This is a genomic window from Phycisphaerae bacterium, from assembly GCA_035384605.1.
Taxonomy (GTDB): domain Bacteria; phylum Planctomycetota; class Phycisphaerae; order UBA1845; family PWPN01; genus JAUCQB01.
On the sequence record DAOOIV010000044.1, the window covers coordinates 1 to 40,534 of the forward strand.

A 40,534-nucleotide genomic window follows, 5' to 3' on the forward strand; every position below is an offset into this window, starting at 1 on the left:
AGGTCGATTGGGCTTCAACCGCATGCAATGCGCGGTCATAAGTCGGAAAGGTCCGGTAGGCGGCGGGAGCGCCAGGCCCACCCCCGCGCCCGCAAGCCCTATCTCCTGGGCGGCCTGATCCGTTGCCGCCACTGCGGATACGGCTTCTGGGGCGTCGCCATTCGGACCCTGCGTCGCGGGTCAGTGCGGTACTATGCCGACGGTGGCTTCCTGGCCAGGGGCCTAGCCGTCTGCCGGAGCACGCAGATTCGGGCCGACGAGTTGGAGGCGTGGGTGCTGGGCAAGGTGCGGGACATGATCTTTGGTAACGCCGAGACGATGACGGCGGCCGTGGACAGGTTCGTCAAGAACATCTTGGCCAAGGACGGCGGCAACGGGCATGACATCGCCGCCGTGGAGAAGGAACTGGCCGCCCTGAACAAGCGTATCCGGGCGACCGCTGCCATGCTGGCCGACTCCAACTTGGCCGACCTGGAAGAACTGAAGGCGACGCTGGTGGAACTGAAGCGCCGTCGCGAGGTTCTGGAGGCACGGAAGACTCAGGTGGCCGCCAACGGCGAGCCGCTGGATGAGCGGGCCTTGCGCCAGTGGGCGACGGACAAGTTCCGCCGGATGGCCGACGCGGCGGAAGGGTCGCTGCCGCTGCCGGAGACCAAGCAGCTGCTCCAGACCTTCATCGACCGCATCGAGATCGACCCCGAGCGCCGCTTCGGATGCATGTACGTCCCCGCCGACGCCCATGCCCACTTGGCCGAAACTACCAGACGAGGACACCACTGGGCGCTGGCCGGTCCGTGCGTCATGCCAACCACGATGGTCCAAGGCGACTCTTTGGGCGGGCCTCGGGCCCTTTGCCAAGCCGAAGCCTTGCTGTACAATGAAAACCCCCAGACCCAACCGCCTGCGAGGGACAAGATTCGCTACGGAGGTTCGGCAGATGTTCAGACCCACTTGGGCCATCCACGCCTGTTTTGTGCAAATGGTCGTCTTGGCTGTGTTGACGGTTTCGCAACCGGCCCTGTCCCAACAAACCCCCGGCGGCTCGGATGAAACCATTACCCCAGAGCAGCGCAAGCAAATCGAGGCCGCCAAATCCGTGGCCGAACTGACCAGCCTTGCCAAGCAGTACCTGCTGGTACGCAAGGAAGCCGCTGCCCGGTTGTGCGTCGAGCAGATTTGCGCAAAGGAACCGGAGCAACTGACCCATCCCGAGGTGCAGACCAGCTCGAAACAATGGAACGATTTCTGGTTCACCTGTCGGGCGGAAATGAGGGCCAGGCAACTCTTGCCGAAGGATGCCGCCGGTCGTGTGGAGCTCGCCCGCTGGCTTAAGCAAGGGGGCGTCTACGAGCCGGCCCGCAAACTCGTACAGGAGGCACTCCAGATCGAGCCCGGTCTTCCGGATGCTAAGGAACTCCTCAAAGAACTGGAGCCTCCCATCCAGTTGGATTTCCGCTATGCCTTGAACAGGCCCGTCCTGTTGACCGAGTATATGGATCAGAGCGTAAAGGTCGAGAGCGGCCGGGGTTACTTATTGCTCCTGGCGCCCGTGCGATATCGCGCCACGGAGGTGAAACTCTCCCTCATCCCGGGAGCCATCAAGGTGACAACGGACGTGGGCAAGATGGCCCGCGTGCTCGGTCTGCTGCTCACGGAAGAGCCTCCCAAGGTTGACGTGCGAGCCGCCGGCGGGGCTGCTGTGGCCCCAATCGAGCCAACAGCTCCGGTTCCCCCTGTTCCTGCAAAGGAAGTGCCGGATAGTTTCACCAACACCCTGTACGAACGGCTCCAGATCGAACTCAAGAGCGGCGCTCCGACGCTGACATGGCACAACACCTTCGTTTCGCGCCCAGCGACTCCAGCCGAGCGTACCACCGGCAGCCCGCGAACCGCCGGCGGCGCCCGCGGCACAACCGGCGGTACGAGTGCCCGTGAGGCACTGGCGGAGAAACGAGGCGAGATCCCCGTCAACGGCTGGCTCGGCTTGCTGATCAGGTTTCCTGAAGAGGCAAATGTGGTGACGATCGAGTTGCCGGAGGCTCCTCCCGAGTCGATCGACCTCAAGCTGCTCAGACTCACGCAACAGCAGGCGTCATCCGGCCAGCCATCAACGGCGAAGCCGGATGAAAGCCTCAAAGCTGTCAGCAAGTTTACCGCCGACCCGTCGGCCCCGACGGCCCAACTCGCGTTGGCGTGGATCGGACGAAACGTCTCGGCTCAAACGGGACCAACGGGGCAGGCCTCCGTCGCCGAACTCGAAGCGGTTCGGGCCCTCTTGGCGGCCGGCGGGCACCCGGACCGGCGGGTCAGGAGAGCAGGCTTTGATGGTCTCATGGAATACCCCAGTTCGCTGCCCGAGCAAGCCCTCGATTATCTGCGGGAGGAGGCAGATGAGAAAACGCTCGCCGGCCTGCTGGAGGGGGTGAGCGATGTTCTAGCCGCGGGCACAAGCCGGGACACGACGGCAGCGAGCGTTTTCCCCAGTGGCCCAGCCGAACCGGGATTGAGCAAGATCCTTGAAGCCATGCCTGCGTCGCAGGCACCGGCCAATGCCTTCGTGATCCTGGGTGCGTGCGTCAACTCGAAACGGGATCAGGCCCGCCAGGAGGCACTGAGCATCCTGCTGAACGACGGAACCCAGCAGAGCCTCCAGATCCTGGCAGACCGAGAACTTCGAAAGAGCGCCCTGAAGGCACTTGCCGGCCAGTTCAGCTCGATTAAGAACCCCGACCTGAAAGCTGCCATCCTGCGCATGCTGTTGGTCAACCCCGACAGCGCGACGGTCAACAGTTGTCTGGCGGCGTGCGGCGAGCTTGTCGTTAAGGTGTCCTCAGACGAAGATCCGCTTCTGACCGCCCTGCGGGCGGAGAAGGAAAAGGTCGATCCGAAAGCCAAGCAGGCGTTGCTGCTTTTGCTCAGCCGTTCAGATCTTAGCGACGTCGCCAACTCACCGAAATTTGTTGAAATCCTTAAATCCGTGAAGGAAGAAAACGATAAGGAACCGGCCGTGAAGTCGGCCCTGCTGACGATGGCGGCGTCCCAACTCAACCTGGCTTACCAGGCACCGTTCCCGCGGACAATGCAGGTCGGCACACCCTCGCCGGAAGACCAGGCGACTGCCTGCGAGAAGGTTCTGGCCGAGGGAGCCATGGACCCGAAGGTCGACCGGGCATCTGCTGAGAAAACCGCCCTGATGCTGGTTGCCTCCGGACGTATCAACGCGCTCAAAGATGAGTTCGTCAAGTCCAGAGATGCCGAGCGGTGTACGGGCATCATTCAGACGCTCGCCAAGACCAAGGAACTCTGGAAACGCGAGTCTTTGCCGGTCTTTCTTGCCGCGGCGCTTGGCAACGAAAGCGAAGAGGTCCGCAAGGCGGCGCTCTCCGCGCTTGCCATACTTCACGATAACTCCGACAAGAACGACCGGTGGCGAGTCAACCTCGCCATTCAACAAGGTCTGGATATCAACAAGATCGTGGAGTTGACATTCAGCCCCGTGACCCGGGTCGCCGAGCAGGCTACCACATTGCTCAAACGCACCATTGGCATGACATCCCAAGAGGCTCGGGATTTTGACGCCAGCGGCGGCGTCCCGGCCCGCGTAACCTGTCTGACCGAGCGCATTCTGGGCGAACGAGCCAAGAATCCCGTGGGTCAATATGCTTGCCTCGTTTTGGTCGATGCCGAGATTACCGCCCAACCCGGCACAACACCGACAGGCCCAACAGTGACACAGACCGGTCCGGTCCGCCGAACCAACATCCCTCTGGCCTCCGGCCGAGTCGCCATCAGGCGAGGCAACGGCAAATCGCTGGAAATCCTCGCGGATGACGTCGAGATTGGCCGATTAAGCGGGCCGGAAGACGGGGCCGGAGGGTCGGCCTCTTCGCTCCAGGTGGGCAGCCTGCCGATCAATCCGGGTGAGCTCCTCGCCGAGGCCCTGAGGTCCGATGACGCTCGAAGGGAAGGACTTTCCGGCAAGGTCAACCTGCGATCCGTCAGGGACGGTTTGAAGCAGGAGAAATGCGAGCTCAAACCCGAGGCGATGGGCGGATGGTCGGCTGAACTGACCATCAGCCCGCAGGGGGCGTCGGACAGCCCCATCCGAATCGTGGGAGCCAAGATCATCTTGCAGCCGTTGATTCCATGACAACTCCGCAGCATCAGCGACAACCTCTCGGCGACAGAAAGAGCGGCCCACGATTGGCCGCTGCTCTTGCCGGGTTAGCCTGCCTGGGCTGCATGCTCGGTTGCGAGCAGCCGAGGCGAACCTATCGCCTGCCCCCGGACTGTCTGCCTGTTCGCTACGAAGCCGCGACGACACACGCGACATGCCTGGTCAGCAGCGTGGTGATGGCGAGCAACTACCTGCTCGGCGACCGCAGACTGAGCGAACGGGGGGTCCAAGTGGATCTCAAGCGCCTTGGCTACGATGAGACCCGCGTCGGGGATTTCAAGGCCTACCTGCGACAACTTCCGGAGCGGCTGTATCTCGTCACTCTGACGGGCCAACTGGACGCCAAACCGCCAACCGGCCTCCGGTACTGGCTGGAGCAACGGGGCTACCCGGTCATCTGTGTGGTCAACCGCGATCCGGCGGCCGATCCGGGTTTCAACCATGCCGTTCTTGTGATCGGGATTTCCAAGAACCACAAGGGCCTTTCGGCCGATATAGTCCATTATCTGGATCCCTCGTCGGTGCAGCAGCTACACTCTGACCCCATCGACGAGTTCGAGACGATCTGGGCCGGCGGCGATCACGCCATGATGATCGTTTGCCAAGAGCCAACATAAGGTCTTATCTTGAAGGGAGATAGGGTATGCCGCGCTTACTGACGCTCGCCCTGGCAATAGCCGTCATGATGGTCCTGCCTGCCGTCGTCTCAGCCGCTCCGCCAAGCCGCCCATTGCCCCTGACGTCCGCGCATTTCAGCGAACTCCAGAAACTGCAGGCCGATGACGAACATGCAACCGTGGCGGACATCCGTGCATCTTTCAAATCCGAGCACGAGCAACAACTCGAAAGAACGCGTCTGGCGGATGACATCTCCACGGGCGTAATGCTCATCGGGTACCCGGCGCTCATTGTCGGCCTGTTGATCTGCGCGGCTCCGCTGTAGCGCGGATTTACACCTTCCGCTTTCTGGCCGATCATCGGATCGACTTTCAGTCGGCCGAGCTTGCCTTGGCATGACAGGGTGAACCTCTCGGGCCAGACCTCCATTTGTCCCTGAAATGTTGAAGCCGCCCACACTTTGAGAATCACGCAAACGGCTGCCTGAAACCCTCGCCGTCGACGATGGGCGGGCGCTGCGGGCGGTCAATCTAACATCACGCCGGTGCTGCTCATGGTCAGATCCGCATGCAGGACACCTTTTTGCTGACGCATCAGGTCGGCCAGCTCACGGACACGGCTGGCTCTTGCCTGCACTACGATCACCTCGGCGCAAAGCTCACGTGACAGGTGAACATGGGTGGTCACCTTGACCGCCGTGTGGTGGTGGTGCTGGAGGTGAATCAGCTTCTCGGAAAGCTGTCGGCGGTGATGATTGTAGATCAGGGTGATCGTACCGAGGACTTCGCGATCTTTATCCCATTCGGTCTCGACAAGCCTCTCTCGGATCATGTCCCGGACGTACTCCGAACGGTTGGTATAGCCGCTCTGCTTGACCAACTTCTCGAGACGATCATAGAGCGGCTTCTCGATCGACAGGCTCAATCTGATCAGTTCGGACATTGCCGACGCCTCCCGAAAGACGACTGTGAACGCTCAATGGGAAAGCTAGGAAGGCCCGGTCAGTCTGTCAAGGACTCCCGTGGCGCGACAGGCGACGGGCCCTTATCGGGACGTCCGACGTTTCAGCATCGCTTCCGGAAACCTTTGCCGAACCGGACCTTCTGTTTCGGCTCGGCCCGACTTTGCATCTTGGCGAGCAATCCTCTATCATGCCGGAGTTCCGGCCGTAGTTGGCCTGGTGCATTCTCCAGGGTCTCCCCTGCCAGAGAAGAAGAGTAGCTGAAAGATTAAACAGGAGCACTTTGCGCAGGAGAAGTCATCGATGGCAAAACACGTGGCAGTGGTTGGCGCCACCGGCGCCGTGGGGCAGGAATTCATTCGCGTCCTTGAACAGCGGAGCTTTCCGTGCGACAAGATCACCTTCCTGGCATCGGCGCGGTCGGCCGGTAAGACGATCAAGTTCAGGGGTGCGGACCACACGGTGCAGGAGCTGACCGACGCCAGCTTCAAAGGGGTTGACCTGGCCTTGTTCTCGGCCGGGGCCTCGATCAGTCGCCAATTCGCCCCGATCGCCGTCAAAGCCGGCTGCGTGGTGGTGGACAATTCCTCGGCATTTCGGATGGACCCGGACGTGCCGCTGGTGACCCCCGAGGTCAATCCTGAAGACGTCAGGAAACACAAGGGTATTATCGCCAACCCCAACTGTTCGACGATCATCATGGTTGTACCGGTCTTCCCCCTGTATAAGGCCAACCGGATCAAACGGTTGGTCATCAGCACCTACCAGGCCGCCAGCGGGGCCGGATACCAGGCGATGCTCGAACTCGAGCAACAGGCCAGGGACTTTCTCGCCGGCAAGCCGGTGACCAAGAAGGTTCTGCCCCATCAGATCGCGTTCAATCTCTTCAGCCACAACAGCAAAGTCGGTGAGAACGGCTACAATGAAGAAGAGATGAAGATGGTTAAAGAAACCCGCAAGATGTTCCACGACGACGAGATTCAGATTACGGCCACCTGTGTACGCGTGCCGATTATCCGGGCTCACAGCGAGGCCATCAACATCACCTTTGAGAAGCCGATGAGCGAGGACCGGGTTCGTGAGATCCTGGCCAGGGCTCCGGGCGTAAAGCTGGTCGATGACCGCGTCAGGAATTACTTCCCGATGCCGATTGAATCGTCGGACCAGGACGACGTGTTCACCGGCCGCATCCGGCAGGATATCAGCCAACCCGACGGTTGCGGCATCGACATGTTCATCAGCGGCGACCAACTCCGCAAAGGCGCCGCTCTGAACGCCGTCCAGATCGCCGAGCTTCTGTAACGCCGCATAACCGAGAGGTTTTCCCAACGGCCGGTCCACCCGCACCGGCCGTTGTTTTCTCGGATTCATCATCAAAAGAAGCCGCGTGCCGGCCCTGTTCCTTCAGCAGGCCGCAATACGCCTGCTGCCCCACCCGGCAAGCTGCCTCGAATGAGAGATCACGCGCAGCATCTCCCCCCTCGGTCCCCCGTGCGCACGGATCTCCAGGCCACCCAATTGTGACCGTTCTTTCACGTTCCCGGCCAGGTGAAGGGCGAGGTGTTCCAGCCCCAGTCCCAGTTCCAGTTGCTGCCGATTCCGTTCCAACCGCCGGTGAACCCGCCGGTGAACATGTTGGTTACCAGGTTGCTAAGGTCGTAGGGGTCGATGATACCGGTGGCGGTGCCTGCAATCAGGGCGATGGCTCCATCCCGCAGGGACCGCCGAAGAATGTCGCCGCAGCCCGGCGATAGCAGCGTTCCTCCTCCCAGTACAGCCGCCAGCGTCAGCCGTAACGCCTTGTGTCTCGCAGTTGCCGGCATGGATTCCGTCCTGACGGTGGAGAGTCCCGCGGCGCGACCCGCGCACCGGTCGCCGCGCTCCACCGAATGTCCATTATATCCAGGCGGTTCTGAAATGGAATCTTGCGCGAAGAGGTCGGAGCAAGAGTACCTTCCGGACCTGTTCCGACTGCCGGACAGGATACCGAATAGGAATCCGACCCCGTTGTGAGCCGGCGCTACGAGTCAAGCTGGGCCCTGGCCGTAAGCCCCAGGATGTAGCCCGAGAACTTCCGCAGAAAGATCTCATCGATCGGCCCGAAATGCTCCTCGAACAACTCCAACTCCTGCTGCGGGGTGGGGTCGTCCCCGGGCAGACGCGAGCTCACGTCCAACAGGTAAGCGGCCAACTGTTCCCGCTGATTGCGCTGGAGGTAGTGTGCCAGGCCCCATGCGACGGCGTAGTTGTGCAGGCCTGCATCGCCGCGAGCGTTGAGAAGCTCGGGATTCAGGATAAGCTCCTTGGGCGAGACCATACGGCCGGTCTGAATGGCCGTCTCGTAATCGCGGCTGGTCAGCCGTCGTTTGGTTTGACCGCCGACGCCGACTCTGAAATCCTCCAGACGTGCTGCGTTCAGCGCCGAGAAGCCGCTGCCGGGCGGGCCTGGCGGCGTCTCGAACAAACACGCCAGCCCTTCAATCAGCCACTTGGGATTGCCGGCCCCCCGAACGTGCAGACCCGCGTTGAACAGCGTCTGATGAGCGGTCTCATGCTGGATCACCGTCTGATTGATCTGGTCGCAGTATCTCTGTTGGCGGGCCTCCACTTTCTTGAGCTCAGCACGAGCCTCGTTCAGCTTCTTGTTCACGCGTTTCTCCACCTCGGCCTTGCTGCCGACGATGCGTTCGCCGTCCGAAAACCGAACCTCGATGATGCCGCCGTTGGCGGGCATGTTCCGCAACGACTGCTGAAGATTGTTGATGTTGGCGTTGCTCGCGGCGATTTGCTCCTTGAGCCTGAGAACCTGCTCGTCGTTGGTGGCATTGAAAAAATAGGACCGATTAGTCTGCTGGTGGTAGATCCCGAAGGTGCCCCCGGCGTTGACGCCCAGGCGGGCAACATGCCGTTCGTAGGTGGGCCGCTTGTCGAAGAAGATGACTTCCAGGCGGCGATCAGGCCAACGGGCCTGAACGCCGTTCATCTCGCAGAAAAGGAAGACCATGTGATAGGTCTGCTCGAGGCGGATATCCAGTTCGCGGGCAACCTCGTCGGCCGTGTCATAGGCTATCAGGAAATGCGACGTGCGTTTGACCTTGAAGTTTGGACCGGCCTGCTTGGCCAGCAAGGCCTCCTGCGAGGGATCCCGCTCCAAAACCGGTCCGCGCGTGGTCGCGGCTTCGCCGGCTGCAACCGCAAGCCACGCCGCGGCGAGGCACCATGCCCATAACCGATTCATTCGCATCTCCTGATTATATGCTCGTTTCCGCCTCTTGGCCGCACCTGCGATTGACCCACTGCCGCCGTTTGCATACCATCCGACCACCGAACCGCCGTGACCGTCGTCGCCGGCCGCCCACTCAAGGAGAAAACGAGACCCAGGCGCCGACGAGGGCACCGGTAAGGAGGCGCAACCCCGTGGAGAGACATCTATGAAAGCGCAAAAGAGCTGGCAGGCCCGCTTCTCGCAGGCGGCCGACGTACTGACCGAAAACTACGTCGAGAGCCTCTCCTTTGATCGACGCCTCTGGAAATACGATATTGCCGGCAGCATCGCCCACGCCGAGATGCTCGCCGAGGTAGGGCTGATCGGCAAGTCGGACTGCCGGGCGATCAAACGCGGCCTCATGGAGATTGCATCGGATATTGAGGCAGGCAAATTCAAGTGGGATCCGGCCTGCGAGGACATTCATATGGCCGTGGAGGGGGCCTTGATCGCCAAAGTCGGCGAGCCGGCCAAGCGGTTGCACACCGCAAGGTCGCGCAATGACCAGGTGGCTCTGGACCTGCGACTGTACACCCGGGATGCGATCGATCTGGATGTGCTCCCCCTCCTGGCGGACCTCCAGGCGGCGCTGGTTGACTCGGCCGAGAGATACGCCGATGCGGTGATGCCCGCCTATACGCACATGCAGCGGGCCCAGCCGATCAGTGCCGGCGCCTACCTCTTGGCCTATGTCGAGCAATTCCAGCGAGATCGGGACCGGTTTTCCGACGCCCGCAGGAGGGTGGACGTCTGTCCGCTGGGATCGGGGGCCCTCGCCGGCTCGACCCTGCCGATTGACCGGGAAGCGGTTGCCAAGCGACTGGGCTTTTCCTCCATAACCCGTAACAGCGTCGACGCGACCGCCGACCGCGATTTCATCGTCGAGTTTCTGGCGGCGGCGGCGCTGTGTGCGTGCCACCTGTCGCGTCTCGCCGAGGATCTGGTCCTCTACATGTCGCAGGAATTCGGGTTCGTGACCATCGCGGACGCGTTCTGCACGGGTTCGTCGATGATGCCGCAGAAGAAGAACCCGGATGTCATGGAGCTGGTTCGCGGCAAGACCGGTCGGGTCTACGCCGCCCTGATGGGTATGCTCGCACTGACCAAGGGGTTGCCGATGGCCTACAACCGCGACCTCCAGGAAGACAAGATCCACCTGTTCAGCGCTCACGATACGTTGAAGGCGTCGGTCGAGATCACGGCGGCGGTGATTCGTAACACGACCTTCAACACCGACCGGCTGTTGGCCGCGACGGACAGGGGCTTCATGGACGCGACGATCCTGGCCGAGTACCTTGTCGCCAAAGGCATTCCCTTTCGTCAGGCTCATCATCACGTGGGCACGCTGGTGGCATACGCCGAGAAAGACAACCGCGAACTGGGCGGTCTGACGCTCGACGAATTCACAAAAGTGTGCGATCGGATCGGCAAGGACGTGTACCAATACCTTGGAGCGGCCAACGTCGTGGCGCGTTATCGCAGCCCCGGCAATGCGGGGCCGGCATCGGTAAGGGAGCAGATCGGTTTTTGGAGGAAAGCGCTCTCCCGGGCTGTCAACCATCTTGGGAATCCATCTCACTCAACTTGCCCCCGAGCCGAGTAGGCCCGGCGAGGCCTGCTTTGTGTCGGGGGCTTGTCCTGTAGACGCAGACGACGCAGATCGGCATGGGTTCAGCCAACGGATTCATGCGGTTTGCCCGCCTCTTTCCGCATCGCACTGCGCTTGAGTTGCGGCCCGCAAAAAGGCGGTTCGACCGGGTGGTTTGATGACTGTAATCGAAGGTGATAGACTGTAGCGTGGAGTTATGGAGGGAATCCACCATGGCGACGGCTGTCTCTCTGCTCTTAACCGCTGTTCTATGGACCCGGTCGGCTCCGGCATCTGCTCCCGCCGCGGTGGTCGACGGGGAAATCGTTCGCCTCATTCGGGATCTCAACCATCCGCAACCCGCGCGACGTAAGGCTGCTGCTGAGCGATTGACGGAGCTCGGCGACGCTGCGGAGGAACCCCTGGAGAAGGCCCTGCCCGACCAGCCGGCCGAGGCCCGGATAGCCATCACCGGCATCCTGAAGGACATTCGGCTGTCGCGTCGCGGGGCGCTCGTGCTGCTGGTATTTCCGCGCGGGCAGGCATGGTATGGGGGCGTTCGACCGGGGGATGTTCTTCTGGCGGTCGATGGTGAAGCGATCAGCGATGTTGAGGCCTGGTCCAAAGCCGAGGAGACCCGCTTCCGGAATCGGGCGCGGACGGTGCGTCTGCGACGGGATAAGCGAGTTTACGATAGGAAGTTTAGAGAAGGAAAATACGGTATACAATGGTGTATGTATCAGTCGGGTTGGGGCGATCATCTGGCCGAGGCGGCCCGCGAACACGACGTGGGCAACTATGCCGCGGCGGTCGCGGCCATCGAGAAGGCCATTGAGGCGGGAAACGAGCTCGGCGTCGATGTGGAAGCCGTCCAGGGAACGCTGGGTTTGATTACCCGATGCCGCTATTACGCCCTGCCGCCTGCCGAACGGCCGGCGTATCTGGACATGATCCTCAAGAAACCCCCGTACATAAATCACCTTGCCGCCATCATCGGATTCGCAACGTCCCTCAATCCCGAAGACCTCCACCTGCACGACGAGATTTGCCGGAGGATCATCAGGGGGGGCGACATGGTGGAGTGGGCGCATGACCAGCTCACGTATCGGCTGGTGTTCAAAGAGCGGCGCTACGCCGAGGCTCTGGTCGAGCTGCTCAACCCGGCCCGCGCGGGGGAGAAGCGCCGACCGGAAGACCAGGCGCACGCCCTCCACAAGCTGGCAACCTGCCTGGACGCGCTGGGCGCGGATGCCGAATTGTCGGTCGTGCTGGATCGCCTGGCGGCCTTTCCGCAGGGCCGCGTGCGGTTTGGGTGGCTCTTTCCTGCGGCGGTCAGGATCGGCCGGCTGAAATTGTGCGAGGACGTCTTGCCACAGATTCCCGAAGGATCAGACGCAGAGGGCGAGCAGGCCTACTGGGAGTACATACATGCGAAAGATCGCCTCTATCAAGTCTACCTGCGGCAGGGGCAGGTGGATGACTTTCGCCGTGCGCTGGCCAGAGGTCTGGCGGACTTGGGCTTTGCTCAGGATGCCCGCCTCTACTCGGCCTGGTGGCCGAAGACCGCCGATCTTTGGGCCCGGCACGCTGAAGAAGAGCTCAAGTACGCGCCGGCGATGAACCTCGACTACCTCTTGAGCGCCCTCGCTTTTCAGGTGGACCCGAATGTCGCAAAACTCGAGAAGGCCATAGAATTCTGCGAAGCAGCGCAGCGCAACCGGTTGACCCCGAGCTTTCACCGGGCGAGATTGGAGGCGCTCAAAGGCAATTACGCGGCGTCGCTTGATTGGTACGAGAAGATACGGGCATATGACCAGGAGAACAAGCCCTGGAACAAGCCGTGGGACATCTTGCCTGAGACGGAGGCTGTTCGGTTCCTATCTGAACACGCCAAGGACCTCACCGGCCAGGACGAGAAGTGGCGGCGCGTGCTGTACGCCTACAAGACGGATGACGGCACTCGCTACCTGATTACGCGGGACATTCGCATCGGAAAGGCATCGCCTGATGGCCGGGTCACCGAGATCCCGTTGCCCGAGCCGGGTTGGTGGCCTTACAGGTTGGCCGACGGTCTCATCGTGTCGGACAGCGGCCGTACGGTGTTGGCCGTCAGCCGCGAGCAGGTCTACCAGCTCCAGCCCGACGCGGCAGGTTGGTCGTTGCTGATGCACATCCCCTTCAGCCAGCGTGGCTGGGCGATCCATAAGTATGCCCCGTGGGCCGACGAGCTCGCGGCCGAACTGCGATCGCACCCGCCCCAAGCGCGCTCCATCGTTCTGCCGGAGGAGTTCCCCGACCACAACAACAATGCTCCCATCGAGCCGGTCATGTTGGGCGACGGCACCTGGTTGTACTGCGAGGCGAAACCTCACCGGATGTTCAATCTGTCAACAATGCTGGCCCGACAGCTTGGCCGGCAGGTTCAGATCTACAGCATCTTTCGGTCCAGCAGGGCCGGAGTTCTCTACCTCGGCACCGAACGGGGACTCTATCGGTGGGTGCCCGGTGAGGACCGTTGCGAACCGATGCCACTCCCAGGCCAGAACCCGGCTCCCCCGGTCAGGATCGTGGTCAAGCAGCTACCGTACCCGGATGACTTTCAGCCTTTTGCGGCTGTCTTGCCGTCCGCCGGCGGGGCAATGTTCCTGATAGACACGAAAACGCAGCAGGTAACGCCCACCCCATGCGTGAATGAGCTACTCTCGGCCTCTTACTGGTCCTCACGCTCACCAGCCGATCGGATAGCGGAGGCCAAGGCCACGTTGGTTGCCGCCCGCCTGGATTGGGATGTGCTGCGTTTGGCGGCATCGAGGCCGGTCGAGTAACAGAATGAGAGAATCAAGAACGGCCTTCGCCTGCCTGACCAATCGGGGCCTTGTCGGCCCGGGTCGCTCGCTTTGCGCGGCAAGAAAACCGTTGATTCCGGTCAGGCCAGCGTCACTGAATTCTGATTAACAAAACTGGTAAAACGCGTGACTTCTCCTGATGCGGGTCCGATGCTGTCCCACGAATGGTCCATGAATCCAAAAAGCCGGCCAAGAAAGCCGCTGCATGTCCGGACGGAATCCCGTTTTCTTCTTGACCACAAGAACGTCCGCAAGGTATGATGCATCGTGATACGAGGCGATGGAGAGCGCGGGTTTAGTGCAACTCTTACCCAAGACCCTGCGCGGTAATCGTGGTTATGGCAGGAGGGCGACGCAGGATTCGTAGCTTGGGCCAATTGCCTGAAGGTCACTTGGTTGCTCCGTTGGGAAGGTGTGTGTTCTTGCATTCTCGTTTCTTGGAGGGCCTGTCATGTGCAGATGGTTTTGGGGTTTCTGCCTGGTCGTGGCTGTCGCGATTCCCGCTTCAGGTCAGACGCAGTATCCGATTTTCACAGAGGACTTCGAGTCGGGATTGGACGCTTGGACAGTGCTGGCGTATGACCCGACGGGGGGGGTGAACAACAATACGCCGCTAGTCTTCGATTCCACGGGAGCCGGCATCTACGGTGCAAACATCGGCTACCCTGGCTCCCAGTCAGTCGGTTTTTCGTCGAATCTGGCTCCTTGGGACGGCCAGCAGCCCCAATGGATCGAGATCCAGTGGCCCGGTCTACTTGAGCCGGGCATCTATGACGTCGTGATCGTCGTAGATCGATATGTCTACTTTGACGGCGACGATCCGCCGAACGGACCAGGCGACGAGGACCCATGGGGGGTCGGGAATCGCGTTTACGTGCTGACCGACAGCAAATACGACAATCCCGTCATGAATTACGATGGCGACATGGGCATCGACGGTGTTCGCTGGAGTAAGTGGTCCAATAAGGGGGAAGGCATCTGGGAAATCGGCGCCATCAATCGTGGTCAGGATATTGAGACAACCACGGGCAACGTCGAACTCCGGCTTTTGTTTCACGAGAAGTACGCGCACTACAACACCGTGGCCTGGGACAATCTCACACTGACTCTTCGCCGGCCGGGCGGATCGGTTGTGTTCACTTACCCGGCGGGCACGGCCGGAACGCTGACCACGCGAACCGATGCCGACAACGGCGTGGTTACGCTCGGCGCGGGCCACGGCTTGCAGCCGAATGACATGGTCGACGTTTCATGGGCAGGACCGGCAGGATCCGGCGGGATACGCCGCATGAAGGTGAGCAGCGTCAGTGAGAACGAGGTGACGGTTTGGGCTGCCGTAGGTGCCGCCGACGCTTTGCCCGCCCAAGGCACGGCCGTGGTGGTGAACAAGCCGGAGGATTTCGAGGACGGCCTGGCCGGCTGGACGACGAAACTGTACGGACCGAAGCCCAACGATACGCCAATCCTGTTCTCCGCCACCGACCCGCTGCTCTACGACAACGTGGACAATCCGGGTTCACAGTCGGCCGGCTTCTCGTCAAACATGGCAGAAATGGACTTCACCGGTGCCGCGTGGATGCAGCAGCAGTTCCCGGCCGCCGTTCCTGCGGGGGAAACCTACGTCGCAACGTTCGAATACGACTGCTATGTCTACAAGGAACCGGGTGATCCATGGGGCGTTGGCAACCGGATGTATGTTCTGACGGACGACCAGTACAACCAACCGCTATGGGATTTTGATAATGGTGATCGCGGAAACGGCTTCAGCGTTGACTACTGGCCGGGGTGGCTCAATAACACGGTTGATTGGAGTCTCAACGGGCATTGGCAACACGTCGTCACGCAGCAAACGATCTCCACGACCACGGGTAATATCGAGGTCCGTCTGCTGCAGCACGACAAGCATCCCGGTCCTCAGGCGGTCGCCTGGGATAATCTGTCGCTGACGCTTACCCGTGTTCCGCCGCCCTGCGGTGATAATCGTTTTGACCGTGATGGCGACGGAGACGTGGATCAGGCTGATTTCGCCGCCCTTCAAATGTGCTTTACCGGCGATGGGGATCCCGCTTTTCTGTTCGACGCGGGGGCCTGTTTCTGCTTCGACACCAACAATGACCTGGACGTTGACCAGACGGACCTGTTAGCGTTCGAGAATTGCGCTTCCGGGCCTGGTGTGGCTGCGGACCAGGCATGTGATGATTCGCTGCCGCCGCCGGTGGTCCCCGATTGAGAGGCGGTGATGACCGACACATTCCCTTCACGGCGGTAGGCCGGCGTCAGATTGGGCTGCAGGATAAGAGACCAAGGCCGGTGGGGTGCTGCCCATCCCACCGGCCGTTCGTCTTGTTGTGGCCTGGAACGGCGTGGAATCGTGTCCCCTGTACGTACGACTCAAATGCGACGGACCGGCGCGGGCTTCAGCGTCGAGTCGGAATCACCGCCGGGCGCCCGATCGAGTAATACTCGAAATCGCGGTTTCGCATCGCGTCGAGTGAATAGAGGTTGCGCCCGTCGAAAATGATGGGTTGGCGCAGGCGCCGGCGGATCTCCTCGAAAGTGGGCGAGCGGAACTCGTTCCACTCGGTGACGATGACCAGAGCATCGGCGCCATCAAGGGCTTCGTAGCCGGATTCGTGGTACGTGATCCGGTCGCCGAGCAGCTTGCGGAGGTTGGGCAGAGCAATCGGATCGTGGGCTCGGACGGCGGCCCCCGCTTCGAGCAGCTTGTTGATGGTCGTAACCGCCGGGGCTTCGCGAATATCGTCGGTCTTGGGTTTGAAGGACACGCCCCATATCGCGAAGCAGTAATTGTTCAATGATCCGCCGAATCGAGCGACGATCTTGCGGAAGAGGATCTCCCGCTGCCGCTCGTTGACCTGGTGAACGCTGTCGAGCAGATCGGCCTGCACGCCGGCTTTTCGGGCGGTGTGCACGAGAGACTGAACATCCTTGGGGAAGCAACTGCCGCCATAGCCCGCGCCCGGATAGAGAAACTGGAAACCGATGCGTCGATCGGAGCCCATTCCGAGTCGGACTTCGTTCACGTCGATGCCCAGGGCATCACAGACATTGGCGATCTGGTTGATGAAACTGATGCGGGCGGCCAGGTAGGAGTTGGCGGCGTACTTGCTCATCTCCGCGGCCTTGCGGTGCATGATGTAGATGGGTCGCTGATTGCGAACGAAGGGTTCGTGCAGCTCCCTGATGACCGAGGCGGCTTGCGGGTCCTCGGCACCGATCACCACGCGATCGGGCCTGAGAAAGTCCTCCACCGCGGTTCCTTCCTTGAGAAACTCGGGGTTGTTGACGACGTTCACGCGGTGTTTTGCCCGGCGGTTGATTCGTTCTTCGATCTCGTCGCCTGTTCCGATGGGAACGGTGCTCTTGAGCACGACGATTTTCGGCCGGTCGGCGTGATCGGCGATGTTGTCGGCAACCTCCCGGACCGCGGTCATGTCGGAGGAACCGTCATCGCGAGGCGGGGTGCCGACGGCGATGAAGACCACGTCTCCGTGTTCGATGCCCTTGGGGATGTCGGCGGTGAACCGGAGCCGGCCGGCCTTCGTGTTGGCTTGAAGCAATTCGGACAAGCCGGGTTCGTAGATGGGACACTCGCCCCGAGTGAGCGTATTGATCTTCTCGGCATCCTTGTCGACTCCGACAACTTCGTTTCCAGTGTCGGCCAGGCAGGCACCGGTGACCAGACCGACATACCCTGTACCGATGACAGTGAGTCTCATTGCGTCGACTCCGAATGGGTGAAGAATATCTCCCCCAGACTGTTTCCCTGGATTATCGGCATCCGGTAGGGGCAAGCCAAACTGAATCCCGCTCGGCCGATTTCGCGAAACGCTTCCATCGGCGTCTTTTCAGGGGGTGTGCTGCTCCGGTAGAATGTACGGCCGAGGTGGTCGGAAGGGGATCGAACGGACCACCGCCGTTTGGGAGATCAACCGCATGCCACGTCATGGTGCTCAGATTCTGTTGGTGGACGACGAGATTGAGGTTCAGCGCGTTCTTGCTCGGACGCTCGAAAGAGCAGGATTTCAGGTGGATGCGGTCGGCTCGTTTCAGGAGGCCCGCAGGGCCGTCGATCAACGCAAGTACCATCTCCTGCTCGTCGATCTGTCGCTGCCCGATCAGTCGGGCATTGACCTGATTCGGGATGTCCGAGGCCGAGACGAGTCTCCGTCAATCATCATCATTACGGGGCATCCCTCTGTGCGGACGGCTACGGAGGCAATGCAGCTCGGCGCGAGAAATTATCTGACTAAGCCGATATCGCCTGCGGCTCTCGTGGAGGCGGTTGAGTTCGTGCTGTCCAGCGACGGCGTTCTGATCAACAGCGAGGAACAGTTCATCGCGGAACTCGGGCAGCGACTCAAACTGGCAAGGCACGAGACGGACCTTACGATGAAGGCTTTGGGAGAACGTATCGGCATCAGCCAGGCCCAGATATCGCAAATCGAAGCGGGTCTGAGTGCCCCATCAATGACGACACTGTTTCGGCTGGCAAGAGCTTTACGCGTCAAACTCGCGGATCTCTTCAAGGGAATGTGATTGTTCGCCTGGTCATCGACTGCGAATCAGTCGCAGGAATCGTCGTTGCACCCTCTCCATGGCTGCAAGATCTACCACGGAGTAAAGACCAAAGAGCAGAGTGCCGCACACGCAGGCCAGCCGGCCCGCCATTCCGCCCGAAGCGGCCGGTTCAAGGCTGATGAATGTCAAGGCCGCCATGACGAGCCAGGGCAGGACGCTGATGATCCAAAGGACGTCGGCTGCGGCAGCGAGGGCCCCGGGGCCGGCTTCATCCGAAGCGGCTGACCGGCGGAGCTGGTTCAACAGCCTCGTGTCCAGGGGGGCCAGGAGGCGGTGAATCCCCACCCAATGGAGCAGCGGCAAGAGATAGGCGAACGTCCAGAAGGTCCGACCGATCTGCAGCATCTTTGCCCGCCGGAAGGCAGGAAGCAAGGTTGCCACTGACGCCAGACCAAGCAACGGTTTGAGAACGGCGTTGGCCGTCTCACGGGGCGTTCCCGGGGGAAGGAAAACCGCCGGCCAAGGCGCGACTGCAGCAAAGAAGAGCGTGATCGGCAGCGCCAGGATGAGCAGAGTTGGACCGAATCGGACCGCTTCCTGGTCCGCTTCCGGAAGAGGTTTTTCTGCAAAGCTGGCCAGATCCGTGGCCAGTTGCACGGTCCACGAGAGGGTCAGCATGTGGTCGAGCCAGAGCATTGCCAGGAGGGCCAGCAGGATCAACGGGGCCTGAGTTCCCTTGACGATCATGAGCATGAGCATCAGCAACAGGGCCAGGACACGGGTGATGACGACGAACTCCAGGCTGCCTTCAGGAAAGAAGCGAAACCAGTTGCGACGCTGTTCGAGATGGTTCTGGCTCATCAGGTTGTGCTTCTCCGGTTTGCCGGGGGCGGAGGGGAGAAAGGCTTGCGCCGGTCGTGGGTCGCGGGTGTCTCTTTCTCGATCCCGGCCATATTGAATCTCCAGATGGCGGCCAGCACCGCGCCAATGGTCAACATGAAGACGAGGACCGCGTACCGGGTGCGGATGAAAATGACGGATGTGCCGACAATCACGAACGCCAAGGCGAGTACATAGCTGATGGCCGCAACCCGACGCACGCTGAGGCCCCGGTCCCTGAGCTGGTCGTAGTAGTGGCTCCGGTCGCCGATCATGATCGGCCTGCCATTTCGCCACCGCCGGGCCATTGCCAGCAGCATGTCGGCAACCGGGAGCCCAAATATGATGGTCGCCCCGATCATCCAGCGGACGATGCGCTGTTCTCCAAACATCAGAAGCAGTACCGCGGCGTTGAAACCGAGCAGCATGGATCCGGCGTCGCCCATGAAAATCTTGGCAGGGTTGACGTTGTAAGGCAGAAAACCCAGGGCCGCACCAAGCATGCCCATGGCCAGGACGACGCGGTCATCGCCCAGTGGCGAACTCGGATACACCACGCGCAGATGAACGGCCAAAATCACGAAGCCTATGGAGATAATGCCGAGGACGCCGCTGCACAAACCGTCGAGACCGTCAATCAGGTTGGTGGCGTTGCAGGCGGCGACCACGATCACGATGGTTACCGGTACAGAGTACATGAGCTCGAGCCAGCGATCTTCCTGGCTGAACTGCATGCCGCTGTACCGCGTCACCACGTTGATGAGATCATCGCCGATTCCCAAGCAGATGAGAATCACGGCAACGCCGATATTGCACGCCAGTTTGACCAGGGGCGGCATCACTCGCAGGTCATCGAACAACCCGATCAACATCGTTGCAAAGCCTGCCAAGGCGACGCCGACCATCACCCAGCTCGTTACCATTGTGTTCGTCATCCACAAGGCTAGGAGGATGGCAGTAGCCCATCCGGCAAAGATCGCTACACCGCCGAGATAGGGGATGGGGTGCCCGTGAGGTTTGAGGAACTCATCTGGCTGGTCGACGATACCTCTGCTCAGGGCCATTTTCCGGACAATCGGAGTAACGATCAGGGCAACCAGGAAAGCCGCTAGCGCAACCAACCAGAACTGTCGGACGATCCCGCCCCAGGCGCGAAAAACATCTCCCCAGGACGCGAACACAGGATCGGCCGGAGCCGTCGGTGTGGCAAGAGTCGCAAGTGTTAGAAACATATGGACTTAGCCTCGACGACTAGCTTCCTTGGGTTCCCGGAAACTCCATGCCTTGCCTGTTGCCCATCATGCTGGTGGTCGGCTAATAGGATCGGCAAAACCGGCCCCGTGCATCTGGCGAAAGTTGCCCATCATGCTTCGTCCCAACAGGCACCGTCCATCCGTAAGGCTGATGGCAGTGGCAGCCGCGTTGACGGATGGGCGTCTGCGATCCGGCTTCTGAGAACAACGCGGGCAAAAACGCCCATTCGCGGGGCGCATTTTCGCCTGAACGTACGTTTTCGTAAAGATCCGTAAGCCCGAGCGGATGTTGGTGGGCAGAATCCCTGACGCGGGCGTGGTTGCGGCACGATTGCGATCCCCGGCCGTGCCGGTCGGATTGCATGACGCCCTTGCCAATCACCCCTCTGCCGGTAATCTGTCGGGCACAAAACGGGGACATGAACCGCAGCCCATCATTGGAGTCTGTCTGATGCGAGTTTTGTTGGTCGGTAGCGGTGGAAGAGAACACGCCTTGGCATGGAAACTGGCACAGTCAAAGCGGGTGAGCAAGTTGTACTGTGCTCCCGGCAATGCCGGAACGGTGGACGTGGCCGAAAACGTGCCTATCAAAGCGGAAGATGTTCCAGGGATCGTGAAGTTTGCCCGTGAGCAGAAGATCGACTTGGTGGTGGTAGGGCCCGAGGATCCGTTGTGCATGGGGTTGGTCGATGAACTGACGACCGCAAGGATCCGGGCGTTCGGACCGTGCAAGGCGGCGGCCCGATTGGAAGGGGACAAAGCCTTTGCCAAGGAGATGATGCGGCATCGTTCTTTGCCGACCGCCGAGGCCAGGATTTTCACCAAGTATCGCGACGCAAAGGCATATGTGGCCACGCGCGACGCAGGGGTAGTCGTGAAGGCTGCCGGCTTGGCCAAGGGAAAGGGCGTGATCGTTTGCGACGACCCGGCGGCAGCCTTGATTGCTCTCGAACGTGTGATGGTTGCCAGGGAGTTCGGGGACGCGGGTGACACAGTGGTGGTCGAGGAGAGACTGACCGGCCCAGAAGTGAGCGTTCTGGCGTTTGTCGATGGTCACAACATCTACGTGATGGAAAACGCCCAGGATCACAAGCCGATCGGTGAGGGTGACACCGGCCCGAACACGGGCGGAATGGGAGCATACAGCCCGACGACGTTGGTCGATGACAAGACACTCCGGCAGATTGAGGCGGAGATTCTGGTTCCGATTATCGATTGCCTTCGCACAGAGGGGATCACCTACAAGGGTGTGTTGTACGCCGGCCTGATGCTGACCACCGGCGGGCCGAAGGTCCTGGAGTTCAACTGTCGCTTCGGCGATCCGGAAACCCAGCCACTGATGATGAGGCTTAAGACCGATCTTGTCGATGTCTTCGAGGCGGTGATCGACGAGAGGCTCGACAGCATCACGCTCGATTGGGACCGGCGGGCAGCGGTCTGCGTGGTGATGGCATCCGGCGGTTACCCGGGCGACTATCAGGGCGGCAAGCCGATCACGGGACTGGCCGAGGCGAATGCAATCCCGGATGTGGTCGTCTTTCACGCCGGTACCAGGATGGTCGGTGGTCAGGTCGTTACGGCAGGGGGACGCGTCCTCGGAGTGACGGCTCTGGGAGAGACGTTCGAGGCCGCCCGTAAACGCTGTTACGAGGCCGTGGCCAAGATTCATTTCGAAGGTGCCTACTATCGTCGCGATATCGGGGCTCGCGCGCGAGGATGAGGAACACTTCTTGTCGGCGGAAAGCAATCCTTGTCTGACGGAGAAGGTCATAGTTGTGCGCGTTTGGACGATTGTGCTGCTGTTGATACTGCACGCAGACACGCCGGCCGGAATCACCGTCGAATTTGACCATCAACAGGGACCGGCGGTGACCTGGCACGATGAAGGCGGAAATGTCCTGTTTTCCATGGAACCGCTCGTTCGGTGGAAGGGCGGTCGTGCATCGACTTCCGCTCGAACCGGGGACGGCGAATGGAAGGTCCATCTGGGAATCGAGAACCTGACGTGTGTTGTCAAAAGCCTGGATACAGGCCCGTACGGTCAGCGACGCTTCGCGATCGTGATCAGTAATGCAGGCTCACAGGATATCCGCGGCGTCCTCTTGCCGCCGTTTACGCGCTGGACTGATGCCCCGGAGCAGGTGCAGCAGGCTTGCCTCGATCATTTCGCGCTGTGTCCTCCCGAGTTCGTGGCCGGCGGGGTCGGAAGGCATCCCGTGTGGGTCCCGGTCGAGTTTTCCCGTGATGTCTTTGCCACGATGCCTGCCACGACCGGGCGAGCTTACGTTTGCTCATTGCTGACCAGGGACCACGGCGAAGGGCAAGGGACCGAAGTGATTCTGAAACCCGGTCGATCGGCGACGTACACCTTGCATCTCGACGTCGGGATCGGTAACCGGTCTGAGGCCCTCAGCGAAACCTATCGTCGGCGTGGCGGATACCGGGTCGATCCCTCCAAGTACGATTATTCCGAGTACAACCATCCGGATCTGGCCTGGTCAAGAAATATCGTGGTTGGCTGGCTGAACTGGGCGTGGGACCAGGAGGTCATGGACCCGCGCACGGGACGGTATCGGTTGCTTGAGTCCCTTGGCAACGCTCGCAGACTCTTCGGGGGTTACGACGTTTTCATGATCTGGCCTTTCTGGCCGCGGGCAGGATGGGACGCCCGTTATCAGTTCGAGCACTTCCGCGATATGCCCGGCGGCCTCGAAGGATTGGCGGAGCAGGTTCGCAAGGCGGAGACCATGGGTACGCGGACGATCATTGCCCACTGCATCTGGAGCGAAACCGATCGCGATCCGTCACAGCAGGGACATCTGGATTCTTACAGGGAACTCGTGAACACGGCCCACGCCGTCGGGGCGCACGGCGTCCTGATGGATATCATGGACACGACTCCGCCTGAGATCCGCGAGATGGCCCGAAAAAGCGGCCGCGAACTGCTCCCCTATGCCGAAGGCGACAACGGCTGGTATCAGAGCCAGACCAACTTGCTCGGACGGATCCACAATGTCCATAAAATGCCATACTTCAACTTCAAAAAGTATCTACTGCCCCATCAGCCGCAATTGCGGGTATGCCAGGATGGGGCCGCCGGCCGACTGCTGCGCAGGGATTTTGTGCTCAGTTTCTTCAACGGGCATGGCGTCGAGATCAACACGATGTTTCCCGAGAAGCGGCCTTCCTGCCAGGAGGATTTCGGTGTCCTGGCCCGGGCGGTCAACATTCTGCGCACCAACAGGGCCAATTTTTCCTCGTTGAATTGGGAGCCTTTCGTCGGCAGCCTGGATCGTGAAGTGTGGGTCAATCGCTGGCCGGCGGCGGGCAAGACGATCTACACGCTGTGCGGGACTGACCCTGGCGGCCATCAAGGCGTGCTCCTTCGATTGCCGCATCGTCCTGAGGTGCACTACGTCGACTTGTGGAACGACCGCCCGGTTGACGTCCGGCGCGAGGGAGATCATGACCTTCTGAGTGTGCGGATCGAGCCCTATGAAGCCGGTCGCCAGGGGGGCGACGGGGATTTTTCCGCAGGGTGTATCGCGGTCCTGCCGCGAGTCCTGGACGCCGAACTGGAATTCGAGATGCTCAAGGTCACCGTAGACCGAATGTCGCTGCCGGCAGTGGTCGAGATCTGGTGTAATCGAGTACGACCGGATACCAATCCCCTGCGAGTGCCTGCCGCAGAGCGAGTCCAGTTGGATCTCTACCAGGCATTCGGTCGTCATACCAACGACGCAATCGTGGTTCGACTGCTCGATGCGAACAACCAACTGCTGGATCAGGTGGTGTTGCCGGAAAGCGTACTTCGCTACTTCCGCATCGACAAGCCGGGGAGGACGGCGCCGGTTGACCCTGAGTCGCCGCCGGCCGGAATGATCCGCGTTCCGGGCGGGGAGTTCTCATACGTCGTCAAGCACGGGGCAACCACGTGGATCCCGTGCTATCACACGTTGGACCAGTACGGTCCCGGTGAGGCCTCGAAACCTCGGACGGTGCACATCGAGCCCTTCTGGATCGACCGATCTCCCGTCACGAACGCCGAGTATGCCGAGTTTGTCCGCGTTACGGGTTACAACCCCAAAGACGCAACTCACTTCTTGCATCATTTCGTCGATGGGAAACCGCCTGTTGGCCATGAGGATCATCCGGTGGTTTACGTGAGTTACGATGATTGCGTGGCATACGCGAGCTGGGCTGGCAAACGCTTGCCGACGGAGGAAGAATGGCAGTTTGCAGCCGGAGGCGAAGACGGCCGCCCATGGCCTTGGGGGTTCGACGAACCCCAGGCCGCGCGATGTCCCATTGACGCCAAGGGCACCTCCGCCGTGTTGAAACATCCCCGCGGAGCCAGTCCTTTCGGTGTGGAGGATCTTGTTGGTAATGTGTGGCAGTACACGGCCAGTCTGTCCGACAATGGCCGTCACCAGGTTGTCTTTCTGCGGGGCGGCGGCTGGTACCAACCGCCCGGCGGGCATTGGTGGGTCAGAGGCGGGCCGCGCCGAATCTATGATCACCACCCTTTGCCGCTCTTCGGCCCGGGCATGAATCGGTTGGCGACCGTGGGCTTTCGGTGCGTCAAAGATGAATAGATGACCGGCCACCCAACCCCGCAGGTCACCGGACCCTCATAACCTCGCCCGTCAGTTCCGCATGCCGGAGACCAGGTCCAGCAGCATGAACACGGCGAAATTGTGGAACAGGTGCATCGTGATGGGTGCCACGAGACTCTTTCGCCAGGCAAACAGCGAGCCCATGATCAGTCCCAGAAGAGTGATGCCGCACACTGCCCACCACCCTTGGTAGTGATGCGGCAGGCCGAACAATACCGCTCCGATCACCACGGCCAGCCACCATCGGCGAACCAGTGCATGCAAACGCGTCAGCAGGAAACCGCGAAAGACGATTTCTTCGTAGATCGCGATGCACAGGCAAAGAGCAAGCATCTGTTGCCAAGAAAGCTTGGGAAAGCTGGCTTCAATCGCCTTTTGGGCCGCCGATTGCTCCTGGAGGACGGACGGAAACAGGACGACAATGACGCCCCCAAACGCCAGGAGTACGACCCAAGTCGCAAGCAACGAGGCGAAGCCGATGCCCAGGTCAAGGTGCCACTGGCGCATGGTCAACCCGATGCTGCTGATCTTGCGGTTTCCAAGCCACACGAGCAGTATGCAAGCCAGTACGGCACCGAGGCCCAAGCCCATGGAGTCGGCGATTCGGAGCCATCTTTCATCGGCAGGCTCGAAGCTCTTGCCCACGCTGTACCCCACCACGGCTCCGACGGCGGCCACCGGGACTGCCAGGATGATCTCGATAACCGCCCGGGCCCGTGACAACGGCTGCTCCGTTTCTGCCGGCGCCCTACCGGGAACACAGACGGGGGCATCCGGCCAAAGGACGGTGATCGTGATTGGCCGGGCAAATGGCATGCCCGGCGCCATCCATGCTATCGGCGGCCGGGTTACTGCCAGGCCCGCGTGGCCCTCCGCGTCGGGCGGAGAGTCCGGCGGGCCGCCCTGTGGTGGCGGGGCGATATCGTGTTCATCAGGGGTGGTCGGTTCCATACGTCTTCCCGGACCCTCGACAAGGCCGCTTCATTTCGCCGAAAGCCACATCCGCGGTCCGATTGTGGCGACGAAGCCTTCGCCCACAATAGGGTAGTCTCTTAGATACGTGGCGATCGTATCGGCCGAGACGGCATCCACTTCCGCCAGCCTCTCTTCCATCGTGCGGGGGCTGCCGCGATAGTCGATATCATCGGCAATTTGTCCGAGGCGGTAACCGGGGGCTTCAGATTCACTTGTCAGCATCGTGCGGCGATGATTCTTTACCCGTCGTATTTCCTTGGGCTCCGGTCCGTCTCGGGTCAATTGCTCGGCCTCGCGACGCATGGCCTCCAGGAGTCTCTCGGCGTTTTCCGGTTCGCACAGCCCGACCAGAATGATAACCCCGAAATCGGCGTACTCCTCCCGGATGACGCTCACCCGAGTGGCCAGGCCCTTCTGATGGATATTCCAGAAGAAGCGCGAGTTGCTGCCGCCGAGGATGGCCGCCACTGCCTCGGCGGTTTCGTCGAGGGCGTGAGTGGTCGGGACCGAGGGGAATGCTACTGCAACCGCTTGCTGGTGGAAACGGTCGATGATCCGGCCGGTTGCCCCCGTCCTCAGCGCAGGCGGGTGCCCATCACGGCCTTTGTTTATTACGGACGGCCAGCTACCACAATACCGGCGCGCCAGGCCCATCACCTCGGCCGGATCGACGTTTCCCGTGATGATCAGAATCATGTTGCTCGCGGCGTACTTGCGGCCGAGATAGTCCCGCATGTCTTCCGGCGTCATGACTCGAATCGTCTCCTCATAACCGAGCACGGGACGCGAGATGGGGTGGCCCGGGCAAAGCTCCTCGTACAGAGAATCATAGGCCAGGGCGGACAGGTCATCCTTGTAGGTCGCAATTTCCTCGAGGATGACGTCCTTCTCGATCTCGAATTCTCCGGCCGGAATCGACGGTCTCATCAACTCGGCCAGCAACTCGATTTGCCTGCCGAGGTCCTCGCAGCGGGCCCAACTGTAGTAAAAGGTCTGGTCCTTGCTGGTCTGGGCGTTGGTGTCGGCACCGATCTCGTCGAAGCCGATGTTGAGATCCTCGGAGGTTAGCCGCTCATTTCCCTTGAAGCACATGTGTTCCAGGAAGTGAGACATGCCGGCCAGACGCGGCGGATCGTCCCGCGATCCGGCTCGGACCAGAAAGCCGCAAGCCGCCGATCGGGTTTCAGGCATGACCTCGACGGCCACGATCAACCCGTTCGCTAGTGTTTCCTGAAAGAACCGAGTATGGGCCATGTTCTTGCCTCGAAAAAGCGCGACCGACGCAGCCTTACCTGAAGTCTTTCAGACATCTGGGGCCGACCGTGACGATGCTCAGTTGCTCGCGAGGATGCCGTCGCAGGTACTGTCGGACGTCGCCGATTGTGACAGCCCTGATGCGAGACAGCTTTTCCTCCAGTGGGATGGGCCGGCCGAGGTAAAACAGATCGTTGACGATGCGTGTCGCTTTGGCCCGGGTTACGTCGCCGTGGGTCTGCGCCGATGCCAATATGCCGCTGATGGCTCTCTGGACTTCAGACTCGGTGACGTCGTCGGCCAGCCGATTCACTTCCTTGAGAAGCATTTCCGATGTCGCCTCAAGGTTTTGAGGAGTGCAGGACGAGCCCAGATGGATCATTCCGCCCGTTCGGGGCCGGTCAAACCAGGCCCCGACCCAATAGACGAGACCCTGCTTCTCCCGGATGGACTGCCAGAGTCGGCTGCTCATTCCTCCCGACAGAAGGCCGATGATCACGCGTTCCACGGCCTCATCTTCGTCCACGGCCGACGCTCCGGGAAAACACACCCCGATTTGTTCCTGCTCGAGATCTTTCTGGCGATGCGACTGTCCCGGACGGAACCCAAGCGGAAATGACAGCGGCAAAGATGCGTTCACCACGGGGTCGTTGAGGCCCGTTGCCGGAAAAAGACGCTCGAAAAGGTCCGCCACGGCGCTCGGGTCAACGGCACCGGCCACTGAGACAAGCAAACGGTCAGGCTTCAGGTACGTCCGCCAGTGCTCGACAACGTCCTCGCGACCGATGCGCTCGACGGTGGCAGGCTCGCCGTAGACGTGGCGGTTCAGAGGGGGGCTGTACGCCTGTTGACAAAGGCACTTCTTGGCCAGTTCGAGAGGATCGTCCTCCAGGGCGGCCAGCGATTGCCGGGCGAGTTCGACCGCCACCTCGCAAGCCTCGCCGGGGAAGCTGGGTTCGTTGATCATCTCGGCGAGCAGTTCCACGGCCTGCGCCACGAACTCGGGCAGGCATACGCATGAGATGACGAACGTTTCCCTCGCCGCCGAGACGGCGTAGCTGGTGCCGATTTCGTCAAAGGCATCGTTGAGAGCCCGACCGTCCCGCCGCTGCGTTCCCTTGGTCATAGTCTCGGCCAGGATATGGGCCACGCCAAGCCGGTCGGGCCGTTCGTAGGCGTAACCGCCCAGGAAACGCATCTCGATGGCCGTAACCGACCGGCGACCGGTTGGCAGAACCGCCAGGTCGATTCCGTTGGCAAGGCGGAGATAGTGAACGTGTTCATCCCCAGGCGTCATCGTTGGTACTGCACCTCGCGGGTCCGGTTCGACGCTTCGGCCGGCGTCTGCAAGAGGCTCGTCCAAGGGTTCCTCACTCAAGCTCCGTTGACCAGAGGGTCGCCGAGGAGCTGCGACAGCTCCGCGAGCTTGGCCTTCAGCATGGCCTCGTTGATGGCCTCAACGTTGAGTTCAACAAACGACCGGTCGGCGGCGGGGCGGGCATTGAACCACCAATCCTCAAAGATGACGGTGATGCCGTCGAGATAGTTGATGCTTCCATTGTTGTACTTGTCGGACAGGACGGCAACGATATCCGTCTTGCCGTCCAGGCGGAAACGCCGTTCGCCCGACCTGGCGTAGCGCTTGAGTGAGGCGACCAGCTCGTCCAGCGGCCTGCCCGTCTCGGTCAGGATGTTCAGCACGTGGACGAGCGTGATTATTGCCGATTCGCAGTAGAAATTGTCACGATAGTAATAGCGCCCGTTCAACTCGCAGGCAAACAGGCCTTTGGCATCGGCAATCGCCTTCTTTACGAAGGCTTGGTTTCCGCGTTCACGCCTGGGCAACCCGCCGGCTTTCCTGATTTCCTCCGGTAGCGCGCGGCTGCTCCGAAGGTCATAGATCACACTCTGGCCGGGATTGGACTTGAGCAGTTCTCGCGCCAGCAGGGCCCCGAGCGTATCGGCGCGGATGGGCTGAGCTTTGTTGTCAACGAAGACGCAACAATCGGCATCGCCGTCGAAGCACACGCCCAGTTCCGCGTTGATTCGGAGCAATCGTTCCTGGAGCGGCTTGAGGTTGTCCTCCACAAGGGGGTCGGGGTCATGGCTGAACTCGCCGTTATGCTCGAAGTTGAGGGGGGTGATCTCAAGCCACTCGACGTCGTCGAAGATGATCGGCAACCAGCGGCCGGCCATCCCGTTGGAGGCGTCCACGACCAGTTTCAACGGCCGCTCGGAGTCGAAGCCCGTAACCGGGTCGGCGAGGAAGCTGCGAACGTATTCCTTGTACGGACCGCTCAAGTCAAGCCGGCGGAGATCCGGCATCTGAGGGGCGGAGTGACGGGTGGTGTTCAACACCGTCTTGCTGATCTTGACCAGCCCGGTTTCGCTGGTAATGGTGCGGCCCTTCTGACCGCACAGCTTGAAGCCATTATGGGTTGCGGGTCGGTTCCCGCCGGTCACCTGGACCCCCCCGCAGGCGCCGAGGCGATTCACCGCAAAGTAGAGCTGGGGCGTGTCGATCATCCCAATGTCGATCACCGGCGAGCCTCCGCTGCGCAGGCCTTCAATGAGCGACTCGGCCAGCTCGCGGCTGGTCTTTCGCATGTCGATGCCGACAACCACCGTCGCCTTCTCGACCTGACTGCGGTCGTAGCCGCGAAGCTCCGATTTCAGAAACAACGAGGTTGCCAGACCCACGCGCCAGGCCATCTCCTGGTCGAGCATGTCCGGGCAGGTGCCCAGAATGTCGCACTGACGAAACAGACGTTCGATTCGACGGCGGTCAGCCTCTTCAATGCTGGCCGCGGCCCCCGGCAAAGGCACGGGAACCGGTTTGTCCTTCTTTTCGTCATCGTTGAACTGGCAGCCGACGCATTTGGGGAAGTTGCTGCGCCTTCGCCCGAAACAGATGGCGTCGGAAATCCGGATTCTCTCCTCGCCAGGGCAGTAGCGATGATACTCCTGGATGCTCTGCGCGGGCCTTTGTTTGACCCGAAGCGGCGTCGCTTGCGGTTGCTGAACGGTGTCCTGGCTTTCGTCTCTTTCGGTCGTCATGGCCATAGTCTACCCCATGGGGCCCGCGGGTCCACAATTGTACATCGGCTGACGAGGCATTGCACGGGAGTCGGTGCCTCGTGAGCGCGTGGGTCGATGACGCTTTTTCGCAGCTTTTTTCGGGATCCCGAGCGTAAGCGAGGGCCCAGACCCCCAAGGCGGCGGGGTTGCAGGGGGATAGCGGCCCGCGACTGCAATTCTGAAAGGACCTTCTGAAAAAACCGTGGCGCATCCTTGCCGGATTCGCCGCCGACTCTGAGCGGCGGTCGGGTTTCGCGTCATTGACACTCCCTGCAGCAGCATTAGAATGCCGCACAAGCTGCCTCTGGAAAGGGCATGTTCGGGCGCGAGCTGGGATTGGGCGGGGTGAGCTGCCCGGCCCGACAGCCGGTGGCGGCTGTTCAAGGAGTGCCGATGTCCCTGCCTGGATGCTCCAAGCCCGTCTGTGGCCTGATTGCGTTTCTCCTCCTGATACAGGTCATCGGTTGCGAGTCCTCGCTTCGAGACGCGGGCCGTCCGTCCGCCGATCCGCACGGACGCCGAGCTCGGATGGTTGCCGAGGCCAGGCTGTCGGCCGACGAGCCGGCGGCGACCCGGCCTTCGGGCGACGTGCCCTCCCGCATGATCGCCCCTGCGGCGATTCCGCCGCTGTCCCAGGAGGAGGTCATCGACCGGCAGATCCCCGATCCGAAAGATTTGCCCGAGGCCTTGAGAAAACAGTTGGCCCGCACGATCGAGGCGATCAATCGCAACGATCGCCTGACCGCTGAACAGAAAACTCAGCAGATCGACGAAAAAAGAGCCAACTTCGAGAAGCGATTGCCCGGCATCGAGAACAGACTGAAGGTCATCGAGCGCCCTCACGAAATCAGGTTGAGCTTCGCCGACGCAATGCGTCGCACCCTCGTCAACAGCTATGGTATCGCCGCCCAGAGCTACAACCCGGCCATCCACACGGCCCGCGTGGTCGAAGCAGAGGCGATGTTCGATGAGGTCTTCTTCGCCAATTTCCAGAACAACAAGCAGGACCGGCCGAGCAGCTCCCGGCTCGAAAGCAACAACAGCCAGCTACGAACTTTCGAGGGCGGAGTCCGCAAGATGCTTCCCACCGGCATGCTGGTGCAGTTCAGCTACGCCTGGAACCGCAGCGAAACGGACCTGGTTTTCCAGACCTTCAACCCGACCTATTTCAACAGTTTTGTCGTTCAGTTTCAGCAACCCCTGCTTCGCGGTTTCGGGCTTGATTACAACCGTGCCCAGATCGAGCTGACGAAGCTCGACCGCGAGATGAGCATCGAGAGACTCAAGCGCGATGTGCGAGAGATCCTGTTCAGCGTCGAGCAGGCCTATTGGCAGTTGTTGCAGGCCCGGCGGGTGATCGGCGTCGTCAGCCAGTTGCTGAGCGACCTGGAGATCATCCACAAGGACCTCAAAGAACGGTTCGAGGCCGGTTACGACGTCTACGGGGTGCAGCTCAGCTTCATCCAGAGCCGGATCGAGCGGCACGAGGCGGAATTTGTGGCCCTGACCAAGCGAGTCAGGGATGCGGAGGATGCGCTGAAACGGTTGATCAACGATCCGGAAATGGATCTCTCAAAAGATGTCGGCATTATCCCTGTCGATCTGCCGCTCATCGAGCCGGTGGTCCTGGATCAGATAGGCGAGATTGCGGTGGGGCTCTCCAATCGCGAAGAGTTGCGAGAGGCCAAACTCGCGATCGAGAAGGCCGAAATCGGAATCGGTGTGGCCAAAAACCAGGCGCTGCCGAAACTTGACCTCCTGTTCCGGTACGTGGTCGACGGCCTTGGCACCAATTCCGACCGGGCGTTCAGCCAGTTGTCGGAAAACGATTTTCACGAGTATGTCGTCGGTTTGCAGTTCGAGTGGCCGATCGGCAACCGTGGTCCCGAGGCCAAGCTTCGGCAGGCCCGCCTTCAGCAGGCCCAGGCCATTGCCGCCTACCGCGACCAGATCGAGAACGTGATTCTCGAAATCCAACAGGCGATACGGATGATTCAGTCGGAGTATGAGCAGGTCGGCCCCAGCTATCGGTGGGTGACATCGTCCGAGGAATGGACCGAAGCCACCAAGGCCCGCCAGGAAAGACGAGACGCACCCAATCTGCAGATCGAGATGGACTCGTACGAGTCGCTGTCCATGGGCCGTCGACAACTGCTCGACTCGCTGGTTCGATACAACGTTGCCCTCAGCAACCTCGAACGGCAGAAGGGAACGCTGCTCGAGTACAACAATATCGTGATCCGCGGTGCCGAGGATCCCAAGCAGATGGCCCCTTATCGGCCGGTGCAGGGCGGCGGCCTGGCGGAGTAAGCGCCTGCGATACTTGTTGCCGCCGCCGGCCGAACGTTTTTGGCCGGCTGCAGGCCGGCGAGCATTTCCCGACTACAATGTAGCGGCCCTTGTCAACGCGAGACGGCTGATTCTATGACAACGGAAGGATCTCACACCCCCGTGCCCCTTCACGCGAGCCACCCGCGAAACTGGCGGGAAAACCTTTACGTTTACCCGGTGATCAGCCGTCGCAGCGGCGGCTTGTCCATCGGCATCAATCTGAATCCGGACAAGGCCTGTAATTTCAACTGTGTCTACTGCCAGGTGGACCGCGACGCACCGGCGGCGGTCAAGCGAGTTGACCTCGCCCGGCTTCGGACCGAGCTCGAAACCACGCTGCAATCCGCTGCGAGCGGGGATCTTTTTGTTCGCCCCCCCTTTGACCGCGTGCCGGAATCGCAGCGAAGAATCCGTGACATCGCGTTCTCGGGCGACGGCGAGCCCACCGGCGCACCTGAGTTTCCCTCCGCGGTCCAAATCGTTGCCGAGCTGCGTCGAGCCTGTGGCCTCAGCGACGCCAAGACCGTGCTGATCACCAACGCCGCCTTCTTGCATCGACCACCCGTGCGGGAAGCCCTGGCCCTCATGGACGCCAACAATGGCGAGATCTGGGCCAAGCTTGACGCAGGAACGGAGGAATACTTTCGCGGGGTCAACCGCCCCAGTGTCCCTCTGCAGCGAGTGCTCGACAACATCCTCGAAGTCTCACGCGTGCGGCCGGTGGTGATCCAGTCCTTGTGGATGAAGCTGCACGACCGGCCCCCGCCGCAAGCCGAGGTGGAAGCCTTCGCCCAGAGACTCGCCTGGCTTGTCCGGGTCGGCGGCCGCATTCGCCTTGTGCAGGTGTATACCGTCGCTCGCCAAACGGCCGAACCGTTCGTCGCGCCCTTGGACGATGACGCACTACGCGATATTGCAGACCGGATCAAGGCAATTGTCGATGTGCCTGCCGAGATCTACGGCTCGTGATACGACGCTCGCACGACAAGCCGTTCCCGCCGCTGGACAGATGGCCGGCCCTGCTCTAATATGCGTCATGTTGCATCCGATGATCAGGTCGTCGTGTTCATGATGGGCATGATGGGTTGGAATCCGACGTTCGGCAATTGGCGCCTCTTGCGAGCGCGCTTCTCCATAGGGTAGGGTAGTGTTCTTGATTGTTGGCCTGCTTAACAGGAGGAAACTGGTGATGAGATGCAAATCTGCAATCGGGTTCTCGCGAGTGCTGGCATTGGTCGGCCTGAGCTTACTGGTGCCGCTCAGCGGCCAGATGTGTAGTCCCGGTCCTGGGCCGGGGGCCACGGTGTGCATCGAGCTTTCCGACGACATCGACACGGCCACGACCTTGTCGGCGGCATGTTACCGCGTGACTTCCAATATCGACGTGAACGCGCCCCTGACCATCAACCCGGGCGTGACCTTGGAGTTCGACGCGGGCCGGTCGATGAGCGTCAATTCGGGAGGGTCGCTCCGTGCCGTCGGGACAACGGAGAATCCGATCGTGTTCACCGGCCGGGAAGCGGTTCCGGGCTATTGGGGCGGGCTGACGATCTACTACTCCAACTCGAGCAACAACCGTCTCGAGCATGTGACCATCGAGTACGGCGGGAGTTCCAGCGGAGCAAACCTGACGACCACCGGCACGGCAACCGAGCCGCCGCGTCTGGCGATCGTCAACTGCACGCTTCGAAACAGCGCCGGGTACGGCCTGTACCTCGACGGGGACAGCGTGATCACCGACTTCTCGACCAACACGTTAACCGGAAATGCATTGGGTGCCGCCTCGGTGGCCCAAAACGTGATCGGAGTGTTGGACGCGGCCAGTACCTATTCAGGCAACACCCGGGACGTGGTTAATGTTCACGGCGGCTCGGTCAGCAGTGCGCAAACCTGGCAGGCGATCGACGCCGATTACCTCTTTGACTCCAGCGACCTCGACGTTGACGCGGACCTGATCATTTCGGCGGGCGCGACCCTGGTTTTCGGGCAGGCCCGAGCGGCGTGGATTAACGAGAACGGCTCATTGAAGGCGATCGGTACCTCCACCGCCCCGATTGCCTTTACCGCCAAAGAGGCGACGGCCGGCTATTGGAAAGGCGTCGAGTATTACTATTCCAACTCGGTAAACAACCGTCTCGAGCATGTGACCATCGAGTACGGCGGGAGTCCCAGCGGAGCAAACCTGACCACCACCGGCACGGCAAGCGTGCCGCCGCGTCTGGCGATCGTCAACTGCACGCTTCGCAACAGCGCCGGGTACGGCCTGTACCTCGACGGGGACAGCGTAATCACCGACTTCTCGACCAACACGTTAACCGGCAATGCATTGGGTGCCGCCTCGGTAGCTCAGGATGTGATCGGAGTGTTGGACGCGGCCAGCACCTATTCAGGCAACACCCGGGACGTGGTTAATGTTCGCGGCGGCTCGGTCAGCAGTGCGCAAACCTGGCAGGCGATCGACGCCGATTACCTGTTCGATTCCGACGATCTCATTGTTGACGCGGACTTGACCATTTCTGCCGGTGCGACGCTGGTTTTCGGGCAAGGCCGGTATGCGTCGGTTAACGAGAACGGCTCATTGAAGGCGATCGGTACCTCGACCGCCCCGATCATCTTTACCGGCAAACAGGCGACCGCCGGCTACTGGGAATGCTTGCTCTATTACTACACCACATCGGTCAACAACGTTCTGGAATATGTGAGGATCGAGTACGGCGGCGGCAGCAACTCGGGAAACTTGCGTCTCAGCGGAAACGCACGGGCCACGGCCAGAAACTGCACGTTTGCTCATAGCGGCGGATACGGCGTTTATGTGGACAGGAATGCAACCATCAACAATGATGTCGAGACGGCAAACCAGTTCTCAGATAACGCCTTGGGGAACGTGTTTATCTCGCCGTGAGCGGTCTCCGTGGTTTCCGAGTCTCGCTTGAATTCGCCTCCGGCGGCCGGAACGGCCTGCCGGAGGCGGATCCTTTTAGTCCCTTCCGTCGCAACTGGTGCGCATTTTGCGCGCATGTCTCCCGATCGTCGGGTGCCATGCCCACGGCTTTGCGTGGGCATGCGCCTTTGAATCCTTGCGGCCGGACATCGGTGGGGTTCGCGCGCATATTGCCGGTCTACGCGCGCTTGGCCTGCGGCCCGCAAGAAGGCGGTCCGCCTCAGGTCTCTGAGGCTCAGATGCCTGTTCGGCCGGCTTCGACCCGCCTGAGAAGCTGGCGACAGGCTCCCCGCTAGTCGATGCAGTGACAGGGGCGATTTGGGTTCCCAGTAGGCCGAGCGGTCGAGAAGAGGCTGGCAGTAGTCCCCAGGAGGCGTGCTCAGTGGGATGCCAGCGTGACAGGGCGTCGGCCGTACCGTATACTGTCGGCATGGTGACGCGGCGCCGTCACAGGCCCGGCAAGTTTGAGACAAGGTGCTTTTGAAGGAGTGACCAGATCATGACAGGCAGAAGCAAACACACGTCCCACAGCGCGGTTCCGTTCATTTTACTGGCGACCCTGATTCCTCTGAGTGGACCGATTTGCAGGCCGGCTACTCCGCCGGATGGCAACGGCGATGAGTGCACCTACACGACGCTGGGTTCCGACATCACGTCGGATACCACCCTGGCGGCCGGCTGTTACGACGTCACCGGCACTCTTGAGGTCTCGGCCGGGCTGACTATCCAGCCGGGCAGTACGCTGCGTTTCCAGGCCGGGTGTGGGCTGGAAGTAACTGCTACCGGATACATTAGCGCGATCGGCACGGCCGATTCGCCCATCGTCTTCACCGGAGCAACCCAAACCCGCGGGTCATGGAGCGGAATACGGTTCATGGACAGCAGCTCCGCAAGCAATCGACTCGAATACGTGACCATTCGATACGGCGGTGCGGCCGGTTCCGGCGGTTTGTATTTGTCCTCCACCGACGAAACGACGAAGGTCGCCATTTCCCATTGCACGCTAGGGCAATCTGCCGGTAGCGGTTTGTTTGTGGTGGGCGATGCTGATCTCACCGGCTTTGCCTCCAATACGCTGACGCAGAATACGCAGGGACCATGCGTGTTGCCGCCCAACGTGGTGCAATACCTTGATCTCGACAGCGACTACACGGGCAATGACCAGCCCTCGATCATTCTGAGCGAAGGAACGGTCACCGACGGCCAGATCTGGGCCGACCTGGGAGTTGACTACCAGGCCACGACCATTGAGGTTGCCAGAGATCTCACCATTTCGCCGGGCGTGACCATCGCCTTCACCAGTGGCGGTTCCATGAACGTGCAGAGCACAGGTTCGTTGGGGGCCGTGGGCGTCCCCGGACGTGAAATCATCTTGACGGGGGTGACGCAGACGCCCGGCTCCTGGGAAGGCTTGAGCTACACCGATACCTCCTCGCCAAGCAACAACCTGACGCTGGTGACCATCGAATACGGTGGGGCGACGCGCGCCAATCTCAGCCTGAATACCGCACCGGTCCGGGTTTCTGCAAATGAGTGTACCTTCGCGCACTCCGCCACCTGTGGGATCTACGTTGCCGCCGGTGCCACGATCAATACCGACGTTGCAACGGTCAATACTTTCACCGACAACGCCGGCGGCGACGTGTGCCCGTAAGCCTGCGGTGGCGGCCCAGTCATCAAGGTAATTCACCCGCCCGCCGGTCCGCCTTTGCGATCCGCAGCGGCGGGTTGTATCGGAATCGCTTACGTGTTATTGATATGGACCCTGAAGGCCGGTCTTCTGAAGGCCGGCCTTTGTCTTTCGTTTCGAGGACGGACGAGCGATGAGCGATCCCTATTTCCAGGCGTTGTTCGCGGACCGGATCGGCGGGGCCCAGTATGGCAAGGGCACGGCCATCTACAAGTTCGAGAAAATCAAGCGGGCCAAGCGGGCCGCGATCAAGGACTTCCCGGACCGCCCGCTGCTCGACTTCGGCATTGGCGAGAATGACGAAATGGCCCCCAGGCCGATCCGCGAGGCCATGAAGGTCGAAGTCGATCGGCTGGAGAACCGTGGTTACGCCGATAACGGTATCCCCGAGTACAAGGAAGCTGCCGCCGCTTTCATGAAGCGAGAATTCGGCGTCACCCTCGATCCGGTTACCGAGGTTAATCATTGCATCGGCTCTAAGCCCGCTCTGGCCATGCTGCCGGCTGTTTTTATCAATCCGGGCGACATCACCCTCATGACCGTCCCGGGCTACCCCGTGGCCGGCACGCACACCCAGTACTATGGCGGCTCCGTCTTCAGGCTGCCGCTCGAGGAAAAAAACGGCTTCATGCCCGATCTCGACGCGATACCCGATGATATCCGCCGCCGCGCCAAGCTGCTGGTGCTCAACTACCCGAACAGCCCGACCGGGGCCTTGGCAGATGAAACGTTCTTTCGTAAGGCGATCGATTTTGCCCTTAAGCACCAAATCGTCGTGGTCAACGATGCCGCCCACATCATGCTGACCTATGGACGCAGGCCTCTGAGCTTCCTCCAGATCGATGGGGCGAAGGAGGTGGGTGTCGAGGTTCACTCCATGAGCAAGGGCTTTCACATGATCGGGTGGCGGCTCGGCTTCGTGGCTGGCCACGAGCGGATCGTGCGGGCTTTTGCGGACGTAAAAGACAATTGCGACAGTGGGCAATTCATGGCCATCCAGAAAGCGGCGATTGTCGGCCTGAACGACCCATCGATTCCCGTTGCCGTTCGCACCAAGTACGAACGACGACTTCGCAAGCTGGTGGCCACGCTCAATGAGATCGGTTTTGACGCAAAGATGCCCGGAGGGACGTATTTCCTCTATGCCCGTTCGCCCAAGGGCATCCAAGGCGGACCGACGTTCGCGACTGCCGAGGATTGCTCGCAATTCCTGATTCGCGAGCGGTCGATCTGCACCGTGCCGTGGGATGACGCCGGGGCCTACCTGCGATTCTCCGTCACTTACCAGGCGCCGACCGAGGCCGATGAGAATGCCCTCATGGCCGCCCTGAAGGACCGGCTGGCCGGGGATCGGTTCGTCTTCTGAGGGTTCAGGGTTCAGACCGCCGGGCTAATCTGAAACCTGAGATTGCGGATCTGAAATCAAGCCCGCACGCCCACGCAAAGCTCTGGGCATGGACCACTTCACTGAACCCTGAACCCTGAGCCCTGAGCCCTGAGCCCTGAGCCCTGAACCCTTCTGCTTCCTTGCCCCGCTCGGCTACAATTCCCGCCTATGACCATCGAGGCCGAGAAGCTCACCATCCGTCGACTGGGCCGGACCGTCCTGCGGGAGGTGTCCCTGCGGATCGACGAAGGCGACTGCCTGTCGATCATTGGTCCCAACGGCGCGGGCAAATCCACGCTGATGGGCGGGCTGCTGGGACTGATCCCGGCGGCAAGCGGCGATGTGCGTCTCGACGGCCGACCTCTCGGTTGCTTCAGCCGGCGCGAAATAGCTTGTCGTATCGCCTACGTTCCCCAGATACACGAGGGTTACATGGGTTTCCGGGTCCGCGACGTGGTCGAGATGGGTCGCTACGCCCACGTGCGTCCCTTGGACCCGCTTTCCGACGTTGACCATCGGGCGATCGCGCATGCCGTTGAGGCCTGTCGTATCGACGACCTGCTCGACCGCACAATGGACACCCTTTCCGGCGGTGAACGGCAGAAGGTTTGGATTGCGGCAGCCTTGGCCCAGCAAGCTCCGGTGATGTTCCTTGATGAACCGACCAACGCTTTGGATCCTGCCCATCAGGCGGAACTGATCCGGATTATGCGTCATCTGGCAGGGGGGGCTCATACTTTGGTGGTGATCTGCCATGATCTCAACCTGCCCATTGCCCTGGGTGGCCGGGTGGTGGCGATTCGGGAGGGGCGGATCATGTTCGACGATCGCGTCGAGACCCTTCTGGATACCTCGCGCTTGCGAGAGTTGTTCGGGACGGAGTTCGTGTTACACCGTGGCGCAGACGGCGGGGTCTCGGTCCAGCTACGTATCTGAGGCTCTTACATGACCGCAAGGCATTGGCAAGCTTACGTCCTCCTGGCGGCGATGCTGGCGATCGTAACGGGCATATCGATCGCGGTAGGGACCACGGGCGTACCGTTTTCGCGGACTTGGAACGAACTCGGTTTGCCGCGGTTGCTGATGGGCATGCTGGCCGGCGCGTCGCTGGCCGTTGCCGGAGCGATGTTCCAGTCGTTGTTCCGCAATCCGTTGGCTTCGCCTTATACGCTCGGCGTCTCCAGCGGGGCATCGTTGGGCGCGGCCGTCGTCATCATGCTCGTTGGTGGGGGCTTATGGCACGGCGTACCGGCGGTCAGCCTCGCGGCTTTTGCCGGAGCGGTCGTCTGCATGAGCGTGGTTTACATGGTCGCGAACCTTCGTCGGGGCGGCGGCATTGGCACTCTGTTGCTGGCCGGTATCACCATCGGGTTCATTTGCTCGGCCCTGATCGTGATGGTTCTTTTCCTGGCCCGGCGCTACGACCTGGAAGCGATTCTGCAGTGGACAATGGGATCGCTGCAGGTCGTCGGTTTTGATCCTCTGTATGAAATACTCGCCATGGCGGCCCTCGGTGGGGGGGTGGCCGCGTGGCTGCACCGCGATCTCGACTTGTTGATGATGGGCGAGGTCGTTGCCGCCGGGCGGGGCGTGTCGGTGCGCCGTTCACGCCTGGTGGTTTACTTCGCCGCCTCCTTGTTGACGGCCGGCGTGGTCGCTCAGTGTGGTCCGATCGGCTTCGTCGGATTGATGATCCCGCACCTTGCCCGCTATATGGTCGGGCCGCGGCACCGGTACCTGCTGCCTGCCTGCGTCCTGACCGGGGCCGCGTTTCTCCCGTTATGCGACCTCCTGGCCCGAAATGCGATGTGGTGGCTGACCGGCGATTCCCGGCAAGTACCGGTCGGCGTCCTGACCAACCTGATCGGCGGCGCGTTCTTCCTGTACCTGCTGCTTCGCGGCCGGGGCGGGGTAGGAGGAATGTAAACTTGGAACCTTACGGCCGGATATGTGTGCGGCTTGCGCATGTTTCTGGATCGCGGTACGCTTGGGTTGCGGCCCGCAAAAAGGCGGTCCGCCTTATAGTCTCTTCCGTCGCAACTGGTGCGCATTTTGCGCGCATGTTTCTGGTTCGCAGAGCGCCGGGTGCCATGCCCACGGCTTTGCGTGGGCATGCGCCTCCAAATGAATCCG

28 protein-coding genes are annotated in these 40,534 nt (G+C 61.1%); 18 read left to right on the forward strand and 10 right to left on the reverse strand.

The genetic code is table 11. The annotated features are described in order from the left end of the window. The 4 genes from PLL20_11310 to PLL20_11325 form a co-directional block, all read left to right on the forward strand. Window positions 1–1,050, forward strand: a 1,050-nt coding sequence (locus PLL20_11310; GenBank protein HPD30575.1) for a zinc ribbon domain-containing protein, incomplete at its 5' end; no start/stop codon positions are given. Then, the gene (locus PLL20_11315; protein ID HPD30576.1) at window positions 938–4,150 is read left to right on the forward strand and encodes a hypothetical protein; all 3,213 of its coding nucleotides are present in this window, start codon (window positions 938–940) and stop codon (window positions 4,148–4,150) included. The genes PLL20_11310 and PLL20_11315, both read left to right, overlap by 113 nt. Then, entirely contained in the window at window positions 4,147–4,794 is a 648-nt protein-coding gene (locus PLL20_11320) for a hypothetical protein (GenBank protein HPD30577.1), read from the forward strand. The genes PLL20_11315 and PLL20_11320 overlap by 4 nt, the downstream gene beginning before the upstream one ends. A gap of 26 nt (window positions 4,795–4,820) precedes the next feature. Beyond that, entirely contained in the window at window positions 4,821–5,120 is a 300-nt protein-coding gene (locus PLL20_11325) for a hypothetical protein (protein ID HPD30578.1), read from the forward strand. A 200-nt stretch (window positions 5,121–5,320) separates the two neighbouring features. Here the strand turns inward: PLL20_11325 and nikR are convergent, their stop codons facing one another. Next, on the reverse strand, window positions 5,321–5,737 hold the full coding sequence (gene nikR / locus PLL20_11330) for a nickel-responsive transcriptional regulator NikR (GenBank protein ID HPD30579.1): 417 nt from the start codon (window positions 5,735–5,737) through the stop codon (window positions 5,321–5,323). 322 nt (window positions 5,738–6,059) lie between these two features. On the opposite strand from nikR, the gene PLL20_11335 reads away from it, so the two are divergent. After that, window positions 6,060–7,058 (forward strand): aspartate-semialdehyde dehydrogenase, encoded by a 999-nt coding sequence (locus PLL20_11335; protein ID HPD30580.1) that lies wholly within the window; start codon window positions 6,060–6,062, stop codon window positions 7,056–7,058. 230 nt (window positions 7,059–7,288) lie between these two features. Here the strand turns inward: PLL20_11335 and PLL20_11340 are convergent, their stop codons facing one another. Together PLL20_11340 and PLL20_11345 are read right to left on the reverse strand one after the other, a co-directional pair. Continuing rightward, window positions 7,289–7,579, reverse strand: a complete 291-nt coding sequence (locus PLL20_11340) for a hypothetical protein (GenBank protein HPD30581.1) — start codon at window positions 7,577–7,579, stop codon at window positions 7,289–7,291. 197 nt (window positions 7,580–7,776) lie between these two features. Beyond that, window positions 7,777–8,994, reverse strand: coding sequence for a DUF1570 domain-containing protein (locus tag PLL20_11345; protein ID HPD30582.1), 1,218 nt, complete (start codon window positions 8,992–8,994; stop codon window positions 7,777–7,779). Window positions 8,995–9,187: 193 nt separating this feature from the next. Here PLL20_11345 and argH point away from each other — a divergent pair, with 193 nt between their 5' ends. From argH to PLL20_11360, 3 genes are all read left to right on the forward strand, one after another. Continuing rightward, a complete protein-coding gene (argH, locus tag PLL20_11350; protein HPD30583.1) occupies window positions 9,188–10,624 on the forward strand; it encodes an argininosuccinate lyase in 1,437 nt (478 codons plus the stop codon). Between the two features lie 218 nt (window positions 10,625–10,842). Next, window positions 10,843–13,434 (forward strand): PDZ domain-containing protein, encoded by a 2,592-nt coding sequence (locus tag PLL20_11355; GenBank protein HPD30584.1) that lies wholly within the window; start codon window positions 10,843–10,845, stop codon window positions 13,432–13,434. 472 nt (window positions 13,435–13,906) lie between these two features. After that, complete coding sequence (locus tag PLL20_11360) at window positions 13,907–15,685, forward strand: hypothetical protein (GenBank protein ID HPD30585.1); 1,779 nt, start codon at window positions 13,907–13,909, stop codon at window positions 15,683–15,685. A 187-nt stretch (window positions 15,686–15,872) separates the two neighbouring features. Here the strand turns inward: PLL20_11360 and PLL20_11365 are convergent, their stop codons facing one another. Continuing rightward, window positions 15,873–17,195, reverse strand: a complete 1,323-nt coding sequence (locus PLL20_11365) for a UDP-glucose/GDP-mannose dehydrogenase family protein (protein ID HPD30586.1) — start codon at window positions 17,193–17,195, stop codon at window positions 15,873–15,875. 217 nt (window positions 17,196–17,412) lie between these two features. Here PLL20_11365 and PLL20_11370 point away from each other — a divergent pair, with 217 nt between their 5' ends. After that, window positions 17,413–18,015, forward strand: a complete 603-nt coding sequence (locus tag PLL20_11370; GenBank protein HPD30587.1) for a response regulator — start codon at window positions 17,413–17,415, stop codon at window positions 18,013–18,015. 12 nt (window positions 18,016–18,027) lie between these two features. Here the strand turns inward: PLL20_11370 and PLL20_11375 are convergent, their stop codons facing one another. Together PLL20_11375 and PLL20_11380 are read right to left on the reverse strand one after the other, a co-directional pair. Continuing rightward, the gene (locus tag PLL20_11375; GenBank protein ID HPD30588.1) at window positions 18,028–18,858 is read right to left on the reverse strand and encodes a hypothetical protein; all 831 of its coding nucleotides are present in this window, start codon (window positions 18,856–18,858) and stop codon (window positions 18,028–18,030) included. Next, on the reverse strand, window positions 18,858–20,108 hold the full coding sequence (locus PLL20_11380) for an MraY family glycosyltransferase (GenBank protein ID HPD30589.1): 1,251 nt from the start codon (window positions 20,106–20,108) through the stop codon (window positions 18,858–18,860). The genes PLL20_11375 and PLL20_11380 overlap by 1 nt, the downstream gene beginning before the upstream one ends. Before the next feature lie 472 nt (window positions 20,109–20,580). Between PLL20_11380 and purD the strand changes: the two genes are divergently transcribed. Then, window positions 20,581–21,849: a phosphoribosylamine--glycine ligase gene (gene purD / locus PLL20_11385; protein ID HPD30590.1), complete on the forward strand. Its 1,269-nt coding sequence runs from the start codon at window positions 20,581–20,583 to the stop codon at window positions 21,847–21,849. A 10-nt stretch (window positions 21,850–21,859) separates the two neighbouring features. Beyond that, a complete protein-coding gene (locus tag PLL20_11390) occupies window positions 21,860–24,724 on the forward strand; it encodes an SUMF1/EgtB/PvdO family nonheme iron enzyme (protein HPD30591.1) in 2,865 nt (954 codons plus the stop codon). A gap of 51 nt (window positions 24,725–24,775) precedes the next feature. Here the strand turns inward: PLL20_11390 and PLL20_11395 are convergent, their stop codons facing one another. The 4 genes from PLL20_11395 to PLL20_11410 form a co-directional block, all read right to left on the reverse strand. Continuing rightward, window positions 24,776–25,696: a type II CAAX endopeptidase family protein gene (locus PLL20_11395; protein HPD30592.1), complete on the reverse strand. Its 921-nt coding sequence runs from the start codon at window positions 25,694–25,696 to the stop codon at window positions 24,776–24,778. Window positions 25,697–25,726: 30 nt separating this feature from the next. Then, window positions 25,727–26,974, reverse strand: coding sequence for a pitrilysin family protein (locus PLL20_11400; GenBank protein ID HPD30593.1), 1,248 nt, complete (start codon window positions 26,972–26,974; stop codon window positions 25,727–25,729). A gap of 34 nt (window positions 26,975–27,008) precedes the next feature. Further along, window positions 27,009–28,271, reverse strand: coding sequence for a pitrilysin family protein (locus PLL20_11405; GenBank protein HPD30594.1), 1,263 nt, complete (start codon window positions 28,269–28,271; stop codon window positions 27,009–27,011). A 77-nt stretch (window positions 28,272–28,348) separates the two neighbouring features. After that, on the reverse strand, window positions 28,349–30,031 hold the full coding sequence (locus PLL20_11410) for a hypothetical protein (GenBank protein ID HPD30595.1): 1,683 nt from the start codon (window positions 30,029–30,031) through the stop codon (window positions 28,349–28,351). A gap of 414 nt (window positions 30,032–30,445) precedes the next feature. On the opposite strand from PLL20_11410, the gene PLL20_11415 reads away from it, so the two are divergent. From PLL20_11415 to PLL20_11445, 7 genes are all read left to right on the forward strand, one after another. Further along, entirely contained in the window at window positions 30,446–32,362 is a 1,917-nt protein-coding gene (locus PLL20_11415) for a TolC family protein (protein HPD30596.1), read from the forward strand. 141 nt (window positions 32,363–32,503) lie between these two features. Further along, a complete protein-coding gene (locus PLL20_11420) occupies window positions 32,504–33,352 on the forward strand; it encodes a radical SAM protein (protein HPD30597.1) in 849 nt (282 codons plus the stop codon). Between the two features lie 220 nt (window positions 33,353–33,572). After that, entirely contained in the window at window positions 33,573–35,285 is a 1,713-nt protein-coding gene (locus PLL20_11425) for a hypothetical protein (protein ID HPD30598.1), read from the forward strand. 538 nt (window positions 35,286–35,823) lie between these two features. After that, entirely contained in the window at window positions 35,824–36,978 is a 1,155-nt protein-coding gene (locus PLL20_11430) for a hypothetical protein (GenBank protein HPD30599.1), read from the forward strand. A gap of 169 nt (window positions 36,979–37,147) precedes the next feature. Beyond that, a complete protein-coding gene (locus PLL20_11435; protein ID HPD30600.1) occupies window positions 37,148–38,380 on the forward strand; it encodes an LL-diaminopimelate aminotransferase in 1,233 nt (410 codons plus the stop codon). A 189-nt stretch (window positions 38,381–38,569) separates the two neighbouring features. Continuing rightward, window positions 38,570–39,337 (forward strand): ABC transporter ATP-binding protein, encoded by a 768-nt coding sequence (locus PLL20_11440; GenBank protein HPD30601.1) that lies wholly within the window; start codon window positions 38,570–38,572, stop codon window positions 39,335–39,337. A 9-nt stretch (window positions 39,338–39,346) separates the two neighbouring features. Further along, a complete protein-coding gene (locus PLL20_11445; protein HPD30602.1) occupies window positions 39,347–40,327 on the forward strand; it encodes an iron ABC transporter permease in 981 nt (326 codons plus the stop codon). The last annotated feature ends 207 nt before the right edge of the window (window positions 40,328–40,534 follow it).

What these genes read in the sequence shown, in the direction of transcription:
- PLL20_11315 (HPD30576.1), top strand. Translation starts at nt 938, where the DNA reads ATGTTCAGACCCACTTGGGCCATCCACGCCTGTTTTGTGCAAATGGTC.
- PLL20_11320 (HPD30577.1), top strand. Translation starts at nt 4,147, where the DNA reads ATGACAACTCCGCAGCATCAGCGACAACCTCTCGGCGACAGAAAGAGC.
- PLL20_11325 (HPD30578.1), top strand. Translation starts at nt 4,821, where the DNA reads ATGCCGCGCTTACTGACGCTCGCCCTGGCAATAGCCGTCATGATGGTC.
- nikR (HPD30579.1), bottom strand. Translation starts at nt 5,737, where the DNA reads ATGTCCGAACTGATCAGATTGAGCCTGTCGATCGAGAAGCCGCTCTAT.
- PLL20_11335 (HPD30580.1), top strand. Translation starts at nt 6,060, where the DNA reads ATGGCAAAACACGTGGCAGTGGTTGGCGCCACCGGCGCCGTGGGGCAG.
- PLL20_11340 (HPD30581.1), bottom strand. Translation starts at nt 7,579, where the DNA reads ATGCCGGCAACTGCGAGACACAAGGCGTTACGGCTGACGCTGGCGGCT.
- PLL20_11345 (HPD30582.1), bottom strand. Translation starts at nt 8,994, where the DNA reads ATGAATCGGTTATGGGCATGGTGCCTCGCCGCGGCGTGGCTTGCGGTT.
- argH (HPD30583.1), top strand. Translation starts at nt 9,188, where the DNA reads ATGAAAGCGCAAAAGAGCTGGCAGGCCCGCTTCTCGCAGGCGGCCGAC.
- PLL20_11355 (HPD30584.1), top strand. Translation starts at nt 10,843, where the DNA reads ATGGCGACGGCTGTCTCTCTGCTCTTAACCGCTGTTCTATGGACCCGG.
- PLL20_11360 (HPD30585.1), top strand. Translation starts at nt 13,907, where the DNA reads ATGTGCAGATGGTTTTGGGGTTTCTGCCTGGTCGTGGCTGTCGCGATT.
- PLL20_11365 (HPD30586.1), bottom strand. Translation starts at nt 17,195, where the DNA reads ATGAGACTCACTGTCATCGGTACAGGGTATGTCGGTCTGGTCACCGGT.
- PLL20_11370 (HPD30587.1), top strand. Translation starts at nt 17,413, where the DNA reads ATGCCACGTCATGGTGCTCAGATTCTGTTGGTGGACGACGAGATTGAG.
- PLL20_11375 (HPD30588.1), bottom strand. Translation starts at nt 18,858, where the DNA reads ATGAGCCAGAACCATCTCGAACAGCGTCGCAACTGGTTTCGCTTCTTT.
- PLL20_11380 (HPD30589.1), bottom strand. Translation starts at nt 20,108, where the DNA reads ATGTTTCTAACACTTGCGACTCTTGCCACACCGACGGCTCCGGCCGAT.
- purD (HPD30590.1), top strand. Translation starts at nt 20,581, where the DNA reads ATGCGAGTTTTGTTGGTCGGTAGCGGTGGAAGAGAACACGCCTTGGCA.
- PLL20_11395 (HPD30592.1), bottom strand. Translation starts at nt 25,696, where the DNA reads ATGGAACCGACCACCCCTGATGAACACGATATCGCCCCGCCACCACAG.
- PLL20_11400 (HPD30593.1), bottom strand. Translation starts at nt 26,974, where the DNA reads ATGGCCCATACTCGGTTCTTTCAGGAAACACTAGCGAACGGGTTGATC.
- PLL20_11405 (HPD30594.1), bottom strand. Translation starts at nt 28,271, where the DNA reads ATGACGCCTGGGGATGAACACGTTCACTATCTCCGCCTTGCCAACGGA.
- PLL20_11410 (HPD30595.1), bottom strand. Translation starts at nt 30,031, where the DNA reads ATGACGACCGAAAGAGACGAAAGCCAGGACACCGTTCAGCAACCGCAA.
- PLL20_11415 (HPD30596.1), top strand. Translation starts at nt 30,446, where the DNA reads ATGTCCCTGCCTGGATGCTCCAAGCCCGTCTGTGGCCTGATTGCGTTT.
- PLL20_11425 (HPD30598.1), top strand. Translation starts at nt 33,573, where the DNA reads ATGAGATGCAAATCTGCAATCGGGTTCTCGCGAGTGCTGGCATTGGTC.
- PLL20_11430 (HPD30599.1), top strand. Translation starts at nt 35,824, where the DNA reads ATGACAGGCAGAAGCAAACACACGTCCCACAGCGCGGTTCCGTTCATT.
- PLL20_11435 (HPD30600.1), top strand. Translation starts at nt 37,148, where the DNA reads ATGAGCGATCCCTATTTCCAGGCGTTGTTCGCGGACCGGATCGGCGGG.
- PLL20_11440 (HPD30601.1), top strand. Translation starts at nt 38,570, where the DNA reads ATGACCATCGAGGCCGAGAAGCTCACCATCCGTCGACTGGGCCGGACC.
- PLL20_11445 (HPD30602.1), top strand. Translation starts at nt 39,347, where the DNA reads ATGACCGCAAGGCATTGGCAAGCTTACGTCCTCCTGGCGGCGATGCTG.